Below are 54,290 nucleotides of genomic sequence, written 5' to 3'. Positions count from 1 at the left end.
CGCCATCGCCGTATCGCTTGGCCGCGATCATCCGGTGTTCGGCCTCTGGCCCGTCTCGATTGCCGATGATCTCGAAACCTGGATTCTGAGAGACGACAAGCGGCGCGTCAGGGATTTTCTAGCCCGCCATAGCGTACGAACGGTCAGCTTTGCCATGATCCCAACTTCGATCGGTCTCCTCGATCCATTCTTCAACATCAACACACCCGACGACCTGACTGCCGCGGAAACATGGCTGGCGGCATTGGAGCAGACCTCATGACAACCAAGCGGCCCAAAATCTTCGGCATCGCCGGCTGGAAGAATTCCGGCAAGACCGGCCTTGCGGTGCGGCTTGTCACCGAATTCACCCGCCGCGGCTACAAGATTTCGACGATCAAACATGCTCACCATGACTTCGATATCGACAAGGTAGGCGCCGACAGCTTTCGCCACCGCGAAGCCGGAGCGCATGAAGTCACCATCGTTTCCGGTACGCGCTACGCGATCATGCACGAACTGCGCGGCGAGCCGGAACCGAGTTTCGAGGAAATACTGGCGCGGCTCGCCCCTTGCGATCTCGTCCTGATCGAGGGTTACAAGCGCGAGCCGATCCCCAAGATCGAAGCCCGCCGCCTGGAGGCCGCCAATCGCGCGCCCTTGGCGCCACAGGACCCGCATATCGCCGCTATAGCCGCCGACCATACGGTAGACGATCCCGGCGCGCTGACCGTCTTCGATCTCGACGATACCGTAGGGATCGCCGATTTCATCGCCGCAACGGTAAGTCTTGGCCAACCGACAAAATGACAAAGGCCGCCGGTTTCCCGACGGCCTCACGCGTTTGAGACAGGAAGAGCTTACTGGTTCGAAGCGACCGGACGCACCAGCGCCGTAACACGGCGGATGGTAACGCGGCGGTTTTCCTGCTCGGGCCCCTGCGTATTCACCTTGAGATATTGCTCGCCATAACCCTGGGTCACCAGGTTTTCCGGCGGGATGCCATAGACATCGCTGAGGACGTTGGCGACGGATTCGGCACGCTGATCAGAGAGTACCAGGTTGCTTTGCGCAGTGCCCACGGCATCCGTATGGCCTTCGATCAGGAAGGTCTCGGTCGGGTCCTTTTTGACGATCTTGCTCATGGCGTCTGCAACCCCGCGCAGCGAACTTGCCTGCGACATCGGGATTTCCGCACTACCTGTCGCGAAGGTGATCGTATCGAGGTCGATACGGCGCACCTTGTCGCGGATGCGGGCGGAATAACGCACTTCGTTCAGTGAATAGACCCGCTCGACAGGCTCGACCGGCGGTTCACGCAGGAAGTCGTAATAGTCCGAGTCACGTTCCGTACCAGTATCGATGATATATTGGTTGAGCGGAATGCGCAGGCGCATCGGCGGCAGTTCGTCGCCCGGATCGCGGAAGTAGTTATCGCGGTCCGGCTGATCCTCCAGTTCCGGCGAATAGAACAGCACGTATTCGCGGCCGCGCGCGTCGACGCGCGAGCGTTGAATGACGTCGCCATAGCGATTACGCACGGTGATGATGCGATCGCCGTCCGGCCGGTCGATGGTTTCGCGGTAACGGTCGCGCGGAAGCTGCTCGTAGATCGGACGTTCACCGTCGCGAACGAAGCGCTCGCTGTCATCGTGACGGACGACATAGTTATTGTCGATGTTCAGGATGACGCGATTGCCCTGATTGTCGTTCGGCTGGACTGCAATGCCTTCCGGCGCTGCAAAATCCGGCCGGCGGTTGAGGCGTCGGCCCTGCTCGCTCGTTATGGCTTCGATCTTCACGGGCTGTTGCTGCTGCCCGCCGAGCGCGCGTTGGGCTTCGGCATCGGAGGTTGGTGCCTTGCTATAGGCCGGCTGCACCGGGGCATTCTGCCCTTGTTGGGTCTGGACCTGACCTCGAGTCTGGCCCTGACCGGCCTGGCCACCGGCAGCTTGGCCGCCCTGGCGGAAGCCGCGCCGTGCCGCGTCCTTATCGCTATCCAGCACGGCAGCACCGTTCTGCACCGGCAGAATAACGGTTTCGTTGCTGGCAGCGGGATTTTCGGCGATCTTCTTTCGGCGCTCGAGCTCCTGTGGCGAGACCGGCGCGGCCGCGGGAGCCGCTGTCTGGGCACCCTCCTGAACGGCACCATTCGCAGGCGCCTGCACGGCATTGCCCTGGGCGGGCGCCCCGGTTTCGACATTCGGCTGCAGTTGTTTGCCGGTCTGCGGGGCCGCCTGGTTCTGCGGCTGAGCCTGCAGTTGCTGGCTCTTCTGCGCCGGCTGCTGTTCGGGCGTCGTTGCCGGCTGTTGCCCGGTCTGCTGCTCATTCAGCGGCAGCTTGCGGCTCGGTTTCTGACCCTGCTGCGTGCCGGGCTCGACCTGAGTACCAGGCTGAACCTGAGTCTTCGGCTGCGCCTGCTCAGTGGAAGGCGCCTGTTTCGGTGCCGGCGTTGCCTGCTGCTCGGTGGAAGGAGCTTGTTTCGTGGTGGGCGCTGCCTGCTGTTCGGCCGGCTGCTGTGCCGGTTCAGCCGTTTGACCCTGCTTCTTCTGATGCTTCTTTAGTTCTGGCTGACCTTGAGTCTCCGGCTGAGCCTGTTCGCTCTGAGATTGCTGTGCGGCGGGCGCCTGTTTCTGGGCGGGGGCGGCCTGTTGTTCTGCAGGCTGCTGCGCCGGTTCGGCCGCTTGCCCCTGCGACTTCTGATGCTTCTTCAGTTCGGGCTGGGCCTGGGGTTGGCTTTCGGGGGCAGCCTGTTGCTGAACGGCCTTCGTCTGCGGCGTTGCCTCCGGCTGCGCCGCTGGCTGTTGCTCCGCATTCTGCTTGTGCTTCTTTTGCTCCGGCTGAGCCTGCTGGGTTTCCGGTGTCGCCTGGGGCTGGAGTGCCTTGGGCTGCTGTGTTTCCTGTTGCTGCTTACCCGGTTTCAGCTGTTCAGGCTGCCCTTCCGGTTGGGCTTCCTTCATCTTGCGCTGCGGCTCGGCTCCCCCCTGCTGCGCTGGTGCGGCCTCGTGTTTCTTGCCCTGCGGCTCGCCCTGCTCTGCACCGCCCGGCTTCTTGCGCTTTTTCAGCTCCTCTTCGGATTGCCCGTCCGGGGCCGGCTGCTCCTGAGCAACTTCGAAAGTCGCATTGCCGTTCACGGCGGCCGAACTGGCGGCATCATTGCTCAACGGTGCGACGGCTTGTTCGCGCAGCGCTGTGGCAGCGGCCGGCTCGAACGCCAGTGTTAAGGACAGCAGCGGAAATGCGGCGCTGGCAAATAGTCTGGATCGCTTTCCCATAGTTGGGGTCTCCTTTTATTATCGTTATCCGCCAAGGTGCGGATCTCAGCCCGTGGAGCTGATGCCCGATGATCCCGGCCGATTTTCGGTGCTCATAGGGCTGAATCGCGGCAAGCGGTGATATGTTCCGAACAATTAGGCACCCGAAATTAACCCCGCCTGAACGCGCCGGAAGGCTGCCGTTCAGCTTTGTCGGGTCACGCAAGCGCTTTGGAGATAGTGTGTGTGACACACACCGGCTTTGTAATTCCAGTTGCAATTTGCGAAAAAAAAGTACGAATATCCGCGGCAGGCGGGCCACGCACCCGCTCCATTCTGGCCGGCCGCCAATGAAGAAAAATAGCCGCCGGTCGCCAACAGAGAGGATCAAAATGCGCATCTCAACTCGTCTTTTCGCCGCGGCATCGCTTGCCGCGATGTCGCTTTTCGCCGGGGCGGCGCTCGCCGAAGGCGATTCGATCGTCATCGGCACCGACGCCACCTACCCGCCATTCGAATCCCTCGACGCCGCCGGCAAGTTCGTCGGCTTCGACATCGACATCGCCAATGCGCTTTGCGATCAGATGAAGGTCAAATGCACCTTCGTAAACCAGGATTTCGACGGCATCATTCCGGCCCTGCAGGCCAAGAAGTTCGACGCCATCGTCTCGTCCATGTCGATCACGCCAGAGCGTGAAAAGACCATCGACTTCACCAACAAATACTACAACACCCCGCCGGCGATCGCCGTGCCAAAGGATTCGACCGTGACCGCAGCAACCGATGAGGCCCTGAAGGGCAAGACCATCGGCGCACAGTCCTCGACCACGCACGCAAACTACGCCACCGCGCATCTGAAGGACGCCGAGCTGAAGCTCTATCCGTCGCCCGACGAATACAAGCTCGACCTCGCCAACGGCCGTATCGACGCTGTCATCGACGACGTCGTGGTTCTCTCCGAGTGGGTCAAGTCCGATGCCGGCAGTTGCTGCAAGATGCTCGGCACGCTGAAGGTCGATCCGCAAATCAACGGCGTCGGCGCCGGCATCGGCCTCCGCAAGGGTGACACTGCGCTGAAGGACAAGTTCAACGCTGCGATCGCTGCAATCCGCGCCAACGGCACCTATAAGAAGATCCAGGACAAGTATTTCGACTTCGACGTCTACGGCGAGTGATCGGCCGTCGATTCCCAGGGAAAAGACGACGGCGGAAGCTTGCTCTTCCGCCGTTTTTGTTTGACAACCAATAAAAGATAAGAGAAACGCGGCAAAAGCTGCGAGGGGAAATACGGTATGAGCGGATTGTTTTCCGCGTTTGGTTCCTTTTGGGCCTGGGTGAATTACGCCTTCGATCCATTGTGCGGCCCCGCGGGGCTCTTCACCCTGTTCGGCCAGAACACCGTCATAGCCTGCGGAGATACCGGCTGGGGCGACGAGATTGCCGGCGGCCTCAAAATCACGATTACAGTGGCCGTCCTGACACTGCCGCTTGGCTTGATCATCGGCTTCCTGGTGGCACTGGCACAACAATCCGAAGAAAAGTCGCTGCGGCTCGCAGCCGGCGTATTCACCACCATCTTTCGCGGCCTGCCGGAGCTCCTGACGCTCTTTATCATTTACTACGGCATCCAAATTCTGCTGCAAACGGCGCTCGCTTACGTGGGCTATACCGGACAGGTCGAGATCAATGCCTTCGCCGCCGGCATGGTCGCGCTTTCGATCGTCTTTTCCGCCTATTGCTCGGAAGTTTTGCTGTCGGCCTTCAGAGCGATTCCCAAGGGACAATATGAGGCTGGCGATGCTCTCGGCTTTCACCGCGCACGCACCATGCGTTTGATCATCCTGCCGCAATTGATCCGCATCTCGCTTCCCAATCTTGGAAACCTCTGGATGAACCTGTTGAAGGACACGTCCTACGTTTCCGTCATCGGACTTGCTGACATCATCCGCCAGACGGGCCTTGCCGTACGCGCGACCAAGGAACCGTTCTTCTTCTATTTGGTTGCCTGCGGCCTCTATTTGGCCCTCGCCATCATCTCCTCGGCTGGGTTGCTTTACCTCGATCGCTGGGCCAAACGCGCGGAGTTTCGCCGATGAGCTATGCTGAAGTCTTGATCCCGGCACAGCCGGCACCGCCGGAGACGATGAAGCGCTTCTCCAAGGCCCGCGTTGCCGGTTATTTCTTCCTGGCCCTCTGGGCGCTGCTTGGTGTCGCGCTCATCGCCATGATGATCACCAATTGGGATAATGCGAAATTCTTCAAATTCGGCCCGCGCTTTCTGCACGGCCTCTGGATCACGGCGAAGCTGGTCGGACTTTCCTTCGTCTTCGGTGCGATCCTCTCCATTCCGCTCGCCTTCGCGAGAATGTCAAAGAACCGGGTCCTGAACGGACTCACCTATTGCTACGTCTATCTCTTCCGCGGCACACCGCTGCTGGCGCAGATCTTCATGGTCTACTATGGTTTCCCGCAGGCGCGCGGCTTCATTGATAGCATCGGTCTCTGGTGGTTCTTCCGCGATCCCTTCAATTGCGGCTTATTTGCCATGACGCTGAACACGGCGGCCTATCAGACCGAGATCGTCCGCGCCGCCATCCAGAGCGTCCATCACGGCCAAAGCGAAGCTGCGGCGTCGCTCGGCCTTCATAAGCTCGTCACCTTCTACAAGGTCATCCTGCCGCAAGCCTTGATCGTGGCGTTGCGCCCTTACGGCAATGAAATCATCCTCTTGATCAAGAGCTCGGCGATCGTCTCGATCATCACCGTCTACGATCTGATGGGTGAGACGCGCTATGCCTTCTCCCAGACCTATGACTACCAGACCTATCTCTGGGCGGCGATCTTCTATCTTTTCATCGTCGAGATCATGCGCAACGGCTGGGCGCGCATGGAAGCCTATCTGACGCGTCATCTGAGACGTTGATCTCATCCGGACGGCATCTCCTTGCGCTGCCTTGGCAGCACTCACACGATGAGGCTGCTATCACATTGATTTTCAGGAGGAAATTTGTTTTTCGCAACACTTTTGTAAAGCTTGGGTTTACCATGAGGTGTTTCCATTTTCCTGTGACCTCCGAGTCGCGAAGAACAATGGGAACAGAAAGAGAGACCTCATGCACAACGACATGCAAAAGCAGTTGCAAGGCTATGGGCTGACCACGGCGCAGATCATCTATCGCCTGCCGGATCATCCGCAATTTCTTCAGACCTATATCTGGCAGGACTATGATCTCGCTCCGAATTTCCCGGAAATGCGCGGTTTCCTGAAGTTCTGGCAGGAGAAACTGGACGGGCCGTTACATTCGGTGCGATATGTTCACCGCCGGCTGATCTCGGCGACCGAGTGGCGGGCGGTGAAGGGAGAGTTCATCCTGCACTAATCAGGCTTTGCCAAGCGATCAGACATGCGCTTCGCCATGGGCAAAATCACCGTCATCCGGCCCGCGACGTAATGCGCCATATAGAATGACGGCGTAGAACACGGCTACGATTACGATCACCGGCCAGCCAGGGATCGGTCCGAGTGCGGCGTTGTCGGCAATATAGCTCCATGAATGCACAAACTCTTGCGGGGTGCCCTCCGTTTGCAGCCTCGGCGTCGAGATCTTCAAGATCCACGCCAACAGCAGGATTGCATACATCCAGCAATAATTCCGCCGCAGGCGCCGCTGCATCGCTTCGAAATAGCTGAGCAGAAACCGCGGTGCGCGCAGGCTTTTGGCTATCGACAGCGCCCAATCGGGATTAAGATCGGCTTCAGGTGCCAGGATCTGCGCAAAATAGCTGCGTTCCAGTTGCCGTATCCGTGCACGATAGACATCAAAGAAGCGATAGCGCCGCGCCTCGATCATCAGCAGCAATGTGATCAGCATCATGCCGAACAGCAATACGCCATGATGCGACGTCGGTGATGAAAGCGATACGGAAAGCAGCGCCGCAACGACGGTAATCGCCCAGTTCGAGGTCCGGTCGATGCGGTCGCGCCAACTGGTCATTCGCCCAAGCTCACCGCGGTAATAATGCGTCAACGTATTGGTGATCTCCCCCGTCGTCGCCGGCATGGGCGGCGGCTTCCGATCGGCGGCGCTGCCCAGGAGATGGGACGTGGTGAGCTCGGTGGCCATGGTTTTTTCCTCCTTTTTTCTTCTTTCGCGCAACGGCCTTATGGCCTGCCCCTGTTGCGAACGAATATTTTGCTCCTTCAACGCGGCCATTGCAAAAGCCTTTCAAGCACCTTAATGCCTCCCTAACGAATGAAGGACCGATCGCTCATGGCAAAGAAAAAAATCGACGAAGACGCGCTGGCAGAAGCCTACAACCGCGCCCTTGCGCTCGAAAAAGCCGGCGATATCGACGCCGCGGTCAAGGCCTATGAGGATGTGCTGACGATCGATCCCGAGGACCACGGTGGCGCAGCCGTGCGCATCGCCTCGATGGGCCGCGGCGAAACGCCGGTAAAGGCGCCGGATGCCTATGTCGAAACCCTGTTCGATCAGCATGCCGAAGTTTTCGAGGATGTGCTTGTCGAGCAGCTTGGCTATCACGTTCCCGTTCTCGTGCGCCAGCGGCTGCAGGCACTCGGCCTCGGCCCCTTCAAGCGCATGCTTGATCTCGGCTGCGGCACAGGACTTACCGGCGGCACGCTGCGCGACATCGTCGAGGACATCACCGGCATCGACATTTCCGAAAACATGGTCGAAGTCGCCCATGAGAAGGATCTCTATGAGACCCTGTTCGTCGCCGAGGTCGAGGATTTCCTCGATGATAATGACGAGGAGCCGTTCGACCTGATCACCGCCACCGATGTGTTGCCCTATCTCGGCGCTCTGGAGCCGCTCTTCTTCGGCGCCGCCGAAAACATGACGCCCGGCGGTCTCTTCATCTTCTCGTCGGAAACCTTGCCCGAGAACGCCATGGCGGGCCGCCCCTATATGGTCGGTCCGCATCAGCGTTTCGCGCATGCCGAAAGCTATGTTCGCGAACGGCTGACGGCGACCGGGTTCGAGCTGATCGAAATCACCGACATCAACGTCCGCATGGAAGAGGGCCACCCGACGCCAGGCCATTTGGTCATCGCGCGCCTTATCGCTTCGTGATCTGACCTTTTCGGCGGCCGACCAAAATACTTACCCAGTCGGCTAAGTATTTGTTGCGCGCGAGACTTCGATCTGTTACTTAGCCATTTAGATAAGTTTCAGCATTAGCCTCGATGCAGGAAAGGTCGTTGCATGTCTCTCATCCTCTATCAGCATCCGCTGGCCTCCTTCTGCCATAAAGTCCTGATGGCGCTTTATGAGAACGGTACACCGTTTGAAAGCCGGATCATCGATCTTGGCAACGAAGAGTCGCGTGCATCGCTGCTGCGCCTCTGGCCGATCGGCAAATTCCCTGTGCTGCGCGACGAGGCGCTCGACAGCACCATTCCCGAAACCAGTATCATCATCGAATATCTCGACCGGCACTATCCTAGCCCGACGCCGCTATTGCCGGGCGATCCGACGGATGCGCTCTGCGTCCGCCTCTGGGATCGCTTCTTCGATCTCTATGTCCAGGAACCGATGCAGGCGATCGTTGCCGATATTCGCCGTCCGGAAGATGAGCGGAATCCCAAAGCCGTCGCGCGGGCGCAGGCATCGTTGCGTACCGCCTACGGCATGATCGAGCAGCAACTGGCCGAAAAGCTCTGGATCGCAGGGGATGTTCTGACTATGGCGGATTGCGCCGCGGCCCCCGCATTGTTCTATGCCGAAACGCTCGTACCCTTCGGCGACCAGCAAGTCCGGCTGCGGCAATATTATCAACGCCTGCTCGATCGTCCGTCCTTCGCGCGCGTACTCGATGAGGCGAGGCCCTACTTCCATCTCTATCCCTATAGCCAGAAGCTTCCCATCCAATTCCGTCCGGAACAACGGCATGCTTGACGACCCTCTAGAGCTCGACCGAATGTTCCAGGCCCTGTCGGATCAGAGCCGGCGCGGTATGATCGACCGCCTCGGCCGTGGTCCCGCCTCGGTGATGGAATTGGCTCAGCCATTCGCGATGGCGCTGCCGACCGTGATGAAACATCTGCAGGTACTGGAGACCGGCGGCCTGGTGAATTCCGAAAAGATCGGCCGAGTGCGAACCTACCAGCTTCGGAAGGAAGCGCTGGATTCAGTCGAGCGCTGGATCGCCGAGCGGAAGGCGGGGTGGAACAAAACCTTCGACCGCCTCGACCAGTTTCTTGCCGACAATTCCGAGGAGACAGCGGTGAAATGACCGAACGAACGACGGAACACACGACAATTACCATCGAGCGCCACTTCAAGGCGCCGCTGCCGCGGGTCTTCGGCGCCTGGGCAGTGGCCGAGAACAAACGCCAGTGGTTCGCCTGCCATGGGGATTGGACGCCGCTCGAATTCCAGCTCGACTTTCGCCCCGGCGGCAGTGAGAGCAACCGTGTCGCCTCGACAGACGGCGTGATACATGCCTATCAGGGCCGCTACATCGATATCGTACCAAATGAACGTATCATCTACGCCTTCGACATGATGCTCGACGACAAGCGCATCTCGGTGTCGCTGGCAACCGTCACCTTCGCGCCGGAGCCCGCCGGCACTACGATGCTTTTTACCGAACAGGTGGTCTTTCTGGACGGCTACGGCGACAATGGCTCGCGGCTGATGGGCACGGAAATCGGCTTCGACAACCTGCGACTTTATGTCGAGGCTGATGAACGCCGCCCGAACTAGCGTGCATGCGCGTCAAACCTTCCAGGCTTCCGGCGTACTTGTCGAGAAATCGGTCTTTCGTCCCCCTCGCCTTTCCGCTAAGCCTTCAGGCAAATTCTTGGAAGGAGTCTTCGCGAATGGCAAAGGTCGCTTTTATCGGCATGGGCGTCATGGGCTATCCCATGGCGGGGCATCTGAAGGTCAAGGGCGGTCACGACGTCACCGTCTATAACCGCACCGTCGCCAAGGCGGAGGCATGGGTCAAACAATTCGACGGCAAGTTTGCCCCAACCCCTGCCGCCGCGGCCGAAGGCGCTGATTTCGTCTTCACCTGCGTCGGCAATGACGACGATCTGCGTTCGGTGACGATCGGCCATGATGGCGTGCTCTCCGGCATGAAGGCTGGCGCGATCCTGATCGACAACACGACGGCGAGCGCCGAAGTCGCCCGCGAACTTCATGCCGCAGCCAAGGAAAAAGGCGTGGACTTCATCGACGCTCCCGTCTCCGGTGGTCAGGCCGGCGCGGAAAACGGCGTGCTGACCGTCATGTGCGGTGGCGATGAGGCCGTGTTCGAAAAAGCAAAGCCCGTGATCGACGCCTATGCCCGCATGGTCGGCCTGATGGGTTCCGCCGGCGCAGGCCAGCTCACCAAGATGATCAACCAAATCTGCATCGCCGGCATCGTTCAGGGCCTGGCCGAGGGCATCCATTTTGGCAAGCAGGCGGGCCTCGACATCGAGAAGGTCGTGGACGTCATCTCCAAGGGCGCAGCCGGCTCCTGGCAGATGGAAAACCGCCACAAGACCATGAATGTCGGCAAATACGACTTCGGCTTTGCCGTTGACTGGATGCGCAAGGACCTCGACATCGTGCTGTCTGAAGCGCGCCGCAACAAGGCCAAACTGCCGCTGACGGCTTTGGTCGATCAGTTCTACGGCGATGTCCAGGCCCTCGGCGGGAATCGCTGGGATACGTCATCGCTGCTCGCCCGACTGGAGCGGAAATAATCCGGCCTGGTCCGAGCACTAAGGGGAGAACGCCGCCAGTTCACCGGACCAGGCGGCGCCTGCTTCCAGCAAATGATGAGCGAAGACCGTTTCACAAGCCAACAACCTTCGCTACGCTAAGCGGCATTTGCTGCCGGCTGACAAGAACGGCCGATGAAAAGAGTTGCGGAGGCCTGGTGTTTCAAATTTCGGATAATTATTCCGCCTTTCCTCAACGCGACATCATCCGACGCGACGGAGCTGGAATGACGGCGTGTATCATCCAAAGCACGCGCCTGCTCTGTAAGCGCCTTGCGTCGCCTGCTCCAGGCGTGGTGCTCGTTCAAAAGGGCCAGAAGATCATTCTCGATCGGGTCGCCGACATGAAGGCTTGCGCCGGCGATCTCGTGCTGATCCCTGAAGGCGCCACCTCGGATATCATCAACGAGCCCGATGGCCTTGACGGCTATCAGGCGCTTGCCCTGCAGTTCGCGCCAAACCTGATCGCCGATTTCACCGTGGGCGATGCCAGGCCGGTACAGGAGGTCAAGGTTCTCACCGGCATGCCGCCAGCTTTTGAAGAAGCCTATGGCAAGGCGATCGAGGCGATCCGCAATGGCCCCCTCCTGCCGGATAGCATCGCCGCATCCCGCGTCAATGAAATCCTGTTGTGGCTCGGCGCGCTCGGCCACCGGTTTGCGCCGATCGCGAACCCCGGTCCGATCGAGCGCCTGCGCAAGATCATCAATTCCGATCCAGCCTATTCCTGGCGCGCTCCGGAACTGGCGAAGACGATCGGCATGAGCGAGGCCAGTCTGCGGCGCAAGCTGGCAGCGTCGGGAACGAGCTTTTCCGAGCTTCTGGCCGATATCCGCATGACGACGGCGCTCACCCTGCTGCAAACAACCGAGAAGTCTGTGACGCAAATTGCGCTGGATGTCGGCTATGACTCGGCCTCCCGCTTCACCGCACGCTTTCGGGCACGTTTCGATTTCGCGCCAAGCGAAATTCGCGGCCATCAGCGTGAAGTTGATCGAAACGGCGCAAAGACTGATCGAAACAGCGCAGCGCTCGTCGCCGCAGAGTGACAATCTCCGGCCGTCGACGCTGCGGGCAGCGTCGCTCTAACGGAGATTGTCATGAAATATTCTATCACCGCGGCCTTGGCTGCCATGTTGTTGGCATCGGGCCAAGCCTCTGCCTTTGAAGTCGCCAGCCCGGACATCAAGGACGGCGGCACGCTCAAGATCGAACAGGTGGCCAATGTATTCGGCTGCAAGGGCGGAAACGTATCTCCCGCGCTAGGCTGGAAAGATGCACCGGAGGGAACCAAGAGCTTCGTGGTAACGCTCTATGATCCGGATGCCCCGACAGGCTCCGGCTGGTGGCATTGGACCGTGTTCGATATTCCCGCATCCGCAAAGTCGCTGCCATCAGGCGCAGGATCGACCGAGGGGACCGGTCTGCCTGCCGGAGCCATCCAGGGAAGAACTGACTTCGGCACCTCGGCTTTCGGCGGCGCCTGCCCGCCTTCGGGCCCGGCGCATCGCTACAGGCTGACCGTAACCGCCTTGAAAGTCGATAAGCTCGGCCTCGACAGCAACGCCAGCGGGGCACTGGTGGGCTACATGACGCAGGCAAACGCGCTCGCCTCCGCTTCCATCACCGCCACCTACGGCCAATGACGGTGCGCTGACAAAGAGGCAACGCCCTTGCTGCGAGTGCAACGGGCGTTGCATAAAAATATTGGTTGCCGATCAATCCTCGCTCGACTTCGCATTCTCCAGCATCATGTAGTCCAACGGCAATTCCGTGGAATATTTGATCTGTTCCATTGCAAAGGCCGAGGAGACGTCACGGATTTCGATCTTGGCGATCATGCGCTTATAGAAAGCGTCATAGGCAGCGATATCCGGCACGACGACGCGCAGCAGATAGTCGACATCGCCGCTCATGCGATAGAATTCCACCACTTCCGGGAAGTCGGCGATCACTTCGGAAAAACGCTTGAGCCACTCGATCGAGTGACTGTTGGTACGGATCGATACGAAAACGGTGACCTTGGTGTTGACCTTTTCGGGGTCCAGCAGGGCGACGCGACGGCGGATGACGCCGTCCTCTTCCATCTTCTGGATTCGGCGCCAGCATGGTGTCGTCGACAGTCCGACCTTCTTGGCGAGATCGGCCACGGCCAGGGTGGAATCCTCCTGCAGCAGGCGCAGGATTTTGCGGTCAAGACGATCCATTTCGTGTGCCCTTTCGAATTATATTCTCTCTATAGCGCATTTTTGCCGGAGGAAAAGAAACTTGTTTCACGAAACAAGGATTTTCACACGTTCCCGCAAAACGGGCAGCAGCTCCGCCTCAAACCAGGGATTGCGCTTCAGCCAGCCGCTGTTGCGCCAGCTTGGATGCGGTAGCGGCAAGACGGCCGGCGACCGATTGGTAAGGAGATAACGCCGCCATTGCGAAACGGTTTCCGTCATCGACGCCATTCGGGCCGGGCCAAGATGCCATGCCTGAGCATATTGGCCGACCGTGAGGACCAGTTCGATTTGCGGCATCGCGTCGACGGCCTTTTGTCGCCAGAGCGGCGCGCATTCCCTGCGCGGCGGCAAATCGCTGCCCGCAGCGTCATAGCCGGGAAAGCAAAAACCCATCGGCACGATGGCGAAATGATCTGGATTGTAGAAGCTATCGCGGTCGACGCCCAACCATTGCCGCAGCCGGTCGCCGGAGGCATCGTTAAAAGGCAGACCGCTTTCATGCACACGCAGCCCCGGTGCCTGCCCGGCGATCAAAATGCGCGCGGTCGCGGACAACACGGCAACCGGCCTCGGTTCATGCGGCAACCGATCCGTCTCGCCACGCAGCGGCTGGTCCCGGCAGACTCGACAGGCGGCAATGGCCTTGCCCAGCGCCTGCAACTCTTCCTCCCACGCCATCAGCGATCCCATCCGATAAACTGTCGCAAATAGTCGCTGAGCCCAGCCAATGGATCACCACCGCGCCCCATCTTTTCCTCACGCCGATAGTCGCGCGGCCGCTCGAATTCGCCGGCCCAAAGCCCCGCCTTCGCCTGCCGCGCCGCCGCCTCCTCGGCAGCATAGCCGCCATAGGAAACCGCCATGCCGCTGCGCACCATCGCGCCATTGATGTCGACGCCGCCAGCTTTACAGGTCACCAGCAATCGGCCGTAACGATCATGCTCGCTTCCCCGGCATTCGGCTGCACCCGTCTTCATTAATTTATCAAGTGCCCTGCGAGCCTCTTCGCCGCAGGCCCAATCGACGTCGGCGCGCCGACATTGCTGCCGATATTCCGGCGCATCGATGCCGAGCAGCCGAAAACGGTCGCCATCGCGGGCGAGCGTATCGCCATCAACAACATAAAAGCTTCCGGTTTGAATGAGTTCCGGGGGATTGTTCATCTTCAGGGCCAGCAAACCGAGTAGTGCCAGCAGCGCGAATGTAGTCACGCCGTCACGAAAAAGACGGCTGGGCCGCGTCACGCTTTTGCCTCCTTAAAGAACAAACCCTTGGCAAAGATGGCAAACAAATCATTTCTAAGCAGCATCTTCTTAAGATTTGGCCGCTAGTCTGTAGCCCTCGGCAGGCCAAATTTCAACGTATCTATGAGCACCGGCGTCAGCACATCGACAGATAAAATCATCGTCGACCGATCGCGCAGTCACCGTAACCGGGCTGTGTCGAAGGCCGTGCGGCAGACGCGCGAGCGCCTGCAATCCGGCCACAGCAGCAGCTTCGACCGCGAAGTCATGATGATGCATGTCGACACCCTCCTGCAGGGCGCCTCGGTCATGCCGATCTTCGTCGTCCTCGTCGCCGCAGTCGGCGTCTATCTCGCAGGCGACGCGCAGATCTTCATCTGGGCCATTCCGATCCTATCGGCACATGCCATCAATATGTTGCTTGGCCGCCGTGCAAAAAAACGCGAAATGACCGCCGAAAGCGCCAGAAAATGGCGCCAACTGCTACTGCTAGGTCAACTGCTCATCGGCTTTTGCTGGGCGTATTTCGCCATGCAGAGCTGCTCGACCTGCGGCGGCGACGGTTTTGCGCTCTATAAGGGCGCGACGCTCTTGGTGGGCATATGCGTCACAGCGATGGCGAATTCTATGCTGCCGCGTGCCGTGCTCTTCTCCTTCGCGCCGGCAATCGTGGTCCTTGCCGTCAAAGCGGCGCTGACGCGCAATCCGGTCGATATTGCCTTGACCGCCGCTATCGCCGCCGCCGTCATTTTCTTCACCTTCATTACCAACCGCATGTTCCAATCGAACCTGAAGATTCTTTCCTTCCAATCGGAAAAGGACGATCTGATCGCTGAGCTGGAAGTCGCAAAATCCATGTCGGATGAAGCGCGCCGGCGCGCCGAGGAGGCTAACCTTGCCAAATCGCGCTTCCTGGCCTCGATGTCACATGAACTGAGAACGCCACTCAACGCGATCCTCGGCTTCTCCGAGGTCATGTCGGCGGAGGTCATGGGACCGCTGAACAATCCCACCTATCGCGAATACACCACCGACATCCACCGCTCCGGGCAGCATCTCCTCAATCTGATCAATGAGATTCTCGATCTCTCCCGCATCGAGGCCGGCAAGTATGAGCTGAACGAAGAAGCAATCTCGCTGCTTGATGTGGCGGAGGATTGCATCGGCATGGTGCAGTTGCGCGCCCGTGGCAAGAACATCTCCATCTCGCCGCAGTTCGAGCCCCAGCTTCCCTCGGTCTGGGCCGATGAGAAATCCATGCGCCAGGTCATCCTCAATCTTCTCTCGAACGCGGTAAAATTCACGCCGCAAACCGGAGAGATCACCGTCAAAGTCGGCTGGACTGCCGGCGGCGGTCAATATGTGGCCATCAAGGACAATGGTCCGGGCATTCCCGAAGAGGAGATTCCGGTGGTTCTTTCCGCCTTCGGCCAAGGCTCGATCGCTATCAAGAGCGCCGAACAGGGTACCGGCCTCGGCCTGCCTATCGTTCAGGCGATCCTCGCCAAGCATGACGGCCAGTTCATGCTGAAGTCCAAGCTGCGCGAAGGCACGGAGGTCATCGCCATCCTGCCGGCCAAACGCGTGCTGCAAAGCCTGCCGGCCGTCGAGGATGCACCTCTGATCGAGCGCCGCAAAAAGAGCTTTGCGTGAGGCTTAAGCCATAAAACTGCTAGAGGAAAAGCAGGTGGCTAGCGATCGTATAAAGAAGATAGAGACCGGAAGCGACGAGCATGCAGAGGACGGCGAAGGAGCCAAGATCCTTGGCATGTTTGCCGACATTGGAAATCTCGGGCGAGATCCGGTCGATGACTTCTTCCACCGCCGTATTCATTGCTTCTATGGCAAAAACGCCGAGAAACAGCACGACGGCAATCATGATTTCCGCAAGCGTTGCGCCGACGACGGCGAGCAGGATCAATCCTGCGGCTGCGAACAACAGTTCTTGCCGGAAAGCCGATTCCTGCAGCAGGCGCTGAAAGCCGCCCCAGGAATAACCGGCAGCGGCAAAGAAATGCCGGATCCCCGTTTCCTTGGTTACTGCTGATTTCGAAAACTCGGCCATCCCTGCCCCGCTTGCAATGTCCTAACCGCAATTTAGCGGACTTGCGAATACCGCCTCGTCATTCTCAAGACAAGCCGACAACCGACTCGGCCAGAGAAATCATTACAGTTTTATGACATAGATCGAAAGTCGGTCGGAATTTTGAAGGCGGAACGCTTAATAACCGCGTTCCGCCATTTCAGACGTCAATGCTTGTTGGCGACACCGGCGCTCTCGAAGGTCGCCATGCCGGAATGGCAGGCAGCAGCAGCCTTGACGATGCCGGCCGCGAGCGCTGCACCCGTGCCCTCACCCAGCCGCATGCCGAGCGACAGCAGCGGCGTCTTGCCGAGCTTGTCGATGGCTTTGACATGTCCCGGCTCGGCCGAAACATGGCCGATCAGGCAATGGTCGAGGGCGGACGGGTTGGCGGCCTTGAGGATCGAAGCGGCAGCCGTTGCGACATAGCCGTCGATAATGACTGGGATACGCTCCATGCGGGCGGCGAGGATAGCGCCGGCCATGGCCGCAATCTCACGGCCGCCGAGGCGGCGCAGCACTTCCAACGGATCGGAAAGATGGTCGCGATGCAGCGCGACGGCCTTTTCGACCGCGTCGATCTTGCGCTTCAGCATCTCGCCTTCCGAACCGGTTCCAGGTCCGACCCATTCCGCCGCCGTGCCGCCATAGAGCGCGTAGTGAATGGCAGCCGCGATCGTTGTGTTGCCGATGCCCATTTCGCCGACGCAAAGCAGATCGGTGCCGCCGGCAATCGCCTCCATACCGAAAGCCATGGTCGCGGCGCAATCGCGTTCGCTGAGAGCCGGCTCTTCAGTAATGTCGGCAGTCGGGAAATCGAGTGCCAGATCGAAAACCTTCAGGCCGAGATCATAGGCGACACAGATCTGGTTGATCGCCGCGCCGCCGGCCGCAAAATTCTCCACCATCTGCTGCGTTACCGCCGGCGGAAACGGCGTAATGCCCTGCTTGGTGACGCCGTGGTTGCCGGCAAAGATCGCGACGAGCGGCCGGTTGACGGCCGGCGACCGGCCGGTCCAGGCGGCGAGCCAGAAGGCGATCTCTTCCAGACGACCGAGCGCGCCCGGCGGCTTGGTGAGCTGCGCGTCGCGCTCGCGCGCGGCCACAAGCGCCCGGGAATCCGGACCCGGAAGGTCGCGCAGCAGCGTGCGGAAATCGTCGAATGGCAGGCCGGTAACGCTCATGAATGCCGTTCCTTGTCTTTTGGTCTCAAATCAGGTTCTTTGCGTGCGACTCTATTAGTCTTCGGCACAGGCGCGAACAACTCCAAAAACGCCCGATGCTGTCGCAGGAATAGCGGGGAGAGGATGAATATTCAGGAATACACCGGCGATACCGCACGCGCCGTAGCTTTCTTGAGCCGCATTCCCGTGCCTCCCTCTTTCTTTGAGAGCTATGACGGTAAGCTTACGCGCATCTCTCGTACCTTTCCCCTTGCCGGCCTGCTGATTGCCCTGCCCGCCGCAATCGTCTTCGGCATCCTGCTAGCTTTCCATGCCGATCCGTTGATGGCGGCGCTGCTGGCACTTGCGGTCCAGACGATGACGACAGGCGCTCTGCATGAGGATGGCTTGAGCGATATGGCTGACGGTCTTGGGGGCGGCAAGGATCGCGACAGGGCGCTGGCCATCATGAAGGATAGCCGGATCGGCACTTACGGTGCGGTGGCGCTGATCCTTTCTTTCGGACTGCGCGCCGCAGCCCTTGCCGCCATCGCTCGCGGCCTTGCGCCCTTTGCCGCAGCCCTTGTCCTGCCGGCTTCAGCGGCGCTCAGCCGGGGCGCGATGGTCTGGCATTGGTATATTCTGCCTGCTGCCAAGCCGGACGGAATTGCCGCGTCGGCCGGCAAACCGGATTACGGCGCAATGCAGGGGGCGCTCACCATCGCGCTGGCGCTTTCGGCTTTTCTGCTCTGGCCGTGCCTCAGGCTTCCCGCCTTCATCCTCTACCTTTTGATCACCGCAGCCGCGGCATTTTTACTCACTCGCCGCGTGCGCCAAAGGCTTTCTGGTCACACCGGCGACACCATCGGTGCGACGCAGCAGATTTGCGAGATCGCCGCCTTGTGTACCCTTGCCATGTGCGTTTGAAGCATCGATATATGCCACTATGCTAACACCCTGCATTCTTGTCTGCTCCATCGATATGAATACCGGCTATTGCTTCGGCTGCGGACGCACGCGCGAAGAAATCGGTGCATGGATGAACTACAGCGACGATCAGCGACGAGAGATCATGCAGGTCCTGCCGGAACGCCTCGCCACCGTCGAACGCAAGCCGCGCCGGGAAACCCGTCGCCAGCGGTTGGCGCGGGAGCGTAACCCCGTATGAGCCGCCTGAACGTCGCCCTCGCCATCATTGGCATCGGTCTCGCACTCCTCGTCTTCAACAATAGCAGCGGCACAACCTTCGGCATCGACAATGACGATTTTGCGGGCATCGTCTATCTGGTACCGCTCGCTTTGGTCATGGGTGCCGGCATTTGGGCAAGCCGCCATACCGCCAGTCAATCCCTGCGCAATCTGCTGATCTGGCTGGTCATCATCATGGCACTGGCGACCGCCTATATTTATCGCCGCGATGCCCAGCAGGTCGGCGACCGGCTGATGGCCGGCCTTGTGCCCGGACACGCCGTCGTCGTCACGACCAGCGAAGGTGGCCAGGAAGTCATTCTCCACAAGCTTCTGAACGGTCATTTCGAGGCGCAAGTAATGATCAACGGCCAGCCGATCGACATGCTCGTCGATACCGGTGCCAGCACCATCGCATTGTCGCAGAAGGACGCCGAGCGCGTCGGCATCATTCCCGAAAACCTCACCTATTCCATGACGGTCATCACCGCCAATGGCAGGGCCAGAGCTGCTCCCGTCGAACTCGGCTCCGTCGCCATCGGACCGATCCTGCGGCGCGATGTCCAGGCGACCGTCGCCGAAGACGGCAAGCTCGACCAGAGCCTGCTCGGCATGAGCTTCCTGGAAACGCTGGGCTCGATGCAGATGCAGACAGATGAGTTACGGCTGCGGGATTGATGATTTAAGCATACTTCGACGAGAGCCGAAGCATGGCGCGTCAATGAACGGTAGGCATGATGCATTCACCATCATGGATCTCGAAAGTTCGACCGTCATGCAACCGAACAAAACCAACAGGACGCCGGAGCTTGTGCTCCTGCTTTTACTGGCAACCCTGTAGGGCGCCTCTTACACCTTCATCAGGATCGGCGTGACGACAATTCCGCCGATCACTTTTATCGCCGCGCGCACTCTCATCGCCGGCTGCGTACTGTCGGCGATTCTCCTCTGGCGTGGATTGAGACTGCCCCGAGATGCCGCCACATGGCGGCGTTTCCTCGTTCAGGCCTGCCTGAACAGCGTCATTCCCTTCACTCTGATCGCCTGGGCCGAGCGAACGGTGGATGCCGGTCTGGCGACCATACTGAACTCGACCACGCCGATTTTCACCTTCCTGTTAGCGGCGACCCTGCTGCGCAACGAGGTCGTCACCGCACGCAAGCTCTTTGGTATCGCAATTGGATTGGCGGGCATTTGCTTCATCATCGGCGTCGACGCATTGAGCGGTTTCGGCCGGCAATTGCCGGCACAGCTTGCCGTCGTCGTGGCATCGATCTGCTATGCCGGAGCCGCCCTGTTCGGCCGCAATTTCAAGGGAATCGATCCGATGATGCCAGCCGTCGGCTCGCTTCTTTGCGGCGCCGTCATCCTCATCCCGGTCAGCCTCGTTGTGGATCGGCCATGGATGCTTGCGCCTTCGGCGGCCTCGATCGCCGCTCTTTTCGCGCTTGCAATCCTTTCGACCGCCCTCGCCTTCTCGATCTATTTCCGGCTGATCCAGACCCTTGGTTCGATCGGCACTACGGCGCAAGCCTATTTGCGCGTCCCGATCGGCGTTGCCATCGGCGCCATCTTCCTCGGCGAGCCGTTGACCCCGACAGCCGGTATCGGCCTCGTCTGCGTCATCATCGGCGTGATGGCCATGACGATGACACCCCAGCGGAAAGCCGCGCAGGGATAAACGAGGCCGCCCGTAAGCTAGATCAACAACGACAAATCGTCCCAAACGAAGACGATGTTGTCCGATCGCCACAGCGGGCCGGGATCGATGTAGCGTCCCGCCATCCGTCCGCCGAGCGACCGGTAAAATGCGATTGCCGGTTCGTTGCCGGCAACGACACTCAGGGCAACGCCGGGGTAGCGGCGATCGGCAAGATGCCGCGCCAGTTCCCGCATCAGGCGACGACCGAGACCCCTTCGTTTCAAGGAAGGATGGACGTAGAGAGACCGTATTTCCCCTCTTCCTTCGAAGACCGCGTGCGACGGGGCGCCGACCGAGCCGATGCCGACCGGCCGATCGCCTTGCTCAGCAAGAAGCACCAATTGATCACGGCCCGGCTCGGCCAATGTCGCCGCCCATCTGGCTTGCCGATGGGCTTCATCAAGCTCGCGAAAAGCATCGGGGGATGCCAGCGTCCGATAGGTTTCGCGCCAGACGAGGACATGCAGATTGGCTATGGCCGCCGCATCGCCCGGAAGAGCCGATCGAATATTGATGTCCATCTTCGATCAGCCGCCTTCCACCACGGCGCTTCGCAGCAATCCCACAAGATAGAGTGATCCCGTTACGAGGACCCAGCCATTATTCTGCGCCGCCATCGCCGCCGCCCGATCCAGCGCCTCTCGCGCATCCGGTTCGGCTTCGCTGGCCACTCCTATGGATCTTGCCAATGCCGCCAGTTCATCGGCCGGATGAAACCGGCCGGAGCCACCCGCCTCCGTAAACAGGACATGGGCAACGTAGCGAGACAGCACGGTCAAGAATTTATTTGCATCTTTGTCCGCCGCCAGGGCCACAATGGCGATACACTCACCGGCAAATTCGCTGTCGCGGCTGATGTCCCGCAAGACAGCCTCGATATTGAACGGCACATGTGCGCCGTCCATCACTATCGGCACTCTTTGCGGAGCTGTATTCCGAGCCGCGGGCAGTTCGAAGGAAAGCCGCTCCATTCGCCCCGGCAGATGCGCGCTATCCTTGACAGCCTGATCAAGCAGCCACGCGCCAACTGGGACGTCAGCTTGAGCACCCCCGCGCACGCGTTCGCCATGCTGTCCCAAATAGTCGAGCACCAGGCCTGCCAAGGCGGCATTCTTGCCCGCTATCGTTGCATCATCGTGGAAATCGGTGCGCAATACGGGACAACCGAGCTCATCTGCGCGTTGCTGCAAAACCTGGCCCGCGGGGTCGGAGACAGGAAGCGTCGTCGCAAGCGCCGCGCCGGGTTTCAGGATGCCCACCTTCTCGCCAGCGATCGCCTCGCGCGTGCTTCCGAGGATCTCCGTATGCTCGAGTTCGATATTGGTGACGATAGCGACCTCGCCAAAGACGATATTGGTGGAGTCGAGCCGGCCGCCAAGCCCGACTTCCACCACCACCCAGTCCAGACCTGCGTCTCGGAAGGCAAGAAAGGCGGCAGCCGTGATCACGTCGAACCAGGTGGCATCTTCGCCGGCTGTCGCTTCCCGCTTTGCAGTCTCGTAGCTGTCCAGCGTCCGTTCCAGTGCCCTTGACAGAGCCTCGTCTTCGATTGCTTGGCCCAACACGCTGATCCGCTCATTCACACGGTCGACATGCGGCGAGCCGTAACGGCCGACCTTCCATCCGGCATGCAGCAAGGCAGCCTCGATGAGCGCGGAAACGGACCCCTTGCCCTTGGTTCCGCCGACATGAATGGCACGGAAGCTGCGATGAGGATTGCCGAGCCGCTGCATGAGATCGAGCATCGGGTCAAGGCCGACGCGCATCTCTCCGCGCGGTTTGCGCTCCCAATTGGTCAGAAGATCGAGGCGCGAAAGGACATCGGACAGTGAACGGGGCTGGGAGATTGTGGGCATGGAGCACCTGCGGCAAGGCTCGAGTTGATCGCCCAGGCGCGCAGCTTGCCATCTCGTTTCGCCAATTACGTGGGCATCGAATGTATGAACCGCAGAGATGGCGATTGCAACCGGCGTGTTGGCAGGAAAGCGCCTTTCGATCAGTTCCTTAACCGATATCCCGTTCTGAAAATCCACGCGAGGGTCGCCAGGCAGATCAAGAGGAAAAGCGTGATCATCGCAAGGCTCAGTGCCGGGTTGACATCGGCAATGCCGTAGAAGCTCCAGCGAAAGCCGCTGACGAGATAGAGGACCGGATTGAGGTGGCTGACGGCCTGCCAAAAGGGCGGCAGCATGTTGATGGAATAGAAGCTGCCGCCAAGGAAGGTGAGCGGCGGCACGACCAGCATGGGAATGAGGTTGAGCTGCTCGAAATTCCCCGCCCAAATACCGATCATGAAGCCGAACAGGCTGAACGTCACCGCCGTCAGCACGAAGAACAGGATCATCATGAAGGGGTGTTCGATGGTGATATGCACGAAGAAATTCGCCGTCAGCAGGATGATCAGCCCGATCAGCATGCCCTTGGTCGCCGCAGCGCCGACATAGCCGAGAACGATTTCCGTCATGGCAACGGGTGCGGAAAGAACCTCATAGATCGTGCCGGTGAATTTCGGGAAATAGATGCCGAAGGAACCGTTACTTATGCACTGGCCTAGCAGCGTCAGCATGATGAGGCCAGGCGTGATGAAAGCGCCGTAGGAAACGCCCTCAACCAGTTGAATGCGGGAGCCGATCGCGGCGCCGAAGACGATGAAATAGAGCGAGGTGGAAATGACCGGCGAGACGACGCTCTGCAGCAGCGTGCGGCGCGTGCGGGCCATCTCGAACGCATAGATGGATTTGATCGCCTCGAAGTTCATTTGTCTTCTCCCACCAGCGATACGAAGATGTCTTCGAGCGAGCTCTGCCGCGTCGACAAATCCTTGAAATGAATTCCCGCGGCCGCCAGGCGCGACAGCAGGGCCGCAATGCTCGATTGTTCATGCTCGGCGTCATAGTCGTAGATCAGCGTCGTGCCATTCGGCCCCAGCGACAGGCCATTGCCATTAAGAGGATGCGGCACAGCATTCAGCGGCTCCAGCAGGTCGAGGATGAGCTGCTTGCGGCCGAGCTTGGCCATCAGTGCCTTCTTTTCTTCCACCAGCAACAGCTTGCCGTCATTGATCACGCCGACACGGTCGGCGATCTCCTCGGCTTCTTCGATATAGTGCGTCGTCAGGATGATGGTGACGCCGGACGCCCGCAGCCGCTCGACGACGTGCCACATGTCCTTGCGCAGCGTCACGTCGACGCCAGCCGTAGGCTCGTCCAGGAAGAGGATTTGCGGCTCGTGCGACAGCGCCTTGGCAATCAGAACACGCCGCTTCATGCCTCCAGAGAGCTGGCGCAGCATGTTGTCCCTCTTGTCCCAGAGTGACAGATCCCGCAGCACCTGCTCGATATGCGCGGGATTCGGTTTCTTGCCGTGCAGGCCGCGTGAAAAGCTGACTGTGTTCCACACGGTCTCGAACTGATCCGTCGTCAGCTCCTGCGGCACCAGACCGATCATGGTGCGCGTGGCGCGAAATTCCTTGACGACATCATGACCGCCTACGGTCACCGTGCCCCCGCTCGGATTGGCGATTCCGCAGACAATGGAGATCATCGTCGTCTTGCCCGCGCCGTTCGGACCGAGCAGAGCCAGAATCTCGCCTTTATCGACGTCGAGATCGATGCCCTTCAATGCCTGAAACCCATTGGAATAGGTTTTGGTGAGATTACGGATAGAAATGATCGGGGCCATGATGGAGGCGAAGTCCGGCTTTTCTGATTAGATCTGCGGCGTTTGCCCGCTATATAGCCGGGTCTGTGGCTTTTACCACCCAGCCGAAATGAAACACTGTGTTCGGCTGAAGGAAAGAAACCAGGCCACGGGCTGTCATTAAACCGTGACCTTACTCAGGCATATCTTCCTTAGGTGAGCAGCGACTGTCGCACTCCGCCCAACGCCTCTTGGCGACAGCGTCGGCGCCGATAATATTCGCAAATTTGTTGTCTTCACATCCCTATTGCATGCGGCATTGCAACATGAAATTCTTTTTCTGGGGCCAGCAAAGATCCCCTGTCGCTGCTGTGCGCCACTCCAGCCGGCCCCGCGCCGGCTTTTCTTTTACCGGCTCTCAATCCCGCTACCAGTTGCCGTTGACCCCGCAGCCTGCCGGCGGCAGGGTCTTGTTCTCGAAGCGCGCCTTCAGCATCGCGCAACCCTTTTCGCGGATCGGACCCGGCATCATCGTGTTAAGGCCGATGCCAACTTCATCGAACGGATCGTCGGCATAGGCAACATACGCATACCAGCGCCCGCCGATGACGAGAACGATTGCAACGAGCGCGGCGACCAGGGCCTTCCCCAGCCCTCTCTTCCTTCTCGGTGCTTCTTCCATAAAACAGCTCTCCCGCTTCGGCCGCCACAGTTATAGGGAAGTACGAGAATGCGCGTAAATGCAACTTCTTGCCCACACTATTCCACAGTGAGCCACCGCAGTTTTCTCGCGACGTTCCTCAGGCGTTTTTTGGTTTCTTCTGAGAGCGGGCGGGGCGAGCGGCACGCGCCGACGTATTCAGCGCCACGGCGGCGCGAATGAGGGCCTTCAATGCCTCTTCATCGATCTTTTCGCCCTCATGAATATCGATAGCGCGCCTGGTATTGCCTTCCATACTGGAGTTGAAGAGGCCTGACGGGTCCTCCAATGAGGCGCCCTTGGCGAAGGTCATCTTCACGACATTCTTGTAGGTCTCGCCGGTACAGATGATTCCGTCATGCTCCCACACCGGTACTCCTCTCCATTTCCACTCCTCGACCACTTCCGGGTCCGCCTGGTGGATGAGAGTTCTGACATGAGCAAGCGTCTCGCCCCGCCAATCGCTGAGCTCCTTGATTCTGCCGTCGATCAAATGGGAGGCAGAGTCCTCTGCCGTTCCTTCCTTCGGGTCACTCTTCGTCATGCTTTTCGTCGCTTTCTTCATGGATGTCGCACCGCTGTCATTCGAGCGTCAGCACGCATGCCGCACTGACCTTCACATTCGTTCGCCCGGCAGTTGGCTGGCCTGCCTTATCCAGGCGGCAAGCTGAGCTTCGTCGAGCTGATCGCCTTCATGGATATCAAGATAGCGCGTCTCCTTGCTCTTGGAATCGCCGGGAGGGATGGGACCGAGCGACGTGCCGCGAAAGAAGGCCACCTTGACGTATTTCGTGAAGCAATGGATGCCGAGGAACCAGCCTTGACCTTCCATCCCGTAAAGCGGCGAGTTCCATTTGACCGCCTTGCGCACATCTGGAACCGTGCGCGTGATGAGTGCATCGAGGCGGCGGCCGATGTCGCTTTTCCAGCCCGGCATGGCCGCGAGGTAGGCTTGTACGGGTGCGTCACCCTCGCCCTTCGCGATCTGCGGATTGCCGCCGGCAAGGAGGGTAGCGCCTTCATTGCTCGGTTTGGCCGCCTTCTTTGATCTGATGGACGTCTTATCAGTCATGGCGTTCACTCTACCGATCGACGGACAACTATCAAGATTACTTGATTTTGTAGGGCGACCTATCCCGCACTCGATGATGTGCGGCTCACGATATACTGCTGCTGTTCCCGCCCAACAAATTTGGCATCACAGGCTGCAGTATCGGCGTCCGCCCCTGCGATCCCTGAGGTCGAAATGGAAATGGTTCCAGTGTTCGGCATTGCTGCCTGGGCCGAGTACGGTGTCGAAATAATTGCAGCTATCGCTGCGCACCGCCTTCAACAGCCGGCCCTCACGGAAGGAGAACAGCCCCTTCTTACGGACATCGATGACATGGCCGTTTTTCAGGATGAAGGTGCCGACATCGATGGCATTGCCATGGGCATGTTCCGACATCGGATTGTAGCGTTGCCGGCTATTGTTCATCCGGCGGCAGGAATAGCCCCCGAGCGGCACGATTGTGCCGACGCCCGTCCAATAGCGTGTGCGGGCCGCCGGCGCCAATTCGTTCTTTACCCATTTGGCGAAGGCAAGCGTCACCTGACAGTTCAGCGTCACCGCCGGCCTGACGGCGATGTTGCCGGAAAGCCCGCTCAGAGAAACCGGATAGGGAACCTGGCAGGCCGGACCGTCGGAAATCGGCGGCTTGTCGTTGTAGACGACCCCCATACGCTGCAATTCCTGCCGGCAGGCAATTTCCGAAGCAGGCATGGCGCCGCCGGGCGCCGACTGCGGCGCCTCCTCCTGCTGTTCGATCCGCGGCATCGGATTGCCGACGCGTGGCAACATGGCGACCTGCGTATTCGGCATCTGGCGGCGGATCGGTGACTGACTGAGCTCAGCCTGTGCGGTCGGGCGTTGAATGATGGAGCGGTTGGCCTGCACCGGCGTATCCGAGCCGATCCTGTCGACCACAGGCTGATCGGTTTCGCCCTCCGCAATGTTCTGCCGTTCCTCCTGCGCCAGCCCGACAACCGGCCCGGACTGGGCTTCCTCGCTCGGCCCCACACCGAGTTCCGCATCCATATTGACGCCCTGAGAGGGCACATCCGACTGCTGTGCCAGGCCCTCTTCGACGTCCGTGGTCGTGACGGCCTCATTGGCACCGCTCATGGGCAAACGGCCCTGTTTGGCGGAGGCGGGCATCTGCGCGGCGCCCTGCCGGCTGCCCGAGAGATTATATGTGTTGGCGTAATTGGCAGAGGCGGAGTTAACGGGAGTTTCGTCACCCTGATAGCTGAACTGCCTCGGCGGCATGCTGCGATGCGGCTTGATCGAGCCAACGCGAGCGCTGCTGTCGATGTTCGACGGCGGGACGAGGCTATCGGCCGTGCAGGCGACCAGCGCCGACGACACGAGCAGCGGCAGGACAGCCCGCCGCAGAAAGGACAAATACGCCATACTCTAGATCCGCTCCTGCTGCCCCAGCCACGGTCGGCAACTATTACGAATTTTAAGTAAAAACGGTGAATGAATGCTTACCGCCAGCCAGAGTGCGACATTGGGATCCTCCGAAAAAGCGTGAAGCATTTCGAAAGAGCTGTTGTCGAGCACAGACGAAGGCTTTCCCACCGCGTCTCGATTGCGTAGGCTGAACGCCGGAATCAAAGCCTTTGTCGATTGGAGCGAGTGAATGAATGACAGCGTCAAGCCAAGAGGCGAACTGACCTTGCGTACGCTGGCCATGCCCGCCGACGCCAATCCGGCTGGCGATATTTTCGGCGGCTGGGTCATGGCGCAGATGGACTTGGCGAGCGGCATTCGCGCCGCCGAGAGGGCGCGTGGTCGCGTCGTCACCGCCGCGGTCAAGGAAATGGCTTTCGAGCTTCCGGTGAAGATCGGCGACACGTTGAGCGTCTATACCCATATCGAACGCGTCGGCCGGACCTCGATCACACTCATCGTCGAAGCTTGGGCCCACCGCTCGCGCTACGCCAAGTTGGAGAAGGTCACGGCCGGTACATTCATCATGGTGGCGCTTGACGAGAGCGGTGCGCCGAAGCCGGTTCCCGCGGAGAGCTGACGGGATGGAGGCTGCACGAACGCCCGAGGTTTACGTCTATATCAGGACAGTCATGAGCATGGTCATCGGCCTTGCTCTTGCCCAGCTCCTGACGCGCCTCGCCGGTTTCGTGCAAGCCCCTGGCAAGAACCGCGTCTATCTGGTTCATCTCGGCTGGGTGCTATCGATGTTCCTGTTCATCATCCATTTCTGGTGGTGGGAATACCGGCTGCAGTCCGTGGCCCAGATCAATTTCGGCGTCTACCTTTTCCTGATCTGTTTCTGCTGTCTGTTCTATTTCCTTTGCGTGCTGCTGAACCCTCCCTCGATCGAGGATTATGGCGGTTTCGAGGAGTATTTCATCTCTCGCCGCCACTGGTTTTTCGGCCTGCTCGCCGTCACCTATGCGGTCGATCTCATCGACACGTTGCTAAAGGGCGAGACTTATTTCCGATCGCTCGGCTGGGAGTATCCGACCCGCAATGTTGTCTACATCGTGCTCTGCATCATTGCCGCTATCACTGCTAATCGCCGTTTCCAAGCGGTGTTCGTGTCGATCGGACTGATCTACCAGATTAGCTGGATCTTTCGGCTGTATGATGTGCTCCCTGGATAGAAGCAATCAGCCATGCAGCGAACGACGCCCGTATTTTTCTGCATTCGACGCATGAGAACGGCAAAGGCGCCGACCGGAACGATGTCGGTAAAACGGCTGCCATGTCCATGCTGTAGATTTCTTGACCGGAACCATCCGGCATTGTTCAGTGCGGCCGGATATTAGCTTGCGAGCGGGAGGGCGCGCTTTTGAAGATCAACAGCTTGGCATTTGGATTGGCGCTGGCTCTCTCGCTCGCTCCCTTTGCTTATGCCGATGATCCCGCGCCAGGGCCGGGCGATACCACGATCGCGCTGAAATATTGGGTACAGTACGCAAAAGACGGCAATCCGGCCGCCCAATATGGCCTCGGCTATCGCTACGCCAACGGCCAAGGTGTTGAGCACGACGATGCGCAGGCGGTCGACTGGTATCGAAAGGCAGCAGCACAGGGCAACGCCAAGGCGGAATACGCCCTTGCCTACATGTATTCCAACGGCCGCGGCACCGACAAGAACCAGGAACAGGCCAATGCCTGGTACCGCAGAGCCGCCGAACGGGGCAATGCAGACGCGCAATATGCCCTCGGCTACTCCCTCGCCAATGGCCGCGGCCTCGATATCGATAACGCGCAGGCGGTAGGTTGGTATCAGAAATCCGCCGCGCTCGGGCAGCCGCAGGCCCAGTATGCTCTGGGCTACATGTATTCACACGGCCTCGGCGTCCGCGAAGACGATACGATAGCGCTGGCCTGGTATCGCAAGTCCGCCGACCAGGGACGCGGTGATGCACAATATGCGCTCGGCTATATGTATGACAATGGCCAGGGCACGGCCCCGGACAAGAACGAAGCTGCTGCCTGGTATCGCAAATCCGCAGACCAGGGCAATTCGGAAGGCCAATACGCCCTTGCTTACCTCTATTACCATGGAGAGGGTGTTTCCAAAGACTACGGCCAGGCGGCCGACCTCTTCCGCAAGGCCGCCGAGCAAGGCGACGCCCGTGCCCAATACGGCCTCGGATATATGTACTACAATGGCTATGGCGTGGCGAAAGATACGAACCAAGCCTCCGATTGGTTTCATAAGGCAGCCGATCAGGGCCTGCCGGAAGCGCAATATGGTGTGAACTACATGGCGGACAACGGCGGCGGTCTGATCAAGGATGTTGGCCCGGAGGGTGAAGAACGCATCAAGACGAATGGCCAGAGCGAAGCACCGGGCTGGATTCTTCTCGATGTGCTGACGACGCTATTGCCGTAGGCCTATAACTCCTGCATGCAGAGCGCTTTCGCTCGTTGCGAATATTCACACATGAAGAGATCACAGGCTGAGGAGCAGATCGTGCGTTTCAAGAGGGCGGCCATTGGACTGCTTTTTGCGCTTGCATCCATCGGCGTTGCGCATGCCGATCGCGGACAGGACGCCTACGACCGGGGCGACTACAAGGCGGCGCTGGACTATTGGCGCCCGCTCGCGACCCAAGGCGACGCTACGGCACAACTGAAACTCGGCGAAATGTACGAGGAAGGCGACGGCGTCGAGAAGGATCTCACGCAGGCGCTCAACTGGTATCGCAAGGCGGCCGATCAGGGCAGCGCCGAGGCGCAGTTCAACGTCGGCACCATGTATGACGAAGGTGAAGGTGTCGCGACGGACGACGCCCAGGCGGTCGTCTGGTACCGCAAGGCTGCGGAACAAGGCTATCGCGATGCGCAATACAATCTCGCTTTGATGTACGACAACGGCGAAGGGGTGGCCCAAGATAGAGCGCAGGCTTTCGTCTGGTACAGCAAGGCAGCCAAGCAAGGCGACGCGGATGCGCAGTTCAATGTCGGCGTCATGTACGACAATGGCGACGGTGTAAACCAGGACAAGAGCGAAGCTGTCGCCTGGTATCGCAAATCCGCCGACCAGGGCAATGCCGACGCGCAATACAATCTCGCCATCATGTACGACGAAGGCGACGGCGTGCCGCGAGACGATGCCCAGGCTCTAGCCTGGTACAGAAAGTCCGCCGACCAGGGAAAAATCGAGGCGGAATACAATCTTGCCGTCATGTATCGCGACGGCGAAGGTGTGCCCAAAGACGGCAATCAAGCCGTTTCCTGGTTCCGCAAAGCGGCCGATCAGGGCGATGCCGAGGCGCAATATAATCTCGGCGCCATGTATGCCGATGGCGACGGAATTGCCGAAGATGACGCTGAGGCGGTTACCTGGTTTCGCAAGGCGGCGGATCAGAATGACGTAGAAGCCGAATACAATCTCGGCGTAATGTACCGCGACGGCAAAGGCGTCGCCAAGGATGGCCTGCAAGCCGTCAACTGGTTTGAAAAGGCAGCCGTGCAGAACTATGCCGACGCTGCCTACAATCTCGGCGTCATGTATCGTGACGGCGATGGCGTGCCGGCAGATTGGGCAAAATCCTTCGAATGGTTCCGCAAGGCTAACGCCATGGGCCATGATGACAATGAGCCCGATGATGAGGAGCGACCACAGCAGCAAAAGGCCATCCGGATCTAAGACGACCGGAATGACCAAGGCCGCTGTCAGCCTTGCGCCGACAGTCCGCTATGCTTAGCTCTTGCTCCGACGGGAATCACGGATGGGAGATCGCCGGATGCGGCTCAGACAGATTGGCTTCGGACTGGCGCTGGCACTCTCTATCGTCTTCCAGGCCCATGCCGAGGATGGGCAGGCCGCCTACGAGAGGGGCGACTATGCCAGCGCCCTCGCCCATTGGCAGCCTTTGGCAATCAAGGGCGATGCCGCGTCGCAGGATGGCCTCGGCAGTCTCTATGCGCTCGGAAAAGGCGTTCCGCAGGACTACGCCCAGGCTATCGCATGGTTTGCCAAGGCCGCCAATCAAGGCCTGCCCAAAGCACAATTCCATCTCGGCTACGCTTATCTCCGCGGCGACGGCGTCACCAGAGACCGCAACACGGCGATAGGCTGGTTCCGGAAAGCCGCTGCCCAAGGCTATGCGCCGGCACGGGGCATTCTCGATCAGATGAATTGAGCTGGAGCGCTCGCGTCTAATGCATGTCGCGCAAAAGTGTGCGGCGGTTTTGCGAGAACGACATGCAAAAACAAGGAGCTAAAGCGTGGGAGCGAACCTGAAAGATCGCGAGGAGCTTTAGAGCGGTTCAGCGTTTCGCGGAATCGCTTTCCCGCTCTATCCCTTCGTTTTTACGCATTCCGGACGGAAAATCGCTTCGCACTTTTCCTGGAAGTGCTCTAAAGCATATCTCCCAAGCTCCAGTGATTGCCCCAGCGGGCGTCGATTTCATCCTCGACATTCTGATAGCGGATATCTGTCGACAGGCGCAGGCGGCCATTCGAATCGCGATTCGTCGTGGACGCATGGATCATATAGGGGCTGTGCAGCACGACATCGCCGGCCTCGTAGTCGGCAGCGAGCCAGCGCGTCTTGAAGCGCTCCGCCATGTCGGGCAGGTCTTTCGAAACCCAGCCGCCCTCGGTCATGTTCTTGTTGAAGGCGCTGATGCGTTCCTCCGGCGAGAGCGCCGCGCTTTTGATCGCGAACTCCTTCTCCATATCGGCGCCGATCCGGTGCGATCCCTCGAGGTAGACGAGGCCGCCCATATCGATGGGAACGTCGCCGATCGGAATCCAGGCCGTGACGATGCGGCTCGTGCCGCCGCGCAGATAGACGAGATCATAGTGCGCAGGGGTGACAACGCCGGTATTCGGCCGGGTGAAGCGCATGATCTTGCGTTTGTGCAGATAGGAAATGCCCTGCAGGAATTCGTCCATGAAGGAAGCCAGCCGCGGCTGGGTGCAGAAGCCCTCATAGGTAACCGAACGTACCAGTGCCATCAGCCGCCGGTCGGCCAGCGACTTGTCGGCTTCCGTCTTGGCGGCAAGGCCCATCACTGGGTCCGAGCCGGGTTGCAGAAGCCCGGTGTCCATCAGATGCGCGAACACCCAGGCGCGGAAATCGAGCACATCCTGCCGCTTCAGAAATCCCTTGAACCAGAGATAGCCATGCTCCTGATATTGCTCGCGCAGCGTCGCAATATCGGTCGCTGCATCGGTGGGTTCGAGATAGCCGAAACGGTCCGGTGCCATCGACAGGATCTTGCCGTTCGCTTCCAGCGGCGCCAGCCTGGGCGACGCTTCATCCAGCACCGAACGCAATGAACCCGACATCCCATCCTCCCGAAACACGCCATTCACCGGCAGTTCCGCGAAGGCCGAACCGCCGGACGAATCATAGGATGAATGGCGCCCGCTGCCTAGCGGCTTATGCCAACTTCATCCCCGGAAAATGAAGGAGGCACCGACTGCAATCAGCACGAAGCCGATGGCATGACCCCAGGTCAGATTCTCGCCTAGCCAGAAGACCGAGAAGCCAGAGAATACGATCAGCGTGATCACCTCCTGCATCGTCTTCAACTGCGCGGTCGAATAGTAGTCAGAGCCGAGGCGGTTGGCAGGCACGGCCAGGCAATATTCGAAGAAGGCTATGGCCCAACTGCCGAGAACGGCGATCGCGATGGCCGTGCTCTTGTGCTTGAGATGGCCGTACCAGGCGAAAGTCATGAAAACATTGGAGGCAAACAGCATGATAACCGGCCAGACGGCGGCCGGGTTGAGAATAGAGGGCACGGTAAATCCTTTGGGCATAACGAATCGCTCGCACCATGGCCCGGCCATCCCCGAAAATTCAAGAGCGGAGTGCCGCGCCTGAATGCAGCAGTGACGTGAATATGGAAATGGGCGAATCGGCGGTAGCTGGAAGCATCGTGCGTTCACAACAATGTGGGGATTGCACCGTCGGCGGGAGACATGGAAGACTGCGCGCATAGTCTCTTATCCCATCCGCCAAGGAATCGACCTCCGTGACCAAGATATCCGCTGCACTGCCCTCCTCGCTCCTGCCCTCGCTTCGCATGGGATTGTTGGCCGTCGCCTTCGCTCTGCCGCTCTCTCCTCTACCTCTGGCATCGGCGCAAGCCCAGACCGCACCCGGCTCCTGTTGGTCGCTGCTGCAAAGCAAATTCGGTCCGCAGATCGAGAAATCGGTGAACGAGGCCGACCCCTGCAAGAAGCTGCCGGGTCTCGATCACAAGGAGAAATTCGAGGTCAAATCGCTCGATCTCTGCAACGCAGCCGGCGGCGTGCAGATCAACGCCCGTGCCGATCTCGCCTGCAAATCGCACGGTATCGTCCAGGCAACGGTCAAGGGGCAGTTGGAAGCCTCGGTGACGGTCGATGTCGGCGCTTGCAAAATCACCGATTCGCATGTCGGCGTCAGCGGACCGATCGGCGACCTGATATCCTCCGTCGGCGGAATACAGGAGCTCGCCCGCGGTTTCGCACAGGCGAAGATTTCCGAGATCTGCGGCAAATAGAGCACTTCCAGGAAAAGTGCGCAGCGGTTTTCCGTCCGGAATGCGTCAAAACAAAGAGATAGAGCGGGAAAGCGATTCCGTGAAACGCTGAACGGCTCTAGACTGGAGGCCGGCGGCGATGAGCCGCCGGCCCGTGCTCCGACGGGGCGCGGCGATCAGATCGGCATCGCGCTCTGGGGTTCCTCGGTCCCCTTGCCGCCGAAGCGGATATCCTTCTTCTCGAAACCGAAACCGGAAAACAGCGCCACGACGACCGCGACGATGATCAATACGATCATCAACGCAAAGGCGTAGTCGCCGTTCCAACGCGCCGCCAGCCCCGCCTGGATCGTTGCATTGCCGGAGGCGAATAGGTTGCCGAGCTGATAGGCGACACCGGGGAACGTGCCGCGCACTTCGTCGGGCGACAGTTCGTTGAGATGCACCGGAACGATGCCCCAGGCGCCCTGCACGAAGAACTGCATCAGGAAGGCGCCGACGGCGAGCAGCACCGGTCCGGGCGCATAGACCCATAGCGGCGCGACCGGAATTGTCAGCACCGATGCAATGACGATTGCTCGCCGCCGGCCGATGCGCTGCGACAAGGCTCCGAAAAACAAGCCGCCAATGATCGCACCGATATTATAGACGATGGCGATGGCGCCGACCGTGTAGCTGCGATATTGCCGCTGCACTTCGAGGAAGGTTGGATAGAGATCCTGCGTGCCGTGGCTGAAGAAATTGAATGCGGTCATCAGCACTACCGCCCACAGGAACAGCGGAATGTTCTCGCGCAGTACGGTAATGAACGACCGCTGCGGTGTCGCCTGCCGCCGCAGGAAAGCCGGCGATTCCTCCACGCTGCGGCGAATATAGAGCACCAGCAGCGCCGGCAGAGCACCAACCATGAACATGCCGCGCCAGCCGATGATCGGGAACAGCAGGAAGAACACGATCGACGCCAGCAGATAGCCGGAGGGATAGCCGGCCTGCAGAATGCCGGAGACGATGCCGCGCGAATCCTCCGGCACGGTTTCCATCGTCAATGACGCACCGACGCCCCATTCGCCGCCCATGGCGATGCCGAAGAGCGCCCGCAGGATCAAAAACATCGTCAGACCGGTGGAGAAACCGGTGAGAAACTCGAAGATCGAATAAAGCAGCACGTCCGCCATCAGCGTCGCCCGCCGGCCGAAGCGATCGGCGGCAAGCCCGAAGATCAGCGCTCCGAGCGCCCGCATGGCAAGCGTCAGGAAGATCGCCACGGAGACGGTCGGAACGTCGGTATGGAACTCCTCGGCGATACGTTTGAGAACGAAGACCAATATGAAGAAATCGAAAGCATCCAGCGTCCAGCCGAGATAGGCGGCAATGACGGTGTTGCGTTGTTGTGGGGACAAAGAGCGTAAACTATCCAATGCTGACATCATGGTCCTCCGACCGGATGGCGGCGGCGAGGCGGGCAATTCCGGATGCCGTCGAAGCAAGGGGGGACCCGGCACTTTGCCGGGCAGGTTCGACGCTGCGGCGGGCTTCTCCACCAATGCTTGCGGAATAAACCGGCGGATGTCTGGGGCAGCGTCCCGCCAACGTCTCGGCTGCCTTTCTGTTCCATCACATTTTACGTGATGAAGAGCGGAAAATTCTACCATCCGTTTCCCTTCTGTACCCTTTCCCCCTTCACATCGGCGCTGACTCCCTCCATATTCCGCCCATGGCAAAATCACCGAAAAATTCCCCCGCCCCGACCGGTTTCGAAGAGGCGCCGCAAGCCTCGTTTGAAGGTGCGCCGCTCAGCGGCAGCGTCGCGGATTGGGTCAAGCAGCTCGAAGCGGATGCCGAGGCCGCCAGCGTCGAAAGCCAGCGCGAGATCGCCTCCAAGGCGGGCAAGCACCGCAAGAAGGTCGAGATCGCCGCTTCGAAATCGGCGCGCGGAACCTCCATGGGTGGTTCTACCGACCCAAAAACACGAGCCGCCGCCGGGCTTAATCCGGTGGCCGGCATGGACACGACGCTGGAGGATGCCGCCAATGCCGGCACGGCCGTCACCGCCACGGTCGAGGCGCTGTCGGCGCTGATCGAAAGCGGCAATCCGCTGCACAAGAACGGCAAGATCTGGACGCCGCACCGCCCTGCCCGGCCGGAAAAATCCGAGGGCGGCATCAGCATTCGCATGGCCTCGGATTACCGCCCGGCCGGCGACCAGCCGACGGCGATCCGCGACCTCGTGGAAGGCCTGGAAAACGGTGACCGCAGCCAGGTGCTGCTCGGCGTCACCGGCTCCGGCAAAACTTTCACGATGGCCAAGGTGATCGAAGAGACCCAGCGCCCGGCCGTCATCCTGGCGCCGAACAAGACGCTGGCGGCGCAGCTCTATTCCGAATTCAAGAACTTCTTTCCGGATAACGCCGTCGAATATTTCGTCTCCTACTACGATTACTACCAGCCGGAAGCCTATGTGCCGCGCTCGGACACTTATATCGAGAAGGAGTCCTCCATCAACGAGCAGATCGACCGCATGCGCCACTCGGCGACGCGCTCGCTGCTGGAGCGCGACGATTGTATCATCGTCGCCTCGGTCTCCTGCATCTACGGTATCGGCTCGGTCGAAACCTATACGGCCATGACCTTCCAGATGAATGTCGGCGATCGGCTGGATCAGCGCCAGCTCCTGGCCGACCTCGTGGCGCAGCAATACAAGCGCCGCGACATGGATTTCATCCGTGGCTCTTTCCGCGTCCGCGGCGATACGATCGAAATCTTCCCGGCCCACTTGGAGGATGCCGCTTGGCGCATCTCCATGTTCGGCGACGAGATCGACGCCATCACCGAGTTCGATCCGCTGACCGGCCAGAAGACCGGCGACCTGAAATCGGTGAAGATCTACGCTAATTCGCACTATGTCACGCCGCGCCCGACGCTGAACGCCGCCATCAAGTCGATCAAGGAGGAGCTGAAGCTCCGCCTCGCCGAGCTGGAGAAGGCCGGCCGCCTGCTAGAGGCGCAGCGCCTGGAGCAGCGCACGCGCTACGACGTCGAGATGCTTGAGGCCACCGGCTCCTGCCAGGGCATCGAGAACTATTCGCGCTATCTCACCGGCCGCAATCCCGGCGAGCCGCCGCCGACCCTGTTCGAATATGTTCCCGACAATGCCATCATCTTCATCGACGAAAGCCACGTCACCGTGCCGCAGATCGGCGCCATGTATCGCGGCGACTTCAGGCGCAAGGCGACGCTGGCCGAATACGGCTTCCGCCTGCCCTCATGCATGGACAACCGCCCGCTGCGCTTTGAGGAATGGGATGCCATGCGGCCGGATACGGTCGCGGTGTCTGCGACGCCGGGCGGCTGGGAAATGGAGCAGTCCGGCGGCGTCTTCGCCGAACAGGTCATCCGCCCGACCGGCCTGATCGACCCGCCGGTCGAGGTCCGCTCCGCCCGCACCCAGGTCGACGACGTGCTCGGCGAAATCCGCGAGACCGCCGCCAAAGGCTACCGCACCCTCTGCACCGTGCTGACCAAGCGCATGGCCGAGGACCTGACCGAGTATCTGCATGAACAGGGCGTGCGCGTCCGCTACATGCACTCCGACATCGACACGCTGGAGCGCATCGAGATCATCCGCGACCTGCGCCTCGGCGCTTTCGACGTGCTCGTCGGGATCAACCTCTTGCGCGAAGGTCTCGACATCCCCGAATGCGGCTTCGTCGCCATCCTCGATGCCGACAAGGAAGGCTTCCTGCGCTCGGAAACCTCGCTGATCCAGACGATCGGCCGCGCGGCGCGTAACGTCGACGGCAAGGTCATCCTCTATGCCGACACCGTCACCGGTTCGATGCAGCGGGCGATGGACGAAACCAGCCGCCGCCGCGAAAAGCAGATGGCCTATAACCTCGAAAACGGCATCACGCCGGAATCGGTGAAAGCGAAAATTTCCGACATTCTCGACAGCGTCTACGAGAAGGACCATGTCCGCGCCGACATCACCGGCGTCTCCGGCAAGGGTTTCGCCGATGGCGGCCACCTCGTCGGCAACAACCTGCAGGCCCACCTCAACGCGCTGGAAAAACAAATGCGCGACGCCGCCGCCGACCTCGACTTCGAAAAGGCCGCCAGACTGCGCGACGAAATCAAACGCCTCAAGGCCGCCGAACTCGCCGTCATGGACGACCCGATGGCGCGCGAAGAGGCAAAGAGTATTGAAGGCGGCAAAAGTGGCCGCCCCAATCCTTCGAGGCTCCGGTCTTCAACCTCCGCACCTCAGGATGAGGACGGAGCAGGCGCCTCGGCCGGTGGCCCCAATGGTGAAACCGGCGCGAGGGCCTCAGCAGGTAGCCCTCATGGCGAGGCGGGAGCGCAGCGACCCTCGAACCAAGAGGGCGGGACACAGCGCTCTTATTTCGCCAAGCCCAGCCTCGATGAAATGGGTCCCGGCAGTGATGCCGGTATGCCCCTCTTCCGCAAGAACACCCTAGACGAAATGACCGTCGGCAGGACGGAGAAGCCGGTCCTCGGCAAGATGCCGGACAAGCCGATCATCCGGGCAAAGCCGGGCGTCGGGTCCTATGAGGATGCGGTGGATGAGAAGCAGCGGAAGGGCCGGACCAAGGGAAAGACGGGGCGGCCTGGGCGGTAGCGGGTTTGGTGGCTTATGGCCCCATGGCGATCACGGTGCGGATTATCCGCAGCACTTGGCAGTGCTTGATCCACAGCAGGCCGCCGCTTGAGCTTGTTCAGCCAGCCACCGGTCACGCGGCTTGCAGCTCACCGAACGGCGAACGAGTTCGACATCCAACGCGCCGCCGCTGATGATCGGGGTCGATGCGCAATAGAGCTGTATCGGCTGCACGCCATCGCTTATCTCAAAGGTCAGCTTCGCCGAGCCATCAAGCCGAACATGCTCGGAAACCTTGCTGACGATGGCAGCCCATGCTTCCGCATTGGCCCCGCAGCCCAGCGCTGAAAACTGCCCCACCTTGACTTCGGTAACGTGATAGCCTGGCTTCATCGGCAGGCCGTCATAGCGGAACACAAGCGGTAGATTGCGAGAGGCAGCTAAGGTCTCGAGCAAAAGGCCGAGGTTGATATCTGAAGATTGGATCTTGTCGATCGTATTCATTTGAGATACTCCTTGTTTCAATATTTCAAGGATTATTGAATTATGAATGAGCGTCAAGCTCTCGGTTCGTTCGGCGCGCTCTCTCAGGAGACCCGGCTACAGATCGTCCGCATGCTCGTCGTTGCCGGTCCTGAAGGCATGCCGGCCGGAACGATCGCGGAAAAACTCGAAGTATCGCCGTCGAACATCTCGTTCCATCTTAAGGAGCTAGATCGCGCCGGCCTAGTCAGTCAGCAGCGTGAAGCTCGTTCCATTATCTACACCGCCAATTATGATGCGCTGAGTGGCCTCGTGCGTTTCCTGATGGACGACTGCTGCGGCGGCCACCCCGAAATTTGTGCACCAGCGGCCAAGGTTGCCGCCTGCTGCGCGCCCGCAGAGGAAAAAGCCCGATGAATATCCTGATTTGCTCCGCGGTCTGAAACGATGACTTCGTTTCCGCTCTCGCGCCGCCTTGCTTCGGAAGCCCTCGGCACTGCGTTTCTGGTTGCCACCGTCGTCGGTTCGGGCATCATGGCCGACAGGCTGACGACGGACACGGCCCTTGCACTGCTGGCTAACACGCTTGCGACGGGCGCCGTCCTTGTCGTGCTGATTACCGTGCTGGGGCCGATTTCCGGCGCTCACTTCAACCCAGTCGTATCGCTGGTCTTCGCGCTCCGCCGCGGGCTGACCTTAATCTCGACGTTGGCCTATATTGCCGCGCAGATCCTGGGTGGCATCGCTGGTACGCTCCTTGCCCATGCCATGTTCGAACTGCCCTTGCTTCAGGGCTCGACCACCATCCGTACCGGCGGCGCACAATGGCTCGCGGAAGTTACGGCCACCTTCGGCCTCATCTTCGTGATCTTCGCCGGCTTGCGTTTTCGGTCCGAAGCGGTGCCATGGCTGGTCGGCCTCTATATCACGGCCGCCTACTGGTTCACGGCTTCCACCTCATTCGCCAATCCGGCCGTCGCCATCGCCCGCTCGCTGACGAACACCTTTGCGGGCATCCGCCCGGTCGATCTGCCGGGCTTTATCGTCGCGGAAGTCCTGGGCGCATTACTGGCGCTGATGCTCGCTAGCTGGCTGTTGATGGAAGCCCGCAATCCTCAAACTCTTACAGAAACGGAACCCGCCGCATGACCATGGACGTCACGATCTATCACAACCCGCAATGCGGCACGTCGCGCAATACGCTGGCGCTGATCCGGAATGCAGGCATCGAACCGACTGTCATCGAATATCTGAAAAATCCGCCGACCCGCGAACAGCTCGTCAAGATGATTGCGGATACAGGTTTGAGCGTCCGCGAGGCAATTCGCGAGAAGGGCACACCCTACACCGAACTCGGCCTCGACAATCCGGGCCTGACCGACGATCAGTTGCTTGATGCCATGTTGAAGGACCCGATCCTTATCAACCGCCCATTTGTCGTCACGCCGATGGGCACCCGCCTTGCCCGCCCTTCCGAGCTCGTTCTGGATATCCTGCCCGACACCCGCCAAGGCCCCTTCACCAAGGAAGACGGCGAGCAGGTTCTCGATGCCCAGGGTAAACGCCTGGTCTGAGCACGGCTCTCGTCCGACTGAAAGCCTGACCCTTCGCCATTTGACCAAGCAGACCCGCACCCCATTCTCTGCTATACTCCCAACCAACCAAGACACCTCCCAAGGCCCGGCCAAACCTGATCGATAGCGCTAAGACGCAGGTGCCACATGACTGACGTTCAGGAACAGCTCCTTGAAAGCAAGATCGCCGAAATCGAGCAGGCCCGAGCTTGGAGTCCGCGGGTCATCTCCAAATTCGAAACGCTGATCCGCAGCGGCGGCGACTTGTCTCTCTTCCGCGTCAATCCCCTCGCCTTCGCTCGCGACCGCGCTATCGCGGAGGCGGAGAGCATCGATCTGTTTCTCCATGCGACCCGACGCGGATTGTTCGAGATGAGTTGGGATGTGGTCTGCCCTCAATCTGGCATGGTGCTCGACAGTTTCGGCGCCTTGCGGACGTTGAAGACCCATTATGTCTGCGGCCTCTGCGATGTCAGCGGCGAAACCAATCTCGACGACTTCATCGAGGTCACCTTCACGGTGTCGCCACATCTCCGCCGACTGCCGTTTCATGATCCCGCCTCGCTCTCGGTCGAGGATTTTCACTGGAAGGCGCGGTTCCTGAGCGACGCGCGGATACCCGGCCAACCGATCCGCTTTCTCGATGTCCTGCAGGGTCTGGTTCGCGGCCTCTCCTTCTTGCCGCCGGGCTCGGTCACAACATTAAGGACGGAGCTCGGTCCCGGCGCGCTGGCGGGCATCAATGTCCAGACCCAGGCGAGCTTCGCCTTGCCGGTCGCGGGTGAGCCCGTAACAGTGCCGACGCACCTGCGGATCGGCTATGACGGGCAGCGGTTTTCCGCTTCGCTGCCGGCGGTGCCGCCCGGCCCTGTCATCATCGATGTGCAGAATTCCGGCGCCTCACGCGGCTCGCTGCTGCTGATCAATTGGCCGCCGGAAATCCTGGCGCAGACGATCAAGCCGGCTCTCGACTTCGATCCCTATATGTCTGGCGGCATGCTGCTGGCCCGACAGACCTTTCGGCGCCTGTTCCGCTCGGAAAACGTCGACGAGAAGGAAGGCCTGGGCATCCGCCAGGTGACCCTGCTGTTCACGGACCTCAAGGGGTCGACCGCGATGTATGAACGACTTGGCGATCTCAATGCCTATGCATTGGTTCGCGAGCATTTTGCCTTGCTCGGCGCGACGGTGCAGGAGCATTCGGGCGCGATCGTCAAGACGATCGGCGATGCCGTGATGGCCGCTTTCTCCCGCCCGGCCGATGCCGTCTCGGCCGCGCTGCACATTCTGGGTGTCATCGAGCGCTACAATGGCGAGCATGGCAATCCCAGCCTTATCCTGAAGATCGGAGCCCATTGCGGCCCCTCGATCGCCGTGAGCCTGAACGAAAACCTCGATTACTTCGGCCAAACGGTCAATGTTGCCGCACGCGTGCAGTCGCTGGCGGGCGCGGGAGAGATTTGCATTTCCGAAGCGCTGTTTTCGGCGCCGGGCGTCAGCCAACTCCTCGCCGGCCAAAGGCTGGTTGCCTTCGAGGCTCCCCTCCGGGGCGTCGAGGGAACTGCATGCGTGTACCGCGTGATGCCCAATTAGACATCGCCGAGATACTGCCGATCCCGTCAAGCGCGCTGAGCACGACCGTTCAGAACCGCAGACTGTCGTCAAGCCAGACCCGGAAACCGCCGCGGAAGGCGTTATCATTGCTGCCGCGGCGGCATTTCGGCGGCAATTCCTTGAGCTTCTCGACATTGCCGCCGCCGATGACGATGTAGTTTGGCTGCAGGGCCTTGTCCAAGCGTTCGACGACGTCGGATACCGATTTTCGCCATTTGCCCTTGCCCCGGCGCTCCAGGCCGCGTTCGCCGACATAGTCCTCGAAGGTCGCCTTGCGATAGGGCATATGCGCCAGTTCCAGGGGCATGCAAATGCTCTCGGCGATCATGGCCGAGCCGAGGCCAGTGCCAAGGCCAAGGAAGAGCATGCGGCCCGCCTCGTAGCTGCCGATCGCCTGCATCAGCGCGTCATTGACCATGCGCACAGGTTTTCCAAGGGCTGCTTCGAAATCGAAATTCTTCCATCCCGATCCAAGATTGAACGGATCGGCCGCGGCCCGATGGGCGATCACGGGTCCGGGGTATCCCATGGTGATGAGGTCATAATGCCAGTCGGCGGTGAGATCGCGCAGCGCCGCCACCATCTTCGTCGCAGTCATCCGGGGTCCGGACGCGACCGCGCGTCGCTCGCTGCCGCTGCTGAGTTCCGCCTTCACGTGCGACCCACCGATATCGACGGCAAGCACAATGCGGTCGGCGGGCGCGGCATCCGCCTTCGGTTTGCTGTGACTGCGTGTTTTCTCTGCTGCGGGTGCTTCAGTCATGTCAGCCATGCCTTGCGCTCCTCTCTGGGCCTTGCCCTTTAAATCGTTCCCACGCTCTATCGGGCGCAAGATCGGCGCCGGCTGTCAAGCCCAGGCGTATTGCAGATCGCTCAATTTCAATCCAGGATGGCTCGCCGAAGAGGAACGCATATTGAGCGGAGGATCGACACTTGGCCTTTCCGACACTGCCACCCGGTTCCGTAGTCCCGCCCGGTGCCCCCGGCATCGAACCTCGCTGGACCTCGAGTGATAAGAGCGCAGTCGGCACTGCCATCAGCACGGCGAGCAACGTCTGGTTCACGGCAAGCCATGGCATCCTCAACGAGATCTACGCGCCGCGGCTCGATATGGCCTGCGTCCGCGATTTCGGTTTCATGGTGACGGCTGACGGCTATTTTTCCGAGGAGAAGCGCGACGCGGATCATAGCGTCCAGGCGATCGAGGACGGCGTTCCGGCTTTTCGCCTCGTCAATACCTCCCGCGACGGCCGCTATCGCATCACCAAGACCGTCCTTTCCGACCCGGATCGCGAGGTCGTGCTGCAGGACCTCCGCTTCGAGGCGCTCATCGGCAATCTCTCCGACTACCGGCTGCATGCCCTCGTGGCGCCGCATCTGGTCAATGGCGGCTCCGATAACACCGGCTGGTACGCCGATTTCAAAGGCAGGCCGATGCTCTTTGCCGAGGGTTCCGGGCGGTCGCTCGCCGTCGCCGCCTCGGTGCCCTGGCTTGCGCGTTCGGCAGGCTATGTCGGCTTCTCCGACGGCTGGCAGATGCTGTCGCGCGGCGAGAGCCTGAAGGAGGAATACCGCTGCGCCACCGCCGGCAACATCGCGCTGTCGGGGACGCTCGATATCCAGGCGAATGCAGGGCGGGCACTGATCGCCATCGGCTTCGGTACACAGCCGGAGGAGGCCGCCTTCCGCGCCGTCCTCAGCCTGGACCAGGGCGTCGAGGCCCCGCTGAAGCATTATCGCAGCGGTTGGCGGGAGTGGCAGGCGAGCCTGCTTGCTCTCGACGAGCCTCATGATCCCAACCAGCTCAACCGCTACCGCGTCAGCACCGGTGTGCTTGCCACCCACCGCGACGATGCCTCCGGTGCCATCATCGCCAGCCTTTCCATCCCGTGGGGATTCAGCAAGAGTGATGATGATCTTGGCGGCTATCACCTGGTCTGGACGCGCGATCTGGTGGAAACTGCCGGCGCGCTGCTTGCCGCCGGCGCCAAGGCCGACGCGCGCTCCGTGCTTGACTATCTCGCGGCGATCCAGGAAGCGGACGGCCATTGGGTGCAGAATGCCTGGCTCGACGGCCGGCCCTACTGGTACGGCATCCAGATGGATGAGACGGCTTTTCCCATCCTGCTCTATGACATGCTGCTGCGCGCCGGCGCGATCGGCGCATCGGAAAATCGCTATCTGCCGATCATCGAGGCCGCCGCGGCCTATATCGTCAAAAACGGCCCCGCCACCCAGCAGGATCGCTGGGAAGAGGATGCCGGCTACTCGCCCTTCACGCTTGCCGTCGAGATCGCCGGCTTGCTCGCCGCTGCCGATGCCGTGGAATCCGCCGGTCGGCTGGCGGTGGCGCAATATCTGCGCGAGGTCGCCGACGGCTGGAACGAGCGTATCGAGGAATGGACCTACGCCACCGATACGGACCTGTCGCGCAGCCTCGGCATCGATGGCTATTATGTGCGCATCGCATCGGCCACGGACGGCAGCTCGTCGCTGCGGCGCGACTTCATCCCTATCCGCAATCGCGACGCTTGGGACGAAGTCGTGGAGGCGGACCTCCTTCTCAGCCCGGATGCGCTGGCGCTGGTGCGCTTCGGCCTTCGGGCCGCCGACGACCCGCGCATCGTCGGCACGGTCAAGGCGATCGATTCGGAATTGCGGCGCGACCTTCCTGCCGGACCTTACTGGTACCGCTACAATGACGACGGCTATGGCGAGCGCATCGGCGGCGCGCCCTTCTCCGGCAGCGGTGTCGGAAGGCTCTGGCCGCTTTTGACCGGCGAGCGCGCTCACTATGAGCTTGCCGCCGGACGAAGGGATGAGGCGCAGCGCCTGCTGGCGGCGCTGGAGGCTTCGGCAAGCGAGGGCGGCCTCCTGCCCGAGCAGATCTGGGACAGCGACGACGTGCCGGAGCGCGAGCTTTTCCTCGGCAGGCCCTCCGGCAGCGCCATGCCCCTGGTCTGGGCACATGCGGAACACATCAAGCTGCTGCGCTCGCTTAGGGACGGCGCGATCTTCGACATGCCGCCCCAGACCTTTGCCCGCTATGTCGCCACGAAACCTGCCCCTGCGCCCTTCGCCTGGCGCCCGACCAACAAGCGCGCCCAAATGCCGGCAGGCCGCACCCTGCGCATCGAACTGCCCGAGCCCGCTTTGGTGCATTGGTCGAAGGACGGCTGGGCAACCTGCACCGACACCGAGGCTCGCGACACCGGATGCGGCACTCACGTCTGCGACCTGCCGACGAAGACGCTCGGCCCGGGCACGATCATCTTCACGATCTTTTGGACGGATACGCAGCGGTGGGAAGGCACGGATTATAAAATCGAAGTGGGTTAAGACCGGTCCCACCGCTCAAAGCTGCGGTGCAGATGGGCAGATATGCCGCGATGAGAGATTGCCGCTGACACGAGCGAGCCCGTTGATCGTTGACAACGTCCTTTATTCCGGCGAATTGAAGCCACTTCAATCCTTCGACCGGTGTTCTTATGCTGACTTTGCACTCCCTTGGCGAGCGCGTTGTCGTTGTCGGCCCTTCCAATGCGGGTAAGTCAACGTTGGCGGTCGCCCTCTCTAAGAAGCTGGGTTTTCCAGCTGTACATCTCGATCAACTTCATCATCTGCCTCATACGGATTGGCAGCCACGCCCGGAAGCAGAATTCGCGGCCCTTCACGACGCGGCAATTCTTGGAGAGAAGTGGGAGTTCCACCGGTATTCAAATGACTCATCGCAAATAAATTGCCGTCGAAGCAGTGCCGTTGATCGCTATCCGGGTAATTTTCGCCACAGCGTAGTACCAAAGTGAAACAAAAACGGCCGACGCCGACGCCTGCACCGTCTTCCCAACCCTTTGAAATCTCCCCCCTATCCGGCCTCATTCCCGCTTCGCCCCAATATTGCCCCTTGCCTTTTGTCGCAAATCCTGTCACCCATATGCGCGCTCGGGCATTTGCATGCCGGTGACTGGACTGATTTGGCAATGCCGACTACGCGAGGCAGCCTACAGAGGTTTATCCTCTGCGTAGACGTTCTTTCCCCGTACGTGAACTTCTCGACTGGCTTTCGCATGGCGCGGAGGCAAAGCCGTTCGGGAAGGTTTCCCGAACAGAATACTCAGACTGTAGGGAAAAGGACTATCCCAATGGCCACCAAGGGCATCGTAAAATTCTTCAACCAGGACAAGGGTTTTGGTTTCATCACCCCGGACGGCGGTGCTAAGGACGTATTCGTCCACATTTCCGCTCTTCAGGCTTCCGGCATCCAGTCGCTGCGCGAAGGCCAGCAGGTCACCTTCGACACCGAGCCGGATCGCATGGGCAAGGGCCCGAAGGCTGTCAACATCAAGGCTTCATAAGTCTTAGTTGATTATCCGGGTAAAGTTTCGAACGGCGCGGTGAAAACCGCGCCGTTTTTGCGTGTGCAAGCAGATCGGGGGCCACCCTCGTCCTTCGAGGCTACAGCCTTCGGCTTACGCACCTCAGGACGAGGGTGGAGCAAGCTTCATAATTGTCCCCAAGATCAATTTGCAATTGCCGCAAGACACAATCGATCAGCCCTCATCCTGAGGTGGGAGCATAAGCGACCCTCGAAGGACGAGGGCGGGTTGTAATATCCCAAGGGTTCAAGCGCTCACCCGCTCGCCCTCGCCAGCAAAATCCACCGCCGCAAACGCCGCGGCGATTACCTCCGGCCTGGCCCCCGGCTTATTGGCATCGGTAGAAAGAATCTGACGGTAACGGCGAGAGCCCGGCAAGCCGGTGAAGAGGCCGACCATGTGGCGGGCGACATGCTGCAGGCGGCCTCCATGGGCGATGTGGCGCTCCGTATAGGCCATCATCCGGTCGCGCAGATCATTCCAATCCGGCTCGATAGATGGTTCGCCGTAGAAGCGATGATCGACATTGGCGAGGATGGCGGCATTCTGATAGGCGGCGCGTCCGAGCATGACACCGTCGACATGGGCAAGATGCGCATCGGCTTGATCCAGCGTCTGGATGCCGCCGTTAATCCCGATGAAAACATCGGGCCAACGCTCTTTCATCCGGTAGACGATGTGGTAGTCCAAGGGCGGAATCTCGCGATTTTCCTTCGGCGACAGGCCCTTCAGCCAAGCCTTGCGGGCATGAATCCAGATCGCATCGGCCCCCGCATCGAGGACGCGGGTGATGAGTTCGGGCAACGCCTGCTCCGGCTCCTGCTCATCGACACCGATTCGGCATTTCACCGTCACCGGAGCCGCGGAAACCCGCTTCATCGCCGCAATGCAATCCGCCACCGTCTCCGGCGTCAGCATCAAGCAGGCGCCGAAAGTGCCCGACTGCACGCGATCCGACGGACAGCCGACATTGAGATTGATCTCGTCATAATCATAGGCCTCGGCAATCCGCACCGCTTCCGCCAGCTTGGCCGGATCAGAGCCGCCGAGCTGCAGCGCTACGGGATGCTCGGAAGCATCGTGACCCAGCAACCGGTCGCGCGGCCCATGGATGATCGCATCCGCCACCACCATCTCGGTATAGAGCAGCGCATGCCGGCTGATCTGCCGGTGCAGATACCTGCAATGCCGGTCAGTCCAATCGATCATCGGAGCGACCGCGAAAACGGGCTTCCGCTTATAGAGGCTATCCGCCTGCATTCCGGGCTTTTCTGCCGATTCGGTCACGTCTTGTTTGCTCGCATAAACTTTGTTGTGGCCAGCTCTAAGCGTCTGTGCTGCACGGAAGCGACCCTGAAAGGCGCGCAGCCACAGATGGGCACGATCTCGAGAGGCGATATACAGCACAGATAGGAATAAAGCGAGACGGCTTCAAAGTTCACACCATGCCGCAAGCGGCAGTCCGGCAAGCCGTCGCCCTGACATGGCCGGCAATGCCACTCTCAGCCTCACGACTTTGCCGCCGCAGGCTCCGTTTTCGGCTTCAGCAGGGTGACAAGCAACAGGCCGATGACGATGATCGCCGCGCCTTCGAGGTGATAGGACTGCAACTGCTCGCCAAGAAGCAGGTAGGCGAGCACGGCGGTAAAGATTGTCTGAAGGTAGAGCATCAGGCCGGCCCGGGCCGCGCCCAGCGCCTCGACGCTCCGGTTGAAAAGGTAATAGGTCATGGCCCCGCCAGGGATCGCCACATAGGCGAGTGCGATCAGCCCGTTGGCGTTGAGCGTCGAGCGCTCGTCGGATGCAAGCTCCCAAAGATAGAACGGCAGCGCGGTCAGCACTGCAGCGCCCAGAAGCAACACGAGGAGCGGAAGGCGCTCTATATCGAATTTCGCGCGTCGGAGCAGGACGGTGTAGAGACTGAAGCAGAAGGACCCGGCGACGATCCAAAGCTCCCCTGGATTGATATCGAGACGCATCAATGCCGATGGACTGCCCTTGATGACGATGACCACGATGCCAAGAAAGGCGATGATCGATCCCGTGACCTGCCAGGTTCCCATCGGCTCGCCGAGAATGAGGCGGGCCAGCACCATGGTGAGAATGGGGATCAGAGCCATGATGATGCCGGCCGTCGTGGCATCCGCATGTTCGAGGCCGGTGAAGAGCAGACCCTGGCAGATCGCAAGCCCGATGCCACCAATGCAGAGCAGCTCCAGCGGACGAGCCTTCACAAGCGCAAGCATGGCGCCAAAATGCCGGCGCACGATCGGCAGCAGGATGGCACAGGCGATCAGCACGCGCCAGAAACAGAGCGCCCACGGCGGCATTTCGTGAGAGACCCATTTCGCGGCGATATAGACGCCGGACGACAGAAGCCAACAAAGGACCGCCACAGAATAGGCGACCGCAAGCGAATTGCTCGTCGCCTGTTCCGTCCTGACGTGACCGGTATGGACCCCCAAGACATGTATCGCCATAGTTTAGTTATGCCACAGTTCGTGCAATCTGCCCAGATGAGCGCGTCTATCAGCGAGCGCAAATATTTTGCCCCACCTCTCCCGGCTGGAAAACCCACCTGTCCGGAACTTTACACCGAAAGGTTCCAGCAGGTTGGTTTTCTCCTCCACTCCATTGATGCTAGGTTGGCAGGGAGTCGGGAGGCATCGATCTTCTGGCAGCAGACGAATTATGTGAAGAGATTGTCATGACCGAACAGTTTGCCACCGTCATTCCCCTGCCCGCGCCCGTCTTGCTGCCGATCGAAGGCGAAACCGCATCCTTCCCGGTGCGCCGCGTCTATTGCGTCGGCCGCAACTATGCCGACCATGCAATCGAGATGGGTCATGACCCTAGCCGTGAACCGCCCTTCTTCTTCCAGAAAAACCCGGACAATCTGTTGCCATCAGGCGATTTCCCCTATCCGCCGCTGTCATCGGATGTGCATCATGAGGTGGAACTAGTGGTCGCCCTAAAAAGCGGCGGCGCCGATATTCCGGCCGAAAGGGCGCTGGATTGCATCTACGGCTATGCCGTCGGCATCGATTTCACCCGCCGCGACCGGCAGGGCGAAGCCAAGAAGCTCGGCCGGCCCTGGGAAGTCGGCAAGGCCTTCGAACACTCCGCCCCTATCTCCGCGATCGCTCCGGCAACAAAGGTCGGTCATCCAGACAAAGGCGGCATCTGGCTGATGCGCAACGGTGAGTCGGCGCAGAGGGGCGACCTGTCGCAGATGATCTGGAAGGTACCGGAAATCATCGCGGAACTCGCAAAGCTGTTCACGCTGGCGCCCGGCGATGTCATTATGACCGGCACGCCGGCCGGCGTCGGACCAGTGGCGCGCGGCGACAGGATCACCTGCGCCGTCGATGGCGTCGCGACGCTGGTGTTGAACGTCGTTTGATCGAGGAGAAACGAGATGCCGCTCTATGCCCTTTCCGGCCTGGTGCCGAAGACGCCCGATCCGGGCCGATACTGGATCGCGCCCGACGCAAACGTGATCGGCAAGGTGGAGATCGGCGAGGATGTCGGCATCTGGTTCGGCGTGGTCCTTCGCGGCGACAATGAGCTCATTACCATCGGCAAAGGCACCAATATTCAGGAAGGGACGATGGTGCACACCGATCCCAATTTTCCGGCAACGATCGGTGAAGGCTGCACTATCGGCCACCATGCCATCATCCACGGCTGCACCATCGGCGACAATTCGCTGATCGGCATGGGCGCAACCGTATTGAACGGCGCAAAGATCGGCAACAATTGCCTTGTAGGCGCCAATGCGCTGGTGACCGAGGGCAAGGAATTTCCGGATGGTTCCTTGATCGTCGGCGCGCCCGCCAAGGCGATCCGCACATTGGATGAGGCTGCCATCGAAGGCCTGCGCCGCTCAGCCCGCAACTATGTCGCCAATTGGCAGCGTTTTGCCCGCGACCTCAAGAGACTGGATTAGGCGACACTTCCACACGTGCGCGGGGCTTTGAACAGCGCCGCGCGGACATTCAGGCGGCGCAGCTTGCGCAGTGGCCGCGAATCTCGATGGTCGATTTCTCGGCCTTGAACTTCTGTGATTTCAGCCAATCCATCAGCCTGTGATCCACCTCATGATCGTGGAATTCGATCACCTGGCCGCAGCTTTCGCAGATGGCGAAGGCGACGAGGCCATGGCTATGGCAATTCTCATCCGGATGGGCGCAGGCGACGAAGGAATTGATGCTCTCCAGGCGATGGACGACACCATATTCCAGCAGCTTGTCCAACGCCCGGTAGACCTGCAGCGGTGCGCGAAAACCGTGATCGCGCAGCTTGTCGAGGATGGTATAGGCGCTGAGAGGCGCTTCCGCCTTGGTCAAGACATCGAAAACGAGCGACTGGTTCTTGGTGAGCGTCGGAGTGGTCATGATCCCTGTCCTCCATGTTGTGTCGCCGGCGCGCCAACCCTGCGGGCAAGGGGCAGCAGACTGATGATAAACAGAACAAGCGCCGCGACGACGATCGACGGACCGGAAGGCGTGTCGTAACGCAGCGAGCCGAACAGCCCGCCCACCACGGCGACGGCCCCGATCAGCGAAGCAAAAACCGCCATCATCTCCGGTGTCGCGGCAAAGCGGCGCGCGGTGGCGGCGGGGATGATCAGCAGCGCGGTGATCAGCAGGATGCCGACTATCTTCATTGCGATGGCGATAACGACAGCCATCAGCAGCATGAAAAACAACTTCGCCCGCTCCGGCTGCAGCCCCTCCGCCTCGGCCAGCTCCGGATTGACGGTAGAGGCGAGCAACGGCCGCCAAAGCCAGGTGATCGCCGCCAATACCAGGATGCCGCCGCCCCAGATCAAAGCAATATCCAAGCGGTTGACGGCGAGAATGTCGCCAAACAGGAAAGCGATGAGATCGATCCTTATCCAGCTCATGAAAGCGACGATGACGAGGCCGATCGCCAGCGTCGCATATGACAGAATGCCGAGCAACGCATCCGCCGACAGCGCCTGACGGCGCTGCAGAAACAGGAGCAGGATCGACACGGCCGCGGCGACCGCGAAAACGGAGAGGATCAGATTGAGCTGGAATAGCAGCGACAGCGCCACCCCGAGCAATGCCGAATGCGAGATCGTATCGCCGAAATAGGCCATGCGCCGCCAGATGATGAAGCAGCCGAGCGGCCCGGTCGTGAGCGCCAGCCCGACGCCCGCGACGACGGCACGCAGGAAGAAATCGTCAAACATGGCGTTCTCCTGCCGCGTGATGATCATGATCGTGGTGGGCATGCTCGTGATCATAATGGTCATGGCCGTGATGACCGTCGTCGGCGCGGCAATCATCGGTGATCGAGCCGTCGGCATGCTGCACGCGGCCGTCAGGCAGATGCGTATGGTCGTGATGATGGCTGTAGATGGCCAGCGATTGCGCCGCCCTCGTGCCGAACAGCCTGACATATTCCGGGCTTTGGGTAACCGCCTGCGGCGTACCGCGGCAGCAGACATGACCATTGAGGCAGACAACGGTGTCGGTCGCGGCCATGACGACATGCAGATCATGTGAGATCAGCAAAATGCCGCAGCCTTCGGAATTACGGATCGATTTGATGAGATCGTAAAGCGCGATCTCGCCGCTGAAATCGACGCCTTGTACGGGCTCGTCCAACACCAGCAGGTCCGGCTTGCGGGCTATCGCGCGCGCCAGCAACGCCCGCTGGAATTCGCCGCCGGAGAGATGCTGTACCTCGGCCTTGGCGAGATGGGCGATGCCCACCGCCTCCAAAGCCGCCTTCAACTCCGCTTCCGGCAAAGGCCCAGTCAGCGTCATCAAACGGTGCACGCTCAGCGGCAGGGTCCAGTCGATGGCAAGCTTCTGCGGGACATAACCGACCTTGAGCCCAGCAATGCGCTCGACGCTGCCTTCATCCGGTTTCAGCACGCCGATCGCGGTCTTGGCGCTGGTGGATTTGCCGGAACCGTTCGGGCCGATCAAAGTGACGATTTCGCCGCGGCTCACCGAAAAATCGACGCCACGCACTAGCCAGCGGCCGCCACGGCGGACGCCGACGTCATGAAGCGACACCAGGGGCCGGCTCTTGTTGTCCACGGGAGAAAGCATGAAATTTCCACTTGTGCTGTTGCGTCCTGCTATCGCACACGTTATAGCATAACGCAATTGATGTAATAACATAACAGAACCCATTCAAGGGCAGTATCGCATGACCCTGGCAAAGACCATCCTTCCTCTCGCTGCTTCCTTATTCTTCTCCGCGCTCTTCGCCGCCCCCGCGTTCGCCGACGATCCGCCGGAGGTAGTGGTATCGATCAAGCCGGTTCATTCTCTCGTCGCAGCGATCATGCAGGGCGTCGGCACGCCGGACTTGATCGTCGAAGGCGCGGCCTCGCCGCACACCTATGCGCTGAAGCCGTCGAATGCGCGGGCGCTGGAAGGCGCCAAAGTCGTCTTCTGGGTCGGTCCCGGCATGGAGGCATTCCTGGAAAAGCCGCTTTCGGCCCTCGGCTCGAACGCCCTTGTGGTCGAACTCGACAGGGCGCCAGGCATCACGAAATTGAAATTCCGCCAGGGCGGCGCTTTCGAAGCGGATGACGATGGCGACGAATCGGCGGCAGATGCGGGCGATTCGCACGATCATAGCGATGATCATGGAGCGTCCGATACGCATCTCTGGCTCGATCCGCACAATGCCAAGGCAATGACGGCTGAGATCACCACCACGTTGGTCGCGGCCGATCCAGCCAATGCGCTGACCTATGAAGCAAACCAGAAGGCGCTGGACGACAAGTTGGACGCGCTCGATACGGAAATCGCTTCGACCATCGCGCCGGTAAAGAACAAGCCCTTCATCGTCTTCCACGATGCCTATCAGTATTTCGAGCGCCGCTATGGCGTGCACGTCGCGGGCTCGATCACGGTAAGTCCGGAAAGCATCCCCGGCGCGCAGCGCGTGGCGGAAATCCACGGCAAGGTCGCCGATCTCGGCGCAACCTGCGTCTTCGCCGAGCCGCAATTCGAGCCGAAGCTGGTCAATGTGGTCATCGAAGGTACATCCGCGAAATCAGGCGTGCTCGATCCGGAAGCTGCAACGCTGCCGCAAGGACCGGATCTCTACTTCGACCTGATGCGCGGCATCGCCAATTCCCTGAAGACCTGCCTCTCCTGAAGCAAATTCCCGCCCTAAGAGTTCCGACAATTATAAAGGAAAAGGCAAACGGATGACGCCCGCACTTCGCGGGCGTGATGGAACGATTGTTGTTCGGAGTTTGAAACCGCCGATCAGGCCACCAGCATATTCGCCGAAACGGCGCCGACCTCATGCACGACCACCAGCGCCCCGATCACTTCGCCTCTCGGCTTGGTGGCGCGTAGCGGCGTCATTCGGCAGTGCAAGATGATCATGTCCCAGGACGTGGTGTAGCTTAGACGACCACGGCTCATCCCAGAGGGTCGGATGAGTATCAGCTTGCTGCTGGCAGGCTGATGAGCGGATCATCGCTCATTGTGGCGATTGTCTCAAGTGTCATGTAGCGGGATCGCTGGACGGCCCATTCATCGTTCTGTTCGAGCAGCAGCGCACCGACCAGGCGCACGATGGCGTCGTCGTTGGGGAAAATGCCGACGACCTCTGTGCGCCGCTTGATCTCACCGTTCAATCGCTCAATGGGGTTGGTCGAGTGAAGTTTGGCCCAATGCTGCTTGGGAAAGGTCATGTAG

General features: G+C 60.3%; 60 protein-coding genes and 2 pseudogenes (1 of these 62 running past the window's edge). 35 read left to right on the top strand and 27 right to left on the bottom strand.

What is annotated here, in order from left to right; genetic code table 11:
• On the top strand, positions 1-262 hold the 3' portion of the coding sequence (gene mobA, locus K290_RS0116645; RefSeq protein WP_037135612.1) for a molybdenum cofactor guanylyltransferase MobA. The gene continues 389 nt to the left of window position 1, outside the view; 262 of the gene's 651 nt are visible here — the last part of the coding sequence; its start codon lies off the left edge, out of view; its stop codon occupies positions 260-262.
• Positions 259-789 carry a molybdopterin-guanine dinucleotide biosynthesis protein B gene (gene mobB / locus K290_RS0116640; protein ID WP_028752978.1) on the top strand — a complete coding sequence of 177 codons (531 nt, stop codon included), beginning with the start codon at positions 259-261 and terminating at the stop codon, positions 787-789. The genes mobA and mobB overlap by 4 nt, the downstream gene beginning before the upstream one ends.
• A 50-nt stretch (positions 790-839) precedes the next feature.
• Here the strand turns inward: mobB and K290_RS0116635 are convergent, their stop codons facing one another.
• The gene (locus K290_RS0116635; RefSeq protein ID WP_028752977.1) at positions 840-3,254 is read right to left on the bottom strand and encodes an OmpA family protein; all 2,415 of its coding nucleotides are present in this window, start codon (positions 3,252-3,254) and stop codon (positions 840-842) included.
• Positions 3,255-3,625: 371 nt separating this feature from the next.
• Here K290_RS0116635 and K290_RS0116630 point away from each other — a divergent pair, with 371 nt between their 5' ends.
• From K290_RS0116630 to K290_RS0116615, 4 genes are all read left to right on the top strand, one after another.
• On the top strand, positions 3,626-4,408 hold the full coding sequence (locus K290_RS0116630; protein WP_028752976.1) for a lysine/arginine/ornithine ABC transporter substrate-binding protein: 783 nt from the start codon (positions 3,626-3,628) through the stop codon (positions 4,406-4,408).
• A 117-nt stretch (positions 4,409-4,525) separates the two neighbouring features.
• A complete protein-coding gene (locus tag K290_RS0116625) occupies positions 4,526-5,329 on the top strand; it encodes an ABC transporter permease (protein ID WP_028752975.1) in 804 nt (267 codons plus the stop codon).
• A complete protein-coding gene (locus K290_RS0116620; RefSeq protein ID WP_028752974.1) occupies positions 5,326-6,156 on the top strand; it encodes an ABC transporter permease in 831 nt (276 codons plus the stop codon). Before K290_RS0116625 ends, K290_RS0116620 begins: the two co-directional genes overlap by 4 nt.
• 190 nt (positions 6,157-6,346) lie before the next feature.
• The gene (locus K290_RS0116615) at positions 6,347-6,613 is read left to right on the top strand and encodes an usg protein (protein ID WP_028752973.1); all 267 of its coding nucleotides are present in this window, start codon (positions 6,347-6,349) and stop codon (positions 6,611-6,613) included.
• An 18-nt stretch (positions 6,614-6,631) separates the two neighbouring features.
• Here K290_RS0116615 and K290_RS0116610 read toward each other — a convergent pair whose 3' ends face one another.
• Positions 6,632-7,357, bottom strand: coding sequence for a DUF2270 domain-containing protein (locus tag K290_RS0116610; RefSeq protein ID WP_028752972.1), 726 nt, complete (start codon positions 7,355-7,357; stop codon positions 6,632-6,634).
• A 147-nt stretch (positions 7,358-7,504) separates the two neighbouring features.
• On the opposite strand from K290_RS0116610, the gene K290_RS0116605 reads away from it, so the two are divergent.
• From K290_RS0116605 to K290_RS0116575, 7 genes are all read left to right on the top strand, one after another.
• On the top strand, positions 7,505-8,329 hold the full coding sequence (locus tag K290_RS0116605; protein WP_028752971.1) for a class I SAM-dependent methyltransferase: 825 nt from the start codon (positions 7,505-7,507) through the stop codon (positions 8,327-8,329).
• 132 nt (positions 8,330-8,461) lie between these two features.
• Positions 8,462-9,154 carry a glutathione S-transferase family protein gene (locus K290_RS0116600; RefSeq protein WP_028752970.1) on the top strand — a complete coding sequence of 231 codons (693 nt, stop codon included), beginning with the start codon at positions 8,462-8,464 and terminating at the stop codon, positions 9,152-9,154.
• Positions 9,147-9,491, top strand: a complete 345-nt coding sequence (locus K290_RS0116595) for an ArsR/SmtB family transcription factor (protein WP_028752969.1) — start codon at positions 9,147-9,149, stop codon at positions 9,489-9,491. Before K290_RS0116600 ends, K290_RS0116595 begins: the two co-directional genes overlap by 8 nt.
• Complete coding sequence (locus K290_RS0116590) at positions 9,488-9,964, top strand: SRPBCC family protein (protein WP_028752968.1); 477 nt, start codon at positions 9,488-9,490, stop codon at positions 9,962-9,964. Before K290_RS0116595 ends, K290_RS0116590 begins: the two co-directional genes overlap by 4 nt.
• 5 nt (positions 9,965-9,969) lie before the next feature.
• Entirely contained in the window at positions 9,970-10,953 is a 984-nt protein-coding gene (locus K290_RS0116585) for an NAD(P)-dependent oxidoreductase (RefSeq protein ID WP_280749529.1), read from the top strand.
• Positions 10,954-11,198: 245 nt separating this feature from the next.
• Positions 11,199-12,020 carry a helix-turn-helix transcriptional regulator gene (locus tag K290_RS34430; RefSeq protein ID WP_154668624.1) on the top strand — a complete coding sequence of 274 codons (822 nt, stop codon included), beginning with the start codon at positions 11,199-11,201 and terminating at the stop codon, positions 12,018-12,020.
• A gap of 51 nt (positions 12,021-12,071) precedes the next feature.
• On the top strand, positions 12,072-12,617 hold the full coding sequence (locus K290_RS0116575) for a YbhB/YbcL family Raf kinase inhibitor-like protein (RefSeq protein WP_028752966.1): 546 nt from the start codon (positions 12,072-12,074) through the stop codon (positions 12,615-12,617).
• A gap of 72 nt (positions 12,618-12,689) precedes the next feature.
• Here K290_RS0116575 and K290_RS0116570 read toward each other — a convergent pair whose 3' ends face one another.
• The 3 genes from K290_RS0116570 to K290_RS0116560 form a co-directional block, all read right to left on the bottom strand.
• Positions 12,690-13,178, bottom strand: coding sequence for an Lrp/AsnC family transcriptional regulator (locus tag K290_RS0116570; protein ID WP_028752965.1), 489 nt, complete (start codon positions 13,176-13,178; stop codon positions 12,690-12,692).
• 66 nt (positions 13,179-13,244) lie between these two features.
• A complete protein-coding gene (locus K290_RS0116565) occupies positions 13,245-13,877 on the bottom strand; it encodes a uracil-DNA glycosylase family protein (protein ID WP_028752964.1) in 633 nt (210 codons plus the stop codon).
• On the bottom strand, positions 13,877-14,443 hold the full coding sequence (locus tag K290_RS0116560) for a thermonuclease family protein (protein ID WP_028752963.1): 567 nt from the start codon (positions 14,441-14,443) through the stop codon (positions 13,877-13,879). Before K290_RS0116560 ends, K290_RS0116565 begins: the two co-directional genes overlap by 1 nt.
• Positions 14,444-14,566: 123 nt before the next feature.
• Between K290_RS0116560 and K290_RS0116555 the strand changes: the two genes are divergently transcribed.
• A complete protein-coding gene (locus K290_RS0116555) occupies positions 14,567-16,096 on the top strand; it encodes a sensor histidine kinase (protein WP_028752962.1) in 1,530 nt (509 codons plus the stop codon).
• Positions 16,097-16,115: 19 nt separating this feature from the next.
• Here the strand turns inward: K290_RS0116555 and K290_RS0116550 are convergent, their stop codons facing one another.
• Positions 16,116-16,508: a diacylglycerol kinase gene (locus K290_RS0116550; protein WP_028752961.1), complete on the bottom strand. Its 393-nt coding sequence runs from the start codon at positions 16,506-16,508 to the stop codon at positions 16,116-16,118.
• A 185-nt stretch (positions 16,509-16,693) separates the two neighbouring features.
• Positions 16,694-17,710: a nicotinate-nucleotide--dimethylbenzimidazole phosphoribosyltransferase gene (gene cobT, locus K290_RS0116545; RefSeq protein WP_028752960.1), complete on the bottom strand. Its 1,017-nt coding sequence runs from the start codon at positions 17,708-17,710 to the stop codon at positions 16,694-16,696.
• A 123-nt stretch (positions 17,711-17,833) separates the two neighbouring features.
• Between cobT and K290_RS0116540 the strand changes: the two genes are divergently transcribed.
• The 4 genes and pseudogenes from K290_RS0116540 to K290_RS34425 all read left to right on the top strand — a co-directional run bounded on the left by K290_RS0116540 (position 17,834) and on the right by K290_RS34425 (position 20,558).
• Positions 17,834-18,616 carry an adenosylcobinamide-GDP ribazoletransferase gene (locus K290_RS0116540; protein ID WP_028752959.1) on the top strand — a complete coding sequence of 261 codons (783 nt, stop codon included), beginning with the start codon at positions 17,834-17,836 and terminating at the stop codon, positions 18,614-18,616.
• Positions 18,617-18,635: 19 nt separating this feature from the next.
• Entirely contained in the window at positions 18,636-18,857 is a 222-nt protein-coding gene (locus K290_RS0116535; RefSeq protein WP_028752958.1) for a DUF1289 domain-containing protein, read from the top strand.
• Positions 18,854-19,555 carry a TIGR02281 family clan AA aspartic protease gene (locus K290_RS0116530; RefSeq protein WP_028752957.1) on the top strand — a complete coding sequence of 234 codons (702 nt, stop codon included), beginning with the start codon at positions 18,854-18,856 and terminating at the stop codon, positions 19,553-19,555. The genes K290_RS0116535 and K290_RS0116530 overlap by 4 nt, the downstream gene beginning before the upstream one ends.
• 97 nt (positions 19,556-19,652) lie before the next feature.
• Positions 19,653-20,558: pseudogene (locus tag K290_RS34425) on the top strand (DMT family transporter).
• A gap of 17 nt (positions 20,559-20,575) precedes the next feature.
• Here the strand turns inward: K290_RS34425 and K290_RS0116520 are convergent.
• From K290_RS0116520 to K290_RS0116485, 8 genes are all read right to left on the bottom strand, one after another.
• Positions 20,576-21,100 (bottom strand): GNAT family N-acetyltransferase, encoded by a 525-nt coding sequence (locus K290_RS0116520; RefSeq protein ID WP_028752956.1) that lies wholly within the window; start codon positions 21,098-21,100, stop codon positions 20,576-20,578.
• 6 nt (positions 21,101-21,106) lie between these two features.
• Positions 21,107-22,435, bottom strand: coding sequence for a bifunctional folylpolyglutamate synthase/dihydrofolate synthase (locus tag K290_RS0116515; RefSeq protein ID WP_028752955.1), 1,329 nt, complete (start codon positions 22,433-22,435; stop codon positions 21,107-21,109).
• 140 nt (positions 22,436-22,575) lie between these two features.
• Positions 22,576-23,337: an ABC transporter permease gene (locus K290_RS0116510; protein ID WP_028752954.1), complete on the bottom strand. Its 762-nt coding sequence runs from the start codon at positions 23,335-23,337 to the stop codon at positions 22,576-22,578.
• Complete coding sequence (locus K290_RS0116505) at positions 23,334-24,260, bottom strand: ABC transporter ATP-binding protein (protein ID WP_028752953.1); 927 nt, start codon at positions 24,258-24,260, stop codon at positions 23,334-23,336. Before K290_RS0116505 ends, K290_RS0116510 begins: the two co-directional genes overlap by 4 nt.
• Positions 24,261-24,645: 385 nt before the next feature.
• Positions 24,646-24,900: a hypothetical protein gene (locus tag K290_RS0116500; protein WP_028752952.1), complete on the bottom strand. Its 255-nt coding sequence runs from the start codon at positions 24,898-24,900 to the stop codon at positions 24,646-24,648.
• Between the two features lie 118 nt (positions 24,901-25,018).
• On the bottom strand, positions 25,019-25,483 hold the full coding sequence (locus K290_RS0116495; protein WP_028752951.1) for a DUF1801 domain-containing protein: 465 nt from the start codon (positions 25,481-25,483) through the stop codon (positions 25,019-25,021).
• Positions 25,484-25,534: 51 nt separating this feature from the next.
• Positions 25,535-25,990 carry a DUF1801 domain-containing protein gene (locus K290_RS0116490; protein WP_037135610.1) on the bottom strand — a complete coding sequence of 152 codons (456 nt, stop codon included), beginning with the start codon at positions 25,988-25,990 and terminating at the stop codon, positions 25,535-25,537.
• 126 nt (positions 25,991-26,116) lie between these two features.
• Entirely contained in the window at positions 26,117-27,370 is a 1,254-nt protein-coding gene (locus tag K290_RS0116485; RefSeq protein WP_028752949.1) for an extensin-like domain-containing protein, read from the bottom strand.
• 232 nt (positions 27,371-27,602) lie between these two features.
• Between K290_RS0116485 and K290_RS0116480 the strand changes: the two genes are divergently transcribed.
• The 5 genes from K290_RS0116480 to K290_RS0116460 all read left to right on the top strand — a co-directional run bounded on the left by K290_RS0116480 (position 27,603) and on the right by K290_RS0116460 (position 31,584).
• Positions 27,603-27,992 (top strand): acyl-CoA thioesterase, encoded by a 390-nt coding sequence (locus tag K290_RS0116480; RefSeq protein ID WP_028752948.1) that lies wholly within the window; start codon positions 27,603-27,605, stop codon positions 27,990-27,992.
• Positions 27,993-27,996: 4 nt separating this feature from the next.
• Entirely contained in the window at positions 27,997-28,587 is a 591-nt protein-coding gene (locus K290_RS0116475; protein WP_028752947.1) for a hypothetical protein, read from the top strand.
• A gap of 188 nt (positions 28,588-28,775) precedes the next feature.
• Positions 28,776-29,828 (top strand): tetratricopeptide repeat protein, encoded by a 1,053-nt coding sequence (locus tag K290_RS37355; protein ID WP_051264115.1) that lies wholly within the window; start codon positions 28,776-28,778, stop codon positions 29,826-29,828.
• A gap of 51 nt (positions 29,829-29,879) precedes the next feature.
• Positions 29,880-31,088 carry an SEL1-like repeat protein gene (locus tag K290_RS37350; protein WP_210311526.1) on the top strand — a complete coding sequence of 403 codons (1,209 nt, stop codon included), beginning with the start codon at positions 29,880-29,882 and terminating at the stop codon, positions 31,086-31,088.
• Between the two features lie 97 nt (positions 31,089-31,185).
• Entirely contained in the window at positions 31,186-31,584 is a 399-nt protein-coding gene (locus K290_RS0116460; RefSeq protein ID WP_028752945.1) for a tetratricopeptide repeat protein, read from the top strand.
• A 218-nt stretch (positions 31,585-31,802) separates the two neighbouring features.
• On the opposite strand, the gene K290_RS0116455 is transcribed toward K290_RS0116460, so the two are convergent.
• Both K290_RS0116455 and K290_RS0116450 read right to left on the bottom strand, forming a co-directional pair.
• Positions 31,803-32,738: a phytanoyl-CoA dioxygenase family protein gene (locus tag K290_RS0116455; protein ID WP_037135608.1), complete on the bottom strand. Its 936-nt coding sequence runs from the start codon at positions 32,736-32,738 to the stop codon at positions 31,803-31,805.
• A gap of 105 nt (positions 32,739-32,843) precedes the next feature.
• Positions 32,844-33,215 (bottom strand): DMT family protein, encoded by a 372-nt coding sequence (locus K290_RS0116450; protein ID WP_172831018.1) that lies wholly within the window; start codon positions 33,213-33,215, stop codon positions 32,844-32,846.
• Positions 33,216-33,430: 215 nt separating this feature from the next.
• On the opposite strand from K290_RS0116450, the gene K290_RS0116445 reads away from it, so the two are divergent.
• Positions 33,431-33,943 (top strand): hypothetical protein, encoded by a 513-nt coding sequence (locus K290_RS0116445; protein WP_245276564.1) that lies wholly within the window; start codon positions 33,431-33,433, stop codon positions 33,941-33,943.
• 155 nt (positions 33,944-34,098) lie between these two features.
• On the opposite strand, the gene K290_RS0116440 is transcribed toward K290_RS0116445, so the two are convergent.
• Positions 34,099-35,349, bottom strand: a complete 1,251-nt coding sequence (locus K290_RS0116440; protein ID WP_028752941.1) for an MFS transporter — start codon at positions 35,347-35,349, stop codon at positions 34,099-34,101.
• A 287-nt stretch (positions 35,350-35,636) separates the two neighbouring features.
• On the opposite strand from K290_RS0116440, the gene uvrB reads away from it, so the two are divergent.
• A complete protein-coding gene (gene uvrB, locus K290_RS0116435) occupies positions 35,637-38,558 on the top strand; it encodes an excinuclease ABC subunit UvrB (protein WP_028752940.1) in 2,922 nt (973 codons plus the stop codon).
• A gap of 42 nt (positions 38,559-38,600) precedes the next feature.
• Here the strand turns inward: uvrB and K290_RS0116430 are convergent, their stop codons facing one another.
• Positions 38,601-39,041 (bottom strand): hypothetical protein, encoded by a 441-nt coding sequence (locus K290_RS0116430; RefSeq protein ID WP_028752939.1) that lies wholly within the window; start codon positions 39,039-39,041, stop codon positions 38,601-38,603.
• A 42-nt stretch (positions 39,042-39,083) separates the two neighbouring features.
• Here K290_RS0116430 and K290_RS0116425 point away from each other — a divergent pair, with 42 nt between their 5' ends.
• The 4 genes from K290_RS0116425 to K290_RS0116410 all read left to right on the top strand — a co-directional run bounded on the left by K290_RS0116425 (position 39,084) and on the right by K290_RS0116410 (position 42,187).
• The gene (locus tag K290_RS0116425) at positions 39,084-39,437 is read left to right on the top strand and encodes an ArsR/SmtB family transcription factor (RefSeq protein WP_028752938.1); all 354 of its coding nucleotides are present in this window, start codon (positions 39,084-39,086) and stop codon (positions 39,435-39,437) included.
• A gap of 30 nt (positions 39,438-39,467) precedes the next feature.
• Positions 39,468-40,169, top strand: coding sequence for an aquaporin (locus K290_RS0116420; RefSeq protein ID WP_028752937.1), 702 nt, complete (start codon positions 39,468-39,470; stop codon positions 40,167-40,169).
• Positions 40,166-40,594, top strand: a complete 429-nt coding sequence (arsC, locus tag K290_RS0116415) for an arsenate reductase (glutaredoxin) (protein WP_028752936.1) — start codon at positions 40,166-40,168, stop codon at positions 40,592-40,594. Before K290_RS0116420 ends, arsC begins: the two co-directional genes overlap by 4 nt.
• Before the next feature lie 147 nt (positions 40,595-40,741).
• Positions 40,742-42,187: an adenylate/guanylate cyclase domain-containing protein gene (locus K290_RS0116410; protein ID WP_028752935.1), complete on the top strand. Its 1,446-nt coding sequence runs from the start codon at positions 40,742-40,744 to the stop codon at positions 42,185-42,187.
• Positions 42,188-42,236: 49 nt separating this feature from the next.
• On the opposite strand, the gene K290_RS0116405 is transcribed toward K290_RS0116410, so the two are convergent.
• Positions 42,237-42,980, bottom strand: coding sequence for an ROK family protein (locus K290_RS0116405; protein ID WP_028752934.1), 744 nt, complete (start codon positions 42,978-42,980; stop codon positions 42,237-42,239).
• 161 nt (positions 42,981-43,141) lie between these two features.
• On the opposite strand from K290_RS0116405, the gene K290_RS0116400 reads away from it, so the two are divergent.
• The 3 genes and pseudogenes from K290_RS0116400 to K290_RS0116390 all read left to right on the top strand — a co-directional run bounded on the left by K290_RS0116400 (position 43,142) and on the right by K290_RS0116390 (position 46,563).
• Positions 43,142-45,547, top strand: a complete 2,406-nt coding sequence (locus K290_RS0116400) for a glucan 1,4-alpha-glucosidase (RefSeq protein ID WP_028752933.1) — start codon at positions 43,142-43,144, stop codon at positions 45,545-45,547.
• A gap of 149 nt (positions 45,548-45,696) precedes the next feature.
• Positions 45,697-45,909, top strand: a pseudogene (locus tag K290_RS38355) (P-loop NTPase family protein); the annotation flags it as partial.
• A gap of 441 nt (positions 45,910-46,350) precedes the next feature.
• Positions 46,351-46,563, top strand: a complete 213-nt coding sequence (locus K290_RS0116390) for a cold-shock protein (protein WP_028752932.1) — start codon at positions 46,351-46,353, stop codon at positions 46,561-46,563.
• A gap of 267 nt (positions 46,564-46,830) precedes the next feature.
• Here the strand turns inward: K290_RS0116390 and dusA are convergent, their stop codons facing one another.
• Both dusA and K290_RS0116380 read right to left on the bottom strand, forming a co-directional pair.
• Entirely contained in the window at positions 46,831-47,844 is a 1,014-nt protein-coding gene (dusA, locus tag K290_RS0116385) for a tRNA dihydrouridine(20/20a) synthase DusA (RefSeq protein WP_028752931.1), read from the bottom strand.
• 248 nt (positions 47,845-48,092) lie between these two features.
• Positions 48,093-49,064, bottom strand: a complete 972-nt coding sequence (locus tag K290_RS0116380) for a DMT family transporter (RefSeq protein ID WP_028752930.1) — start codon at positions 49,062-49,064, stop codon at positions 48,093-48,095.
• A gap of 227 nt (positions 49,065-49,291) precedes the next feature.
• On the opposite strand from K290_RS0116380, the gene K290_RS0116375 reads away from it, so the two are divergent.
• Together K290_RS0116375 and K290_RS0116370 are read left to right on the top strand one after the other, a co-directional pair.
• A complete protein-coding gene (locus K290_RS0116375) occupies positions 49,292-49,987 on the top strand; it encodes a fumarylacetoacetate hydrolase family protein (RefSeq protein ID WP_028752929.1) in 696 nt (231 codons plus the stop codon).
• 15 nt (positions 49,988-50,002) lie between these two features.
• Complete coding sequence (locus K290_RS0116370; protein WP_028752928.1) at positions 50,003-50,533, top strand: gamma carbonic anhydrase family protein; 531 nt, start codon at positions 50,003-50,005, stop codon at positions 50,531-50,533.
• Positions 50,534-50,582: 49 nt separating this feature from the next.
• On the opposite strand, the gene K290_RS0116365 is transcribed toward K290_RS0116370, so the two are convergent.
• The 3 genes from K290_RS0116365 to K290_RS0116355 are packed head-to-tail and all read right to left on the bottom strand — an operon-like array spanning position 50,583 to position 52,676.
• Positions 50,583-50,981, bottom strand: a complete 399-nt coding sequence (locus K290_RS0116365; protein ID WP_028752927.1) for a Fur family transcriptional regulator — start codon at positions 50,979-50,981, stop codon at positions 50,583-50,585.
• On the bottom strand, positions 50,978-51,805 hold the full coding sequence (locus K290_RS0116360) for a metal ABC transporter permease (protein WP_028752926.1): 828 nt from the start codon (positions 51,803-51,805) through the stop codon (positions 50,978-50,980). The genes K290_RS0116365 and K290_RS0116360 overlap by 4 nt, the downstream gene beginning before the upstream one ends.
• A complete protein-coding gene (locus K290_RS0116355) occupies positions 51,798-52,676 on the bottom strand; it encodes an ATP-binding cassette domain-containing protein (protein WP_028752925.1) in 879 nt (292 codons plus the stop codon). Before K290_RS0116355 ends, K290_RS0116360 begins: the two co-directional genes overlap by 8 nt.
• 100 nt (positions 52,677-52,776) lie before the next feature.
• Between K290_RS0116355 and K290_RS0116350 the strand changes: the two genes are divergently transcribed.
• A complete protein-coding gene (locus K290_RS0116350; protein WP_028752924.1) occupies positions 52,777-53,739 on the top strand; it encodes a zinc ABC transporter substrate-binding protein in 963 nt (320 codons plus the stop codon).
• Between the two features lie 113 nt (positions 53,740-53,852).
• On the opposite strand, the gene K290_RS37340 is transcribed toward K290_RS0116350, so the two are convergent.
• Both K290_RS37340 and K290_RS34415 read right to left on the bottom strand, forming a co-directional pair.
• Positions 53,853-54,014: a hypothetical protein gene (locus K290_RS37340; RefSeq protein ID WP_245276562.1), complete on the bottom strand. Its 162-nt coding sequence runs from the start codon at positions 54,012-54,014 to the stop codon at positions 53,853-53,855.
• A gap of 20 nt (positions 54,015-54,034) precedes the next feature.
• A partial coding sequence (locus K290_RS34415) for an IS256 family transposase (protein WP_037135605.1) occupies positions 54,035-54,290 on the bottom strand: 256 nt, incomplete at its 5' end.

Origin of the sequence: Rhizobium leucaenae USDA 9039 (assembly GCF_000426285.1) — a bacterium.
GTDB lineage: Bacteria > Pseudomonadota > Alphaproteobacteria > Rhizobiales > Rhizobiaceae > Rhizobium > Rhizobium leucaenae.
This window is presented reverse-complemented; position numbering and strand designations above follow the sequence as displayed.

Excerpts from the sequence above, each read along its gene's own strand:
- K290_RS0116500 (WP_028752952.1), bottom strand. The coding sequence starts at position 24,900 with ATGGAAGAAGCACCGAGAAGGAAGAGAGGGCTGGGGAAGGCCCTGGTC.
- uvrB (WP_028752940.1), top strand. The coding sequence starts at position 35,637 with ATGGCAAAATCACCGAAAAATTCCCCCGCCCCGACCGGTTTCGAAGAG.
- K290_RS0116625 (WP_028752975.1), top strand. The coding sequence starts at position 4,526 with ATGAGCGGATTGTTTTCCGCGTTTGGTTCCTTTTGGGCCTGGGTGAAT.
- arsC (WP_028752936.1), top strand. The coding sequence starts at position 40,166 with ATGACCATGGACGTCACGATCTATCACAACCCGCAATGCGGCACGTCG.
- K290_RS0116595 (WP_028752969.1), top strand. The coding sequence starts at position 9,147 with ATGCTTGACGACCCTCTAGAGCTCGACCGAATGTTCCAGGCCCTGTCG.
- K290_RS0116360 (WP_028752926.1), bottom strand. The coding sequence starts at position 51,805 with ATGTTTGACGATTTCTTCCTGCGTGCCGTCGTCGCGGGCGTCGGGCTG.
- cobT (WP_028752960.1), bottom strand. The coding sequence starts at position 17,710 with ATGAGCGTTACCGGCCTGCCATTCGACGATTTCCGCACGCTGCTGCGC.
- K290_RS34430 (WP_154668624.1), top strand. The coding sequence starts at position 11,199 with ATGACGGCGTGTATCATCCAAAGCACGCGCCTGCTCTGTAAGCGCCTT.
- K290_RS0116635 (WP_028752977.1), bottom strand. The coding sequence starts at position 3,254 with ATGGGAAAGCGATCCAGACTATTTGCCAGCGCCGCATTTCCGCTGCTG.
- K290_RS0116615 (WP_028752973.1), top strand. The coding sequence starts at position 6,347 with ATGCACAACGACATGCAAAAGCAGTTGCAAGGCTATGGGCTGACCACG.
- K290_RS0116535 (WP_028752958.1), top strand. The coding sequence starts at position 18,636 with ATGCTAACACCCTGCATTCTTGTCTGCTCCATCGATATGAATACCGGC.
- K290_RS0116540 (WP_028752959.1), top strand. The coding sequence starts at position 17,834 with ATGAATATTCAGGAATACACCGGCGATACCGCACGCGCCGTAGCTTTC.
- K290_RS0116490 (WP_037135610.1), bottom strand. The coding sequence starts at position 25,990 with ATGACTGATAAGACGTCCATCAGATCAAAGAAGGCGGCCAAACCGAGC.
- K290_RS37350 (WP_210311526.1), top strand. The coding sequence starts at position 29,880 with ATGAAGAGATCACAGGCTGAGGAGCAGATCGTGCGTTTCAAGAGGGCG.
- K290_RS0116510 (WP_028752954.1), bottom strand. The coding sequence starts at position 23,337 with ATGAACTTCGAGGCGATCAAATCCATCTATGCGTTCGAGATGGCCCGC.
- K290_RS0116405 (WP_028752934.1), bottom strand. The coding sequence starts at position 42,980 with ATGGCTGACATGACTGAAGCACCCGCAGCAGAGAAAACACGCAGTCAC.
- K290_RS0116370 (WP_028752928.1), top strand. The coding sequence starts at position 50,003 with ATGCCGCTCTATGCCCTTTCCGGCCTGGTGCCGAAGACGCCCGATCCG.
- K290_RS0116495 (WP_028752951.1), bottom strand. The coding sequence starts at position 25,483 with ATGAAGAAAGCGACGAAAAGCATGACGAAGAGTGACCCGAAGGAAGGA.
- K290_RS0116565 (WP_028752964.1), bottom strand. The coding sequence starts at position 13,877 with ATGGCGTGGGAGGAAGAGTTGCAGGCGCTGGGCAAGGCCATTGCCGCC.
- K290_RS0116480 (WP_028752948.1), top strand. The coding sequence starts at position 27,603 with ATGAATGACAGCGTCAAGCCAAGAGGCGAACTGACCTTGCGTACGCTG.
- K290_RS0116555 (WP_028752962.1), top strand. The coding sequence starts at position 14,567 with ATGAGCACCGGCGTCAGCACATCGACAGATAAAATCATCGTCGACCGA.
- K290_RS0116570 (WP_028752965.1), bottom strand. The coding sequence starts at position 13,178 with ATGGATCGTCTTGACCGCAAAATCCTGCGCCTGCTGCAGGAGGATTCC.
- K290_RS0116485 (WP_028752949.1), bottom strand. The coding sequence starts at position 27,370 with ATGGCGTATTTGTCCTTTCTGCGGCGGGCTGTCCTGCCGCTGCTCGTG.
- K290_RS0116410 (WP_028752935.1), top strand. The coding sequence starts at position 40,742 with ATGACTGACGTTCAGGAACAGCTCCTTGAAAGCAAGATCGCCGAAATC.
- K290_RS0116575 (WP_028752966.1), top strand. The coding sequence starts at position 12,072 with ATGAAATATTCTATCACCGCGGCCTTGGCTGCCATGTTGTTGGCATCG.
- K290_RS0116550 (WP_028752961.1), bottom strand. The coding sequence starts at position 16,508 with ATGGCCGAGTTTTCGAAATCAGCAGTAACCAAGGAAACGGGGATCCGG.
- K290_RS0116520 (WP_028752956.1), bottom strand. The coding sequence starts at position 21,100 with ATGGACATCAATATTCGATCGGCTCTTCCGGGCGATGCGGCGGCCATA.
- K290_RS0116380 (WP_028752930.1), bottom strand. The coding sequence starts at position 49,064 with ATGGCGATACATGTCTTGGGGGTCCATACCGGTCACGTCAGGACGGAA.
- mobB (WP_028752978.1), top strand. The coding sequence starts at position 259 with ATGACAACCAAGCGGCCCAAAATCTTCGGCATCGCCGGCTGGAAGAAT.
- K290_RS0116375 (WP_028752929.1), top strand. The coding sequence starts at position 49,292 with ATGACCGAACAGTTTGCCACCGTCATTCCCCTGCCCGCGCCCGTCTTG.
- K290_RS0116430 (WP_028752939.1), bottom strand. The coding sequence starts at position 39,041 with ATGAATACGATCGACAAGATCCAATCTTCAGATATCAACCTCGGCCTT.
- K290_RS0116460 (WP_028752945.1), top strand. The coding sequence starts at position 31,186 with ATGCGGCTCAGACAGATTGGCTTCGGACTGGCGCTGGCACTCTCTATC.
- K290_RS0116590 (WP_028752968.1), top strand. The coding sequence starts at position 9,488 with ATGACCGAACGAACGACGGAACACACGACAATTACCATCGAGCGCCAC.
- K290_RS0116440 (WP_028752941.1), bottom strand. The coding sequence starts at position 35,349 with ATGTCAGCATTGGATAGTTTACGCTCTTTGTCCCCACAACAACGCAAC.
- K290_RS0116350 (WP_028752924.1), top strand. The coding sequence starts at position 52,777 with ATGACCCTGGCAAAGACCATCCTTCCTCTCGCTGCTTCCTTATTCTTC.
- K290_RS0116420 (WP_028752937.1), top strand. The coding sequence starts at position 39,468 with ATGACTTCGTTTCCGCTCTCGCGCCGCCTTGCTTCGGAAGCCCTCGGC.
- K290_RS0116585 (WP_280749529.1), top strand. The coding sequence starts at position 9,970 with ATGCGCGTCAAACCTTCCAGGCTTCCGGCGTACTTGTCGAGAAATCGG.
- K290_RS0116610 (WP_028752972.1), bottom strand. The coding sequence starts at position 7,357 with ATGGCCACCGAGCTCACCACGTCCCATCTCCTGGGCAGCGCCGCCGAT.
- K290_RS0116620 (WP_028752974.1), top strand. The coding sequence starts at position 5,326 with ATGAGCTATGCTGAAGTCTTGATCCCGGCACAGCCGGCACCGCCGGAG.
- K290_RS0116515 (WP_028752955.1), bottom strand. The coding sequence starts at position 22,435 with ATGCCCACAATCTCCCAGCCCCGTTCACTGTCCGATGTCCTTTCGCGC.
- K290_RS0116390 (WP_028752932.1), top strand. The coding sequence starts at position 46,351 with ATGGCCACCAAGGGCATCGTAAAATTCTTCAACCAGGACAAGGGTTTT.
- K290_RS0116605 (WP_028752971.1), top strand. The coding sequence starts at position 7,505 with ATGGCAAAGAAAAAAATCGACGAAGACGCGCTGGCAGAAGCCTACAAC.
- K290_RS0116425 (WP_028752938.1), top strand. The coding sequence starts at position 39,084 with ATGAATGAGCGTCAAGCTCTCGGTTCGTTCGGCGCGCTCTCTCAGGAG.
- K290_RS0116365 (WP_028752927.1), bottom strand. The coding sequence starts at position 50,981 with ATGACCACTCCGACGCTCACCAAGAACCAGTCGCTCGTTTTCGATGTC.
- K290_RS0116475 (WP_028752947.1), top strand. The coding sequence starts at position 27,997 with ATGGAGGCTGCACGAACGCCCGAGGTTTACGTCTATATCAGGACAGTC.
- K290_RS0116355 (WP_028752925.1), bottom strand. The coding sequence starts at position 52,676 with ATGCTTTCTCCCGTGGACAACAAGAGCCGGCCCCTGGTGTCGCTTCAT.
- dusA (WP_028752931.1), bottom strand. The coding sequence starts at position 47,844 with ATGCAGGCGGATAGCCTCTATAAGCGGAAGCCCGTTTTCGCGGTCGCT.
- K290_RS0116455 (WP_037135608.1), bottom strand. The coding sequence starts at position 32,738 with ATGTCGGGTTCATTGCGTTCGGTGCTGGATGAAGCGTCGCCCAGGCTG.
- K290_RS0116530 (WP_028752957.1), top strand. The coding sequence starts at position 18,854 with ATGAGCCGCCTGAACGTCGCCCTCGCCATCATTGGCATCGGTCTCGCA.
- K290_RS0116505 (WP_028752953.1), bottom strand. The coding sequence starts at position 24,260 with ATGGCCCCGATCATTTCTATCCGTAATCTCACCAAAACCTATTCCAAT.
- K290_RS0116630 (WP_028752976.1), top strand. The coding sequence starts at position 3,626 with ATGCGCATCTCAACTCGTCTTTTCGCCGCGGCATCGCTTGCCGCGATG.
- K290_RS0116450 (WP_172831018.1), bottom strand. The coding sequence starts at position 33,215 with ATGCCCAAAGGATTTACCGTGCCCTCTATTCTCAACCCGGCCGCCGTC.
- K290_RS37340 (WP_245276562.1), bottom strand. The coding sequence starts at position 54,014 with ATGAGCCGTGGTCGTCTAAGCTACACCACGTCCTGGGACATGATCATC.
- K290_RS0116600 (WP_028752970.1), top strand. The coding sequence starts at position 8,462 with ATGTCTCTCATCCTCTATCAGCATCCGCTGGCCTCCTTCTGCCATAAA.